Source organism: Paenibacillus woosongensis, assembly GCF_009725165.1.
In the GTDB taxonomy this organism is placed as follows: domain Bacteria; phylum Bacillota; class Bacilli; order Paenibacillales; family Paenibacillaceae; genus Fontibacillus; species Fontibacillus woosongensis.
Genome location: NZ_WNZW01000005.1, coordinates 1 through 57,671 on the forward strand (window position 1 = coordinate 1; position 57,671 = coordinate 57,671).

The 57,671-nt window shown below is 49.6% G+C and carries 46 protein-coding genes (1 of these 46 running past the window's edge); 34 read left to right on the forward strand and 12 right to left on the reverse strand.

Going from position 1 to position 57,671, the window contains the following annotated elements; translation table 11 throughout:
* The 6 genes from GNP95_RS26210 to GNP95_RS14345 all read left to right on the forward strand — a co-directional run.
* On the forward strand, nucleotides 1-1,574 hold a 1,574-nt coding region (locus GNP95_RS26210; RefSeq protein WP_230873820.1), incomplete at its 5' end, for an EndoU domain-containing protein.
* 18 nt (nucleotides 1,575-1,592) lie between these two features.
* Complete coding sequence (locus GNP95_RS14325; RefSeq protein WP_155611561.1) at nucleotides 1,593-2,063, forward strand: hypothetical protein; 471 nt, start codon at nucleotides 1,593-1,595, stop codon at nucleotides 2,061-2,063.
* A gap of 249 nt (nucleotides 2,064-2,312) precedes the next feature.
* Nucleotides 2,313-2,558, forward strand: coding sequence for a hypothetical protein (locus tag GNP95_RS14330; protein ID WP_155611562.1), 246 nt, complete (start codon nucleotides 2,313-2,315; stop codon nucleotides 2,556-2,558).
* Nucleotides 2,555-3,019 carry a hypothetical protein gene (locus tag GNP95_RS26215; protein ID WP_230873821.1) on the forward strand — a complete coding sequence of 155 codons (465 nt, stop codon included), beginning with the start codon at nucleotides 2,555-2,557 and terminating at the stop codon, nucleotides 3,017-3,019. Before GNP95_RS14330 ends, GNP95_RS26215 begins: the two co-directional genes overlap by 4 nt.
* Nucleotides 2,976-3,383 (forward strand): hypothetical protein, encoded by a 408-nt coding sequence (locus tag GNP95_RS14340; protein WP_230873822.1) that lies wholly within the window; start codon nucleotides 2,976-2,978, stop codon nucleotides 3,381-3,383. Before GNP95_RS26215 ends, GNP95_RS14340 begins: the two co-directional genes overlap by 44 nt.
* 128 nt (nucleotides 3,384-3,511) lie before the next feature.
* Nucleotides 3,512-3,886, forward strand: a complete 375-nt coding sequence (locus GNP95_RS14345) for a pentapeptide repeat-containing protein (RefSeq protein WP_155611563.1) — start codon at nucleotides 3,512-3,514, stop codon at nucleotides 3,884-3,886.
* Nucleotides 3,887-4,059: 173 nt separating this feature from the next.
* On the opposite strand, the gene GNP95_RS14350 is transcribed toward GNP95_RS14345, so the two are convergent.
* The 5 genes from GNP95_RS14350 to GNP95_RS14370 all read right to left on the reverse strand — a co-directional run bounded on the left by GNP95_RS14350 (nucleotide 4,060) and on the right by GNP95_RS14370 (nucleotide 10,142).
* Entirely contained in the window at nucleotides 4,060-5,490 is a 1,431-nt protein-coding gene (locus tag GNP95_RS14350) for a M81 family metallopeptidase (RefSeq protein ID WP_155611564.1), read from the reverse strand.
* A 13-nt stretch (nucleotides 5,491-5,503) separates the two neighbouring features.
* On the reverse strand, nucleotides 5,504-6,877 hold the full coding sequence (locus GNP95_RS14355; RefSeq protein ID WP_155611565.1) for an MFS transporter: 1,374 nt from the start codon (nucleotides 6,875-6,877) through the stop codon (nucleotides 5,504-5,506).
* Between the two features lie 87 nt (nucleotides 6,878-6,964).
* The gene (locus GNP95_RS14360) at nucleotides 6,965-7,924 is read right to left on the reverse strand and encodes an ROK family glucokinase (RefSeq protein ID WP_155611566.1); all 960 of its coding nucleotides are present in this window, start codon (nucleotides 7,922-7,924) and stop codon (nucleotides 6,965-6,967) included.
* Between the two features lie 102 nt (nucleotides 7,925-8,026).
* Nucleotides 8,027-8,761: a glucosamine-6-phosphate deaminase gene (locus tag GNP95_RS14365; protein ID WP_155611567.1), complete on the reverse strand. Its 735-nt coding sequence runs from the start codon at nucleotides 8,759-8,761 to the stop codon at nucleotides 8,027-8,029.
* A gap of 229 nt (nucleotides 8,762-8,990) precedes the next feature.
* A complete protein-coding gene (locus GNP95_RS14370) occupies nucleotides 8,991-10,142 on the reverse strand; it encodes an ROK family transcriptional regulator (protein WP_196427184.1) in 1,152 nt (383 codons plus the stop codon).
* Nucleotides 10,143-10,433: 291 nt separating this feature from the next.
* On the opposite strand from GNP95_RS14370, the gene GNP95_RS14375 reads away from it, so the two are divergent.
* The 7 genes from GNP95_RS14375 (at nucleotide 10,434) to GNP95_RS14405 (ending at nucleotide 20,176) form a co-directional block, all read left to right on the forward strand.
* Nucleotides 10,434-12,236 (forward strand): cache domain-containing sensor histidine kinase, encoded by a 1,803-nt coding sequence (locus GNP95_RS14375; protein ID WP_155611569.1) that lies wholly within the window; start codon nucleotides 10,434-10,436, stop codon nucleotides 12,234-12,236.
* A complete protein-coding gene (locus tag GNP95_RS14380; RefSeq protein WP_155611570.1) occupies nucleotides 12,233-13,870 on the forward strand; it encodes a response regulator in 1,638 nt (545 codons plus the stop codon). The genes GNP95_RS14375 and GNP95_RS14380 overlap by 4 nt, the downstream gene beginning before the upstream one ends.
* 225 nt (nucleotides 13,871-14,095) lie before the next feature.
* Entirely contained in the window at nucleotides 14,096-15,403 is a 1,308-nt protein-coding gene (locus GNP95_RS14385) for an ABC transporter substrate-binding protein (protein WP_155611571.1), read from the forward strand.
* Nucleotides 15,404-15,500: 97 nt separating this feature from the next.
* Nucleotides 15,501-16,430, forward strand: coding sequence for a carbohydrate ABC transporter permease (locus tag GNP95_RS14390; RefSeq protein ID WP_196427185.1), 930 nt, complete (start codon nucleotides 15,501-15,503; stop codon nucleotides 16,428-16,430).
* Nucleotides 16,431-16,439: 9 nt separating this feature from the next.
* Nucleotides 16,440-17,315, forward strand: coding sequence for a carbohydrate ABC transporter permease (locus tag GNP95_RS14395; protein WP_330163460.1), 876 nt, complete (start codon nucleotides 16,440-16,442; stop codon nucleotides 17,313-17,315).
* Nucleotides 17,316-17,331: 16 nt separating this feature from the next.
* On the forward strand, nucleotides 17,332-18,810 hold the full coding sequence (locus GNP95_RS14400) for a sulfatase (protein WP_155611573.1): 1,479 nt from the start codon (nucleotides 17,332-17,334) through the stop codon (nucleotides 18,808-18,810).
* 109 nt (nucleotides 18,811-18,919) lie between these two features.
* Nucleotides 18,920-20,176, forward strand: coding sequence for an anaerobic sulfatase maturase (locus GNP95_RS14405; RefSeq protein WP_155611574.1), 1,257 nt, complete (start codon nucleotides 18,920-18,922; stop codon nucleotides 20,174-20,176).
* 28 nt (nucleotides 20,177-20,204) lie between these two features.
* Here GNP95_RS14405 and GNP95_RS14410 read toward each other — a convergent pair whose 3' ends face one another.
* Both GNP95_RS14410 and GNP95_RS14415 read right to left on the reverse strand, forming a co-directional pair.
* Nucleotides 20,205-20,741: a chromate transporter gene (locus GNP95_RS14410; protein ID WP_330163450.1), complete on the reverse strand. Its 537-nt coding sequence runs from the start codon at nucleotides 20,739-20,741 to the stop codon at nucleotides 20,205-20,207.
* 62 nt (nucleotides 20,742-20,803) lie between these two features.
* Nucleotides 20,804-21,439 carry a chromate transporter gene (locus tag GNP95_RS14415; RefSeq protein ID WP_155611576.1) on the reverse strand — a complete coding sequence of 212 codons (636 nt, stop codon included), beginning with the start codon at nucleotides 21,437-21,439 and terminating at the stop codon, nucleotides 20,804-20,806.
* A 324-nt stretch (nucleotides 21,440-21,763) separates the two neighbouring features.
* On the opposite strand from GNP95_RS14415, the gene GNP95_RS14420 reads away from it, so the two are divergent.
* The 11 genes from GNP95_RS14420 (at nucleotide 21,764) to GNP95_RS14470 (ending at nucleotide 42,455) form a co-directional block, all read left to right on the forward strand.
* The gene (locus tag GNP95_RS14420; RefSeq protein WP_155611577.1) at nucleotides 21,764-22,963 is read left to right on the forward strand and encodes an ROK family transcriptional regulator; all 1,200 of its coding nucleotides are present in this window, start codon (nucleotides 21,764-21,766) and stop codon (nucleotides 22,961-22,963) included.
* A gap of 1,027 nt (nucleotides 22,964-23,990) precedes the next feature.
* Nucleotides 23,991-24,974: an aldo/keto reductase gene (locus GNP95_RS14425; protein WP_155611578.1), complete on the forward strand. Its 984-nt coding sequence runs from the start codon at nucleotides 23,991-23,993 to the stop codon at nucleotides 24,972-24,974.
* Nucleotides 24,975-25,164: 190 nt separating this feature from the next.
* Nucleotides 25,165-26,685 (forward strand): glycoside hydrolase family 30 protein, encoded by a 1,521-nt coding sequence (locus tag GNP95_RS14430; RefSeq protein WP_230873824.1) that lies wholly within the window; start codon nucleotides 25,165-25,167, stop codon nucleotides 26,683-26,685.
* 590 nt (nucleotides 26,686-27,275) lie between these two features.
* The gene (locus tag GNP95_RS14435) at nucleotides 27,276-28,196 is read left to right on the forward strand and encodes an ABC transporter permease (protein WP_155611579.1); all 921 of its coding nucleotides are present in this window, start codon (nucleotides 27,276-27,278) and stop codon (nucleotides 28,194-28,196) included.
* 15 nt (nucleotides 28,197-28,211) lie between these two features.
* Nucleotides 28,212-29,150: a carbohydrate ABC transporter permease gene (locus tag GNP95_RS14440; RefSeq protein ID WP_155611580.1), complete on the forward strand. Its 939-nt coding sequence runs from the start codon at nucleotides 28,212-28,214 to the stop codon at nucleotides 29,148-29,150.
* Between the two features lie 73 nt (nucleotides 29,151-29,223).
* Nucleotides 29,224-30,786, forward strand: coding sequence for an extracellular solute-binding protein (locus GNP95_RS14445; protein ID WP_155611581.1), 1,563 nt, complete (start codon nucleotides 29,224-29,226; stop codon nucleotides 30,784-30,786).
* Between the two features lie 122 nt (nucleotides 30,787-30,908).
* Nucleotides 30,909-32,312 carry a glycoside hydrolase family 30 protein gene (locus tag GNP95_RS14450; protein ID WP_155611582.1) on the forward strand — a complete coding sequence of 468 codons (1,404 nt, stop codon included), beginning with the start codon at nucleotides 30,909-30,911 and terminating at the stop codon, nucleotides 32,310-32,312.
* Nucleotides 32,313-32,481: 169 nt separating this feature from the next.
* Nucleotides 32,482-38,169 carry an S-layer homology domain-containing protein gene (locus GNP95_RS14455; RefSeq protein ID WP_155611583.1) on the forward strand — a complete coding sequence of 1,896 codons (5,688 nt, stop codon included), beginning with the start codon at nucleotides 32,482-32,484 and terminating at the stop codon, nucleotides 38,167-38,169.
* Nucleotides 38,170-38,336: 167 nt separating this feature from the next.
* The gene (locus tag GNP95_RS14460) at nucleotides 38,337-39,050 is read left to right on the forward strand and encodes a DinB family protein (RefSeq protein ID WP_155611584.1); all 714 of its coding nucleotides are present in this window, start codon (nucleotides 38,337-38,339) and stop codon (nucleotides 39,048-39,050) included.
* A gap of 99 nt (nucleotides 39,051-39,149) precedes the next feature.
* Nucleotides 39,150-40,160, forward strand: coding sequence for a LacI family DNA-binding transcriptional regulator (locus GNP95_RS14465; protein WP_155611739.1), 1,011 nt, complete (start codon nucleotides 39,150-39,152; stop codon nucleotides 40,158-40,160).
* Nucleotides 40,161-40,172: 12 nt separating this feature from the next.
* Entirely contained in the window at nucleotides 40,173-42,455 is a 2,283-nt protein-coding gene (locus GNP95_RS14470) for a helix-turn-helix transcriptional regulator (protein WP_155611585.1), read from the forward strand.
* Nucleotides 42,456-42,569: 114 nt separating this feature from the next.
* On the opposite strand, the gene GNP95_RS14475 is transcribed toward GNP95_RS14470, so the two are convergent.
* Both GNP95_RS14475 and GNP95_RS14480 read right to left on the reverse strand, forming a co-directional pair.
* A complete protein-coding gene (locus GNP95_RS14475; RefSeq protein WP_155611586.1) occupies nucleotides 42,570-43,025 on the reverse strand; it encodes a MarR family winged helix-turn-helix transcriptional regulator in 456 nt (151 codons plus the stop codon).
* A gap of 37 nt (nucleotides 43,026-43,062) precedes the next feature.
* Entirely contained in the window at nucleotides 43,063-43,539 is a 477-nt protein-coding gene (locus GNP95_RS14480) for a glutathione peroxidase (RefSeq protein WP_330163451.1), read from the reverse strand.
* Between the two features lie 180 nt (nucleotides 43,540-43,719).
* Here GNP95_RS14480 and GNP95_RS14485 point away from each other — a divergent pair, with 180 nt between their 5' ends.
* The 10 genes from GNP95_RS14485 to GNP95_RS14530 all read left to right on the forward strand — a co-directional run bounded on the left by GNP95_RS14485 (nucleotide 43,720) and on the right by GNP95_RS14530 (nucleotide 54,721).
* On the forward strand, nucleotides 43,720-44,316 hold the full coding sequence (locus GNP95_RS14485) for a LysE family translocator (RefSeq protein ID WP_155611587.1): 597 nt from the start codon (nucleotides 43,720-43,722) through the stop codon (nucleotides 44,314-44,316).
* A 5-nt stretch (nucleotides 44,317-44,321) separates the two neighbouring features.
* Nucleotides 44,322-45,113, forward strand: coding sequence for an AraC family transcriptional regulator (locus GNP95_RS14490; protein ID WP_330163452.1), 792 nt, complete (start codon nucleotides 44,322-44,324; stop codon nucleotides 45,111-45,113).
* Nucleotides 45,114-45,198: 85 nt separating this feature from the next.
* Nucleotides 45,199-46,092: a CPBP family intramembrane glutamic endopeptidase gene (locus GNP95_RS14495; RefSeq protein WP_155611588.1), complete on the forward strand. Its 894-nt coding sequence runs from the start codon at nucleotides 45,199-45,201 to the stop codon at nucleotides 46,090-46,092.
* Nucleotides 46,093-46,253: 161 nt separating this feature from the next.
* Nucleotides 46,254-47,231 (forward strand): LacI family DNA-binding transcriptional regulator, encoded by a 978-nt coding sequence (locus GNP95_RS14500; RefSeq protein ID WP_155611589.1) that lies wholly within the window; start codon nucleotides 46,254-46,256, stop codon nucleotides 47,229-47,231.
* A 266-nt stretch (nucleotides 47,232-47,497) separates the two neighbouring features.
* Nucleotides 47,498-48,832 carry an ABC transporter substrate-binding protein gene (locus tag GNP95_RS14505; protein WP_155611590.1) on the forward strand — a complete coding sequence of 445 codons (1,335 nt, stop codon included), beginning with the start codon at nucleotides 47,498-47,500 and terminating at the stop codon, nucleotides 48,830-48,832.
* A 106-nt stretch (nucleotides 48,833-48,938) separates the two neighbouring features.
* The gene (locus GNP95_RS14510) at nucleotides 48,939-49,823 is read left to right on the forward strand and encodes a carbohydrate ABC transporter permease (protein WP_155611591.1); all 885 of its coding nucleotides are present in this window, start codon (nucleotides 48,939-48,941) and stop codon (nucleotides 49,821-49,823) included.
* Nucleotides 49,823-50,656 carry a carbohydrate ABC transporter permease gene (locus GNP95_RS14515; protein ID WP_155611592.1) on the forward strand — a complete coding sequence of 278 codons (834 nt, stop codon included), beginning with the start codon at nucleotides 49,823-49,825 and terminating at the stop codon, nucleotides 50,654-50,656. Before GNP95_RS14510 ends, GNP95_RS14515 begins: the two co-directional genes overlap by 1 nt.
* A gap of 36 nt (nucleotides 50,657-50,692) precedes the next feature.
* Nucleotides 50,693-52,159, forward strand: coding sequence for a glycoside hydrolase family 32 protein (locus GNP95_RS14520; RefSeq protein ID WP_155611741.1), 1,467 nt, complete (start codon nucleotides 50,693-50,695; stop codon nucleotides 52,157-52,159).
* Between the two features lie 27 nt (nucleotides 52,160-52,186).
* On the forward strand, nucleotides 52,187-53,167 hold the full coding sequence (locus tag GNP95_RS14525) for a carbohydrate kinase family protein (RefSeq protein ID WP_155611593.1): 981 nt from the start codon (nucleotides 52,187-52,189) through the stop codon (nucleotides 53,165-53,167).
* A 324-nt stretch (nucleotides 53,168-53,491) separates the two neighbouring features.
* Entirely contained in the window at nucleotides 53,492-54,721 is a 1,230-nt protein-coding gene (locus tag GNP95_RS14530) for a CynX/NimT family MFS transporter (RefSeq protein ID WP_155611594.1), read from the forward strand.
* Nucleotides 54,722-54,829: 108 nt separating this feature from the next.
* Here GNP95_RS14530 and GNP95_RS14535 read toward each other — a convergent pair whose 3' ends face one another.
* The 3 genes in view from GNP95_RS14535 to GNP95_RS14545 are tightly spaced (at most 21 nt apart) and all read right to left on the reverse strand, a layout consistent with a single transcriptional unit that may run on beyond the window.
* Entirely contained in the window at nucleotides 54,830-55,471 is a 642-nt protein-coding gene (locus tag GNP95_RS14535; RefSeq protein ID WP_155611595.1) for a DUF1266 domain-containing protein, read from the reverse strand.
* Between the two features lie 21 nt (nucleotides 55,472-55,492).
* Nucleotides 55,493-57,658, reverse strand: a complete 2,166-nt coding sequence (locus GNP95_RS14540) for a J domain-containing protein (protein WP_155611596.1) — start codon at nucleotides 57,656-57,658, stop codon at nucleotides 55,493-55,495.
* A protein-coding gene (locus tag GNP95_RS14545; RefSeq protein WP_155611597.1) for a molecular chaperone HscC crosses the window boundary here: on the reverse strand, nucleotides 57,655-57,671 show its final stretch. It continues 1,690 nt past the right edge of the window; 17 of the gene's 1,707 nt are visible here — the last part of the coding sequence; its start codon lies off the right edge, out of view; it ends in the stop codon at nucleotides 57,655-57,657. The genes GNP95_RS14540 and GNP95_RS14545 overlap by 4 nt, the downstream gene beginning before the upstream one ends.

Consider the following 57,671-nt stretch of genomic DNA (forward strand, 5'->3'; position numbering starts at 1 on the left):
AAAGGGAGCAGCTGGCGAAGCTCGGCGTCGCTGAGGAATGGTATAAGTCCGGGGTCAGCTTGGCCGTGTTCTATAAAGGCTCTCCGCTGGATGCCTGCGAATATAACCCGCTGAAGCAGGATCTGTCCGCGATGCCGAAAGAGAGCGAGCTGCGCTTGATAATTGCAGCTGGTATGATTAATCCCCTCTACCGGGAATGGGCGAAACTCCACTACGACGCGATTGCAGCAGCGGTGCGTCAAGCGGCAGAGCGGCGCAGGGAAATGCAGGCGCTGTTTGATGAATACAATCAGGCGGTTCCTGCGGAGGATATCCGCAACATGCAGCAATATTTGAAGGACATGAACATCTACCAAGGCGAAATTACGGGCGAATATAACCAGGAATTCCTGATCGCCGTCGCCGGCTACCAGCATATCGCGAACACGGTGAGCACCATGGCGGCGGTTCGGCGTGAGTGGTTCGGATGGGAGCTGTTCGAGGTAGACGGGAAGATCACGAAGGAGCTGCTGGACTTAGCTTGGGCGGAAAGCAGCTCGGGCATGCGCAACAATCCGAACCTGAAAACCGGCGGATTGACCGCTGCCGTAACGATCGTAGGCGTAGGGGACGGCATCGTCAGTCAATTGTTTGAAGACGTGAAGGACCTGGCTGAGTTCGCCGTCAATTCCAATCCGGCAACCCTGGGATTCTGGACAGATACCGTGCCGGGATATTACGCTATAGGGGAGGCAATTGCGAACGGCGAGCTGACGATTGATGATATGAAGAAGCTGCTCGGCGACGCCGCGGCAGAGGAGTTCGTGGTTCCATTCCAGGATATCATTGAGCTGCAGCCGAAGGTTCTTTCCGGCAAAGCAACCTATGAGGAGAGCGTAAAATACGGACGAGCTGTGACGAAGGCCTTCTTCGCGATCACGGTAGTAGAAGGCGCCGCCAGGGCCGGAGCCAAATTCTCCGGCAAGACCGTGAAGGAGCTTGTGAAGAATGTGAAGGAAGCGGCGCAAACGCGGCCGCAAGCCTCTTTGACTACACCTGATGGCCTTACAGTCCCTGTCCGGGATATGGACATGCCGAAGACGGAGCCGCAGTTCTCTAAGTCCAAGCCTGATTCGGGAGCAGGCGGCGGGAAGGGTGAAACTGGCAAACCTGTTGTAGATAAAGAGAGATGGCTCGGGAATCTACAAAACTTAGAAAACTTTAAACAAGGGACTAAAGAAAATGGATTAAACCATATTTTTGATGGTGAAATACTCAAAAATGGGAAAGCCAATGGTTATCATTATGAAGGGATGCCAAATAGTAACGGTAAAATTGTCGGAAATGTTGATCCGCCTAATGAATTCGGTGTATATCGAGCCAATATTGAAGTTAATGGAGTACCAAAGAAACCTAAATCTACATTTTTTCCAAAGGAATGGACACCGCAACAGGTGATAGATGCAATAAATGATGCTTTTCATAATAAGGAAGTTATAAAAAACAATGTATATAGAGGGGTGACAAGTAGGGGAATGGAAATAGAATTCATTATAAGAAATGATAAGATAATTTCAGCTTATCCTATATATTAAATTGGAGGAAATATATTAATGATTAAGTATAAATATAGATTGAAATATATGGAAAGGTTTAATATAGTTGTATTGGATTTTAGTGAAGAAAAAACACTGGAATTTGCAAATATGATAAGTGACCCATTGGGATCGGATATATATTTGAAATATGAGGATTTGAAAATTGATATAGATAATTATATTGAACTATTAAGGGGAAATATACCTCAGTATGATCATGGCGGGAATGCATCTAGTGTTACATCTCATAGAGACTACACAATAATTGAAGATCCATTTTATGATGAGGAAGAGGATGAAGTAGAACCGATTTGTAAATTAGAGACAGTTGAATTTGTAAAAATTATATTAGTGTGGGCGTATGAAAATTATAAATATAAAAGCGAACGAGGGGTGATTGATAAAGAAATGGCAAGAATGGTAATGAATTGGATTAAACAAAAAATGTTAGAAGTTAAGAGTATAGAAAGTGAATCTATAAAATAGCTTGTGTAGAGCCATTTACAACCTAAACAATAAGATCGTACAATACAATCAACAAACCAAACCTAAACCATTCAAACACTTGATTAAACTTTTCAAAAGCTCTTTCCCACTTGAACCATGAGTAGGAATGAGCTTGTTTTGCATTTCAAAATCAAAGGAGGACGAAATCACACTAATACTTGAACTTCATATCCTAAATAACGAACTTTATTCCGTTAATTGAACAGGGCAATATGGTCAGATACCACCATGATTGACCTGTTTTTTTGTTGGGAAGGTCACAAAAGGACTTGGCCAAGTTCGCCGTCAATTCCAACCGGCAACCCTGGGATTCTGGACAGATACCGTGCCGGGATATTACGCTATGCAACCTATGAGGAGAGCGTAAAATACGGACGAGCCGTGACGAAGGCCTTCTTCGCGATCACGGTAGTAGAAGGCGCCGCCAGAGCGGGAGCCAAATTCTCCGGCAAGACCGTGAAGGAGCTTTTGTGAAGAATGTGAAGGAGGCGGCGCAAACGCGGCCGCAAGTATCGCTTGCTACCCCAGATGGCCCTGCAATCCCTGTCCGGGATATGGACATGCCGAAGACGGAGCCGCAGTTCTCTAAGTCCAAGCCTGATTCGGGATCAGGCGGCGGGAAGATGGATCCTGTTGAGGGGAAGGGTAATACTGTAAGGAACTTTGCAGGTAAAATTAATGCTGAAAACATCCCTAACATGTCAAAGCAAGAAATCCTAAATAGCTTGCCGAAGGATTGGAAGTATACTGAGAACAATGGTTTCGTTCACATTAGAGATGCTAATGGAAACGTCCGAATGAAAATCGACTCACCTGATAAGGTTACAAAGTATGACCATGTTCATCTGTTTGATGAAAGTGGTAATCCGTTTGATGTAAATCTGAATGTTGTTGACAGAAAAAGCCCTGATGCTCATATCCCATATAAAAAGTGAGGTGATTAGCGTGAATGCTGAAAAAATTCTATCCGAAATTGAGGCAATGCACTACTGGGATGCTAGAGTATTAAAGTTTGATTCAAGTTTTTTTGGTGATGAAATAACCCTAGTGTTTGAGGACACAGAGTTTAACGTCAAGTTGTCCTTTATTGGATGTTCTAGTTTTTCCTTTGTTACAAGTGCCGATGATAGGATAAAACCTTTAAGAGAGTTGACTAGACCACAAATTCCTTATTTCCTTCAAGATATCGAAGTAACAGATGTTCAGAGTGAGGGTCACGGTTTACTAAATTGCAAAATTTTAATGCCCCCTCTTAACGCAGAAATACTTTGCACTTCAATTTCAATTGAAAAGATATAGTGGGTAAACCTTGATAGGCTTCGTGCCTTTCAAGGTTTATTTTTGGGGTGGGGGAAGTATATTAATCATTAAGTATAAATATAAATTGAAATATATGGAAAGGTTTGATATAGTTGTATTGCATTTTAGTGAAGAAAAAACATCAAGCATATATTACAGCCTGTATCTTTGATGGAATGAACTTAAATCACCAAGATTTCTCTTCATCTTTACTAAGTTCATCCACTTTTATATCTATAAATTTAGAAGGGGCAGACTATTGTAAATCTAATGTCTCGTATGTGGACTTCACAAATGCCAATGTTAAAGCAGCTAGGCTTGCTGATAGTGAATGTATTGAGACGGTGTTTGTTAAAGCCGATTTATCGGATGCTAATTTAGTGGCTGGTCTTTTTGATGAGACGGATTTTCGCAATGCAATATTATGTAATGCTGATGTACGTTTGGCTACGTTTGAAAGAGTATTGCTAGAAGGAGCTAAATTAACGGGATTCGAGGGCTAGAAGAGGCTTTTATAAAAAGTATCAATATTGGTACGCCAGAACAACCAAATATTCTAGTAGGTGAAGAAGCTAGAATATGGTTGCAAGAGAACAGTTTGAGTAATGAGTAGAATTTAAGAAGACAGTTCCCCTAACATTTGGGAACTGCCTCGTTTTTTTAGATCATATAATGATCATTCTGTATCCAGAGGAAATAACGGTCTTGGAACATGACGGTAATCGATATTCTCTATACGCTGATAGGTGGCACCAGGTGTCATGGAGAGAATGTCCAGCTTAGAAACAGCGCTTAACTCATTAAATAAGTATCCCTGTTTGACTACGATAATGTCATAATCTTCCCAATTTAGTCCAGCACGGGTAAAGTGGTTTAACGTAATAAACGATTCCCCGCGATTGGCGACTACAACGTCCAAGCTGCCAACAGAAACTGTGCACACATCTCCTACTTTGTCACTTGTTGCATTTAAGTACCCTAGAAGGTCGCCTTTCGATGTTAGCGTTCCTTCCAACAAGACGGGCTGGCTATTTTCATCTATTTTTGTTCCCACTTCAACTGTAACAGCTTCTCCTATGTTGCAGGATTTCAGTTTTTCGTAGGCCATGGGATCATGAATAGCGGAAATTAACACCTTCTTGCGGCCTAAATCCTTATTTTTAAATAAATCCAGCAGCAGGGTGTTCATCCCAATTGCGCCGGCTGTTGTATTATCCCCAGAGTCAGAGATAAAGACGGGTTTCAGCTGTTCATTCAACGCTCTATCTACAGATTCTTCCGGGTCAAGTACAACCGCATCAAAATCAAATTCATGGCGTTTGCTGAACACATAATGGGCTAATTCATCCTTCACCTTCTCAGCTAGTTCTTCATATTCCTCCGATTCAGGAATGACGAAGATGGACGAGGCTGTGTTCTCCGAATCACTCCATGCATGACAAATAAAGAATGATGCCGTTGAAATTCCTTTTATTTTCTCAACCTCATATAATTTTTCAAAAATCGAACGAAGCGGCTCACTTTTCCCAAGTGCTTTTTCACCAGGAATAATCATCGGCAATCGAGTAAACGCGGGTTTGATCTTCGTATTATTTTTTAGACAATCTACTAATAGCTGAGCGGTCTCTTTCTCGACTTCGAGCTGGTCAACATGCGGTACGGTTCGATACGCCTTTACAATGTTGATGTATTTATAATAGTCTAGTGCGATATTACCGTGAATATCCATGGTGAGAGAGATCGGAACGTCCGGCCCGACACATTCACGAATTTCTTTGACGAGTGCTAGTTCACCTGAACCCACTTCCTCTACCACCATCGCTCCGTGCAGATGTAGCCAAATTCCATCGATATCTGGATGCTGCTTCAAGGTGGAAATCAATTTATCTGCAAAGTACCGGTAGGCCTCTTTTTTTACAATGCCCGATGATAATGCGGTTGCGTAAATACTTGGGATGACTTCAATTCCATTTTCCCTAAATACTTCTGTACCAGCAAGGCGGCTAGCGGCATCTTCGCCTTCTGCCAGTACAAAATCATGAATGTCTGTCAGGATCGGATTAAATGTGTTTGTTTCGTGATAGAGGCAGCCTACAACAACCTTCATTTTGATGTCCCCCTTATTTTTGTTTTAAAGCGTTAACAATATTAGCATGTTCGTTATCAAGTTTATAGAAAAATAATACGACGACTTGGAGAATGGTGATGATAATCGGCAATCCTAACATTAATAGGAGGATCATATTTTTCACCTGATCTGTAATTGCCTCCGGATTATATCCAGCCCATCCAAGAGCGTACGCAAGCAAAGAAGAACCAAGGGCTACACCGAATTTTGTAGAAAAGCTATAACTGGATACGAGTAGTCCTTCTGGACGTTCACCAAACTTATATTCCTGATAATCAATGGTGTCCCCAAGCATGGTTAGATTCGCAGGATCTCCGTATCCTATGAGGACATTGGCAATAAAGAAAATAATAGAAAACAACACGACAGATTGACCATCTACAAAGTAAAGTGAAGCAAGCAGCACTACGGCAATCGCATAGAATAGCATGCTTGAATTACGGCTGCTGAATTTTCTTAAAATCGAAAGAGCGAAGAAACCGCCAGCTAAATTCGCCACGTTTAATAAAGTGAGGTAGTAGGGCACCATATTAGGCTGTTCCAATACATAATTCACATAATAGATGAGAACACCATTCATGATCCCTAGCCTTACAAACCATAGAAATGAGTTTAGTGAGGTAAGCACCCAATATTTATTTTTGAACATTTGACCAATAGAGCGTTTTACATTCGTATCCGTCTTCGTTTCTTTCAGCGGTTGTACGCGCTCTTTACAATACTTAAAGGTAAGCCAGAATAAAATGACTCCGATAACGGAATAAATCGCCATAACAATGGGAAAGCCCAACTGCTGGTTTCCGCCGCCAAGATAATTGACCAGAGGAAGCGTTAGGGAGGCCACCAAAATGGCTCCAATCGAACGGCCAATGGCCCGGTAACTGTTTAATTCACCCTTTTCCTTCGAATCCCTCGACATCAGCGGCATCAGGGCTCCATAAGGAATATTAATCGCTGTATAAACAATGCCCAAAATTCCATACGTTATATAAGCGTAAACTAACTTACCTGTATCGGAAAAATCGGGAGTGATAAAGGTAATCACACTTAAGATCCCAAACGGAATAGCAACGTATAACAAGTACGGGCGCGTTTTCCCGTGCTTGCTATTCGTTTTATCCACAAGAACTCCCATGATCGGGTCATTCAGCGCATCAAAAATACGTGTAATAAGAAATAAAGTTCCGACAGCCGCCGCCGTAATTCCGAACACATCCGTATAAAAGAACAAGAGATAACTATTAACCATTCCCCACACAAAATTTGAAGCAATATCGCCATAACCGTAGCTGATTTTTTCTTTCAAGCTTAGCTTTTGAGCAGATTGCTGATATCCCGCAGTTTGTAACACCGGCTCCATAGCCATGGGTCTTCACACTCCCGCTGTTGTATAAAATCTCCGATAAGTTAAATGTTTTAAGCGCTTTCTTTAAATCGAGAAAACAATAATCGTCTACCCATGTAAAGCTTCTTGTGTAACTAAGTAGGCTGCCCCAATTATGCCGGCATCATTACCTAGTTTGGCAATTTCGATATGACAATTTTGGCTGATTCTAGGCAGAGAATATTTTTGAAAAGCCCGCCTTACGGGTTGAAGCAGCTGTTCTCCAGCCTTTGATACGCCTCCACCGATAATAATTTTAGAAGGATTAATCATCGTAGCCGCATTAGCAATTAATAATCCCAGAAGATCAGCCGTCCGTTGAATCACATTCTCGCTGATCCTGTCACCCTTGCCGGCTAAATCAAAAACATCCTTAGCATCAATTTTTCCAGTCGTACGATACAGAGCCGCTAATCCGCTTTCAGGATGTTCAGCAATTTTATCCATCGCTTGCTTTACAATCCCGGTGGCCGATGCAATCGTATCTAAGCAGCCTGCACGGCCACAATTGCAAGGATATCCTTCAGGATCTGCAATAATATGACCAATTTCTCCGGCTGTACCATTCATTCCATTTAAAATCTCGCCATTTGCGATAACTCCACTGCCTACGCCTGTTCCAAGTGAAATGGCAATAAGATCCTTCGCGTTGTTTCCAGCCCCTATCCAATTCTCGGCTAAGGCCACTAAATTGACATCGTTTTCGACATATACAGGCAATCCAGATCGTTGTTCTAATTCTTTTCCGAGTTCAAAGTCTTTCCAACCAATGTTTACAGCCTCATAAACAAGACCCGTTGTTTTATCCACAAACCCTGGTGCGCCGACACCTATACCTAAAATATTCGTCATTTGAAATTCAGATATTTTGCGAGTAACTGAATTCCAGATTTCATCAACAATATATAATCCTTGTTTCTCTCTATTTGTATCTATTTCCCATTTGTGAATGATATCTCCTTGCATGTTCAGGAAGCCAATTTTGACCGTTGTCCCTCCGATATCTATTCCTATAATGGTTTCTCCCATTGAGGTCACCCTTATTCTATCTATATTTCATGAGCCAGTGCCTAAAGCTGGCCTGCTTTTAGGCACTGATGCTTTCATGTCTTGCTAGATTGCTATAAATGATTAATACTTTTTATCCAATAAAGAAGCTGCTGCGTCATCCATAATAAATGTTACATTTGGATGCGCTCTCAGAATAGATGCAGGACAGTCCTCGTGAATTGGCCCTTCCAGCGCAGCTTTCACTGCTGCAGCCTTTCTCTCTCCAGATGAAGCCACGAGAATATGTTTTGCCTCCATAATATCGGCTAATCCCATCGTCAGCATCTGCGTCGGCGCCTCTTCAGCAGTCAAGTTATGGTAGCCCATGGTGCTGTCAATTGTAGATTGATCACTGTCTGCTAAAAATAAACGAGAGCTAAATGGTGTGCCTGGTTCATTTGCAGCCAAATGTGCATTCGTTCCAAGTCCGACAATTTGCAAATCGCGTGGATATTTGTCGAGAACCTTTCTATAACGGTTGAGTTCCGCTTCTACATCCTCGACACTTCCATCCATAAGACCAATGTATTTCGGATGTACTTTAATCAAGTCATAAAACTTTTTATGCATATACGTATATACTGTAAAAGGCTTGTCTTTTTCGGCAACGTATTCATCTAGATTCGTAAAAATGGAATTCGCAATATTAAGCTCACCAGCATTTATGGCTTCAACCAACAATTCAAATGTACCGTCATAGCTTGCGCCCGTTGTCGTGTTAATGCTAGCGTTTTCGTTTTGCTTTAGTGTTTCAGCAATGACATCAAAGGCGGCTTTGGATAATTCTTTATAATTTTTGACTTGAATAATTTTCATGATATTTCTCCTTTATAGAGTATTTTGTTCCATACATATTAAACTTAGTTTAATTATTGGAGATAATAAAACCGAATACACATGAATTCGGAGATATTTAATACTAAATTCAATTATGTTATTAAACTAAGTTTATTAATTGCATTATAACACCCAGTTATTTAATATACAACCACAACTTGAACATTAAATAACTGGATGTTTTATCCAAGGAAACGGATCGTATAATCTATATATCATCATTTGTAAATCGTAGAAATTCATTTAACACTAGAGCGCTTGCTCCAATGACCCCGCTATCTTTGCCAATGCTGGGATGGATGAGGTGAAAGGATTGATTCAGCGGGGACCAGACATATTTACTTGTGATTGCTTCAATATCCTTAACTAGTATGGGGTATTCTTGAACCATTGGGCCGGCCAGCAAAACCCCTTTAGGATTATACATACAAATCACATTGGCAATCGCTAGGCACAGGTAATGACGAGCTCGGTCAATCAGAGTGACAGCCCAGCTTTCCTTCCTTTCATAAGCGGCAAAGATCTCTTGAATCGGTCTTTGCGATTGCTTTTCGATTTCAGAGGAACACACATAGGTCTGCAAACAACCCAATCTTCCGCAATCACACATCGCTCCATTTGGCTCCATCGTTATATGTCCAATTTCTCCAAGCGTATTGAGATGGCCGCGTAAAATTTCACCGTTCATCATCACAGCGCCGCCTACTCCGCTTCCTATATAAATACAGACAGAGTCATGAAATTCAGTCATATTTCCAAATAAACTTTCGGCTAAAAGTACGGTGCGAACATGGTTATCCACATACACAATATAATCGATCTTTTTTTCCAAATAGGCTTTGATTTGAACCTTTTCCCAGTGAAACTGAGGGACAATCAGAGCTTCACCGTCTGGCCAGGTAATCAGGCCGGGGATACTGATCCCAACCGCAATAATTTTCTCTGCAATCTCATGATTAATCTGTTCTATTAATGCAGAAATGCCATCCGCAATTCGATCAAGTACAGTTTCTGCTTCTTGTTTAGCATCAAATTCCAAGTATTTTTTATCTAATACTTTGCCGTTTAAAGCGACAATCCCAATTTTGATCGCATTCCAATCCACTTCTACCCCAACGATGTAGGAGCCATTGGAGTTGATTTCTAACAGTGTCGCTCGTCTTCCAACCTCCCCTTCGATTTGCCCTACCTCGATGACTAGCCCATCATTGATTAATTCTTTAATGATTTTGCCAATACTTGTATGGCTCATCTTGGTTAAGTTGGCTAATTGCGTTCTTGAGATTTGTTTATGTTTCTGTATTAAACTCAATAACATAAAGTAATGGTATTTCCTCACTCGCCCTTGATCATATTTCAAATTAAACGTGGACATCTAGTTGCCCCTTTCACAACATTTATTAAACTAAGTTTAGATATTATATAACTTTACCAACGATTGTCAATTTAGTCTGGTTTCTTGAAGTATTAGCATTCCGCTCTCCGTTTCTCTCACGACTAATGTACACGGTTTTCTGCAAATTGAAAATATGCCGTACAGCAACAACCATGGACAGAAGAATTCCATCCTAGCTATAATAGATAAAATAATTTGGCCGGATGATCTCCCCCGCGAAGCGGGAGGCTTCTAAGCATGAGGATGTGAGCGGGCATGTTCCGGAAATGGTTTATTCGCAACAGCAGCGTACAGAATAAGTTTCTGCTTTCGACCCTGTGTCTGATTATTATTCCGCTGGGGTTATTCGGGATCATCTCGTTTCAGGTCTCCAAGCAATCGATCGAATCGCAGGTCAGCCAATTGAACTTAAGAATATTAGGGCAAATTTCCGAAAAAGCGGACATGCTGTTAGACGACGTTATCTCGCTATCCAATACGTTTTATTTAAATAGAGAGGTCAACTATGGGTTTACGGCGCCAATTTCCCCGAACAGCTATGAAGAGGTTCAAATCCGCTCCGAGTTTGACCGGCTGCTGACGAGCTCGATTTATTCCTTCGCCAATTTGAAACCCGACATTACTCTGTTGGGGCTGAACGGCCTTACGTTATCGACGAATCCGCTGGATACCAAGCCGAGCATCCAAATCATGGAGCAGCAGGACTGGTACCACGCGGCGACGGAGGCCAAGGGGCAAATTCTGTGGATCACGGAGCCGATCCCAGGCCTGGCGACAAAGGGCCATGACGATCGTTCGGTCTATGCGGTGCGGTCGAGCAATCGGTTCGAGAGCTGGGCGCCGATCGGATTGGTCATTATCCGTATCGATGAATCCACCTTGAAAAATTTGTACGCGGGTTCCTTGGACGAGAATCAGGAGATCATCATCGTAAATGACGGCAAAATCATTTCATCGAATAACCCGGATCTCGCAAGCGAGGATCTCAAGACTCGCGCCTATTACGAGAAAATCGATCAATATGAATCCGGTTTTTTTGTGGATCACGAAATGGGGACGGATCAGCTGATCGCGTTCCAGACCATTGGCAAGACGGGCTGGAAGCTGGTCTCCTATACGCCGACCCGGACGGTGCTGTCTAACATTAACAAAATTCAGACGGTGGTTATCGTCGTTTTTGCCATCGTTGTTCTGCTCTCATTCGCGGCTTCCTATTACATGGCCCGCCGCCTGGCAATCCCGATCAAGCGCTTGTCTAAGGATTTCGGCCGCGTCGAGGCCGGGGATCTCACGGTCAGGTCACCCGTGTATAGTGAAGATGAAATTGGTCTGTTGACCCAGAAGTTCAACCAGATGGTGGAGAAGCTGAAGACCTCGATGGAGGATGTGAAGCGGGAGCAGCAAAACAAACGGCGGGCCGAAATTCAGACACTGCAATCCCAGATTAATCCGCATTTCCTGTACAACACGCTGGCTTCAATTCGGTTTATGCTGTACAAGCACAAGCAGGAGACGGTCGATTCCGTCATCGTGGCTCTCGTTCGGCTGCTGAAGCAGTCCATCTCCAAGGAAGATGAATGGATCCCTGTCGAAGAGGAGCTGGATATTCTGAAGAACTATGTCTATATCCAGCAAATCCGCCAGGGTGATATGCTAGAGGTGCGGTACGAGATTGAGGAAGACATTTTGGCCTACCGGACGATTAAATTGATTTTGCAGCCTTTGGTGGAAAATGCGATTTTTCATGGCCTTGAGCCAAAAAGAGGCCAAGGGACGATCGTGATCAAAGGGTATCTCCAGGACAGGGACATCCTCTTTGAAGTGATCGACGACGGCGTAGGGATGGAGCAAAATGCTGTGCCGCCTCTGCCCGAGGAGGAGGCCATCGGTCAGACAGCCCTGTCGCATGGCGGAGGATTATTGAACGTACATGAGCGTATTCAGCTCCATTTCGGACGGCAATACGGGGTGGCCCTGGAATCGGCGGTAAATGCCGGAACAAAGGTCACGCTGCGCATTCCGGCATTTTACAAACGGGAGGACATACAGCAGCTATGAATATTCTCATTGTCGATGACGAACGGATTATCCGCGAGTGGTTTCGGATGACGGTGGACAAGCTTGGCGGGGATTGCCGGATCATAGGGGAGGCAGCCAGCGGGGAGGAAGCTCTGGCATTTTGCCGCCAGCGCCAGGTGGATCTCGTCGTTACGGATGTAAAGATGCCGGGAATGGACGGGCTGGAGCTGATCAAGCGGCTGAAGGAGGAGCAGCCTGATGTACGTACGGTGATTTTCAGCTCCTACAGCGAATTTCATTTTGCTGCCGAAGCCCTGAAGCTAGGGGCCAATGAATACATTCTTAAAGCTGAGGTCACCTTGCCCGGTCTTGAGGAGATTTTGCATAAAATCAAAAGGGATATTGAATTGGAACGAAGCAAGGCACTTGAGCTGAATTCTCTACGCCATGTGTTGAATCAGAACGAGCAGGTGCTGCGGACGGCCTATTTTGGAGAGCTGCTCCAGGGCAGCGCACAAGCCGCCCAGCAATTTGCATCCAAGATGTCTTACTTTGGCATTGAACTGCAGGAGAAGAATCTGGCGCTAATGGCATTCGGCATTATTCCCGGAGCGGTGAAGAATGAAAGAATCAGCGATCCCGAGCTGCTTCAGCATGCCATGATTAATATTATCAACGAAACCCTGCTCACCGAGACGGGCGGGGGATGCTCTTTTCTGTACATGAATGAGGTCTACATGCTGCTCGTGAACGCTTCGGCATCAGGCATGAAGTCGCAGCGGGAGCTGCTTCTGCTGACGGCGAGCCGGGTGGCGGAGAATGCCAGGCGATTCCTTGGCGTCGAGTCGGCGATGGGCATCAGCATGACCTACAGCAGCCTTTCCTATCTTCCTGAACAGGCGCGTGAAGCCCTAGAGGCGCTCGAACGAAAACGCTTCTATGGCGATAAGAGCGTTGCGTACTTTCAGGACTCGGACATGATGAGCCTGCATTCCGATGTGCGGACTCCCTCGCTTAAACCGCATATGGATTCCTTTCACCGCTTATTGGGGGAAGGAAAGCCGCAAGAAGCGCTGCAGCAATTCGGCCATATGCTGACGAGGGCGGGGGAGGACAAGTCGCTCTCCCCTAAGCAAATGAAAGCGGTCGTATTGGAACTGATCTACTCGGCGATCAATTGGGCCCGCAGCCTGCAGCTGCCGGGGGAGAGGCTTGAAGCGTTATCGGCGGAGATCACGGGACAGATCGTGCAGCAGGAGAGCTATCATCAGCTTACCGCCTGGGCAGCCGGAGCGGTTCGCGAGCTGATGGATTGGCTGGAGGCGTCTCGCCCGAGGTACGCAGAGCCGGTAGAAAGGGCGTGCGAGTACATTCGCCTGAATTATACCGGGGAAATCACGCTGAAGGAAGTTTCCGCGCATGTCCATCTCAGCCGCACGTACTTCAGTGAATTATTCAAGAAGGAGACCAATCTGAACTTCAATGAATACGTGATGCAGGTTCGTATGGAACAGGCGAAGAACATTCTTAAGCATCAGCAAATGCGGATTTCGGATGTCGCAGAGCAGGTAGGCTACGCCAATCCAAGCTATTTTATCAAATTGTTCAAAAAATATGCCGGAGTCTCTCCATACGAATATATGGAATCGCATAGCAGCTTCCGGGCTCGCTAAACACTCGAACACCTCGCCTTGCGGGGTGTTTTTTTTGCCTATATCCGAATAATTTGCTATGCGGCAGTAATATTATGCTACTCCTTTTAGAGCGGATTATTTAAATTAATAGAGAAGGCGTTTTTTGTGGAGAAAAAGCGGAATTCTCTATCACTAGGCCATAAGGCCTTTTTTCTATAATGAATTCAGCAACAACAAGAAGACATGAAACAGGGAGGTCTGAACATGAAGAAGAAATGGCTGGTGACCGTGCTGGTGACCGTTCTGGCCGCTTCCGTGCTAAGCGCGTGCGGCGGAAGCAGCGGAACGGAGCAACTGAATAAGAAGAAAGCGGACGGCAGTGGAGAAACAACGACGCTGACCTTCTGGAGAGCAGGCACCGATGCGCAGGAGAATGCGTATTGGAAACGGGTGATCAGCGAATTTGAAGCCAGTCATCCGGGCGTCAAGATCGAGCTGAGCGAAGCGCCGTTTGGCAATGACATGGAGACGAAGCTGAACGCGGCTTATGCCAGCGGAACGTCCCCTGACGTTCTGTCCTATACGCTGGCTTCGGTTGCGCAGCGGGCGAGCTTAGGCCAGTATGAGCCGCTGGATGGATATCTGTCCACTTGGGACGGCAGAAGCGACATGATGGAGAATATTTTGGATACCGGAACGTATAACGGCAAGCTGTACGGCGTGGGCTTCATCCCGGATCCGCGCGTCCTGCTGTGGCGGAAGGACTTGTTCAAAGAGGCGGGCCTGGATCCCGAGAAGCCGCCAGGAAGCTGGGAGGAGCTGGCGGACTATGCCCGCAAGCTGACGAAGAAGGACGGCAATACCACGACACTGGCCGGATTCGCGATTCCGACGGCATCGGCGTGGACGCTGTGGCAATCCTTTGTTCTGCAAAACGGCGGACAGATCATCGACGAGCAGACGAACACACCGTTGTTTGATTCACCGGAAGCGATTGAAGCTACGGAATTTTTGGCGGAGCTTGTATTAGATGGCATCACCATTCCTAACAATTCCGACAAATCGAATGAGAACCTGTTCCGGAACGGCAAGGCGGCAATTGCTTATGATAGTCCGGCTGCTTACACGAATCTGCAGAAGGAAAATCCCGAACTGGTTGGACAAATCGGCGTTTCCGGACCGATCGCCAGGAAGGAAAAGGCAACCTTCGCGGGTATGCGCTTGCTGTTCATGAGCTCGCAGAGCAAAAATAAGGAGCTCGCAGCGGAGTTTATCCAGCACATCATGTCCAAGGAAGAGACGTGGAAGCGTTATACGGAGCTGGGAACCCCGGTTGTCCTGAAATCGCTGGAGCAGGATTATATCCAGGACAAGCCGGAAATTAACCAAGCGATCTTTGATGCGGTCTCGTACGGTAAAGGCGCGGCCAAGGTAACTTATGCCGGGAAGCTGAGCGAGATTATCAGCCAGAACCTGGAGGGCGCTTTCTACGGGAAGATTTCGGCCGAGGAAGCGATGAAGCAGGGCGTGGAGCAGTTGAACCGTGAGCTTCCTAACCTGATTGGAAAATAGAGAGATGTTTATGGAACGAAACGCCTGCCTGCTTCGATGACGCACAGGCGTTTCGTATAGGATGAAGAAAACCAGACTTCAGCGAGGTGGTTAACTTATGAAACCAACGCTATCCCGTTCCATGGAAACGGATGGGAAGATCAGACCGAAGCAGCGGCTGAGCATCGACTATGTAGGCTACGCGATGATCGCGCCCGGCTATTTAATTTACTTTCTATTTATTTTCATACCGCTGATCGTCGGCGTATATTACAGCTTTACGAATTATAACTTCTACAGCACGCCAGAGTTTGTCGGCTTGCAGAACTATACCCGGCTCCTGCAGGATGCGCTGTTCGGCAAGGCGATGTACAACACGTTCATCTATGCGTTATTTACGATAGTACCCCAATTGTTCTTAGGCTTGATTCTAGCCGTTCTGTTGAATGGAAAGCTCTTTGGCCGCGTCTTTTCCCGGGCCAGTATTTATATTCCTAACGTCACCTCGATGGTGGCCGTTTCGATGATCTGGCTGTGGATTTATGACCCGGCCCTCGGCATTTTGAATCGGATGATCAAGGTGTTTGGCGTGGATCCGATTCAGTGGCTATACAATCCGAACACGGCGATGATGGCCGTCGTCATTATGAGCATCTGGAAATCGCTTGGTTATACGATGATCGTTTACCTGGCGGGCCTGCAGTCGATTCCGTCCAGCCTGTACGAGGCGGCGCATATGGACGGGGCCTCAAAGATCCGGCAGTTTTTCTCGATCACGATTCCGATGCTGAAGCCAACCACCTTTTTTATTCTGGTCATGTCCTGCATTAACTCGTTTATGGTATTTGAACAGGTCAATATTATGACAGCCGGCGGACCGCTGAATTCGACGACAACCGTTGTGCATCAAATTTACCTCCGCGGCTTTCAGGATTTTCAAATGGGATATGCTTCGGCAATGGCCATTGTCCTCTTTCTCATCACGCTGGTCATTACCTTGATTAACTTCAAGTACGGCAATCAGGGGGATGATTTGGATGTGGATTAATCGATGGGGGTGGGCAAATTGAGAAGCAGAAATATGGGCCTGGTAGTGATGTCGGTCATTTTGCTGGCGGTATCGCTGGTCATGCTGACGCCTTTCTTGATCATGGTGCTGACCTCGTTCAAAACGATGGGAGAGATCCAGTCACCGACCTTTTCTTTGTTTCCGAAGGTATGGCATTTTGACAATTATACCGAAGCGCTGTCGCGGGGCGATTGGCTGAAGTACTTCTACAATTCCTTTGTCGTCACGATCATTACGGTTGTGGTCAGTCTAGTGCTGAATTCGATGGCGGGATACTCCTTTGCACGGCTGAGATTCCCCGGAAGAGACCTTCTGTTCTTCTCGGTGCTGATCGGAATCATGGTACCGGCCCAGACGACGATGATTCCTACCTTCCTGATGATGAAGCAGTTCCCGCTGGCTGGCGGCAATAATCTGCTGGGTCAGGACGGGATCGGATTCATTAACAGTTACACAGGCCTAATCCTGCCGTTTATCGCAGGCTCATTCGGTATTTTTCTCTGTCGGCAGTTTTTTCTCAATTTCCCTCGAGCTTTGGACGAAGCTTCGCAGATTGACGGGGCCTCCAAGTTCCGGGTGTTCTATCAAATTTATTTGCCGCTGAGCAAGCCAATTCTGGCGACGCTGGCTATTTTTAAGACGACTTCGGCCTGGAATGATTATATGTGGCCTCTGATTATGACGAATACCGAAGGAATGAGAACGGTTCAGCTCGGGTTAACGATCTTCCGCGGGGAGACGAACGTGGAATGGAATCTGCTGATGGCGGCGACGACTCTAGTTGTCCTGCCGCTCGTAGTGCTATTTTTGGCGGCGCAGAAATATTTTGTACAAGGTATCGTGACGACAGGGTTAAAAGCTTAATTTAGGAGGGGTTGGCATGAAGACCATTCTGGTATTGTTGGATACGCTGAATCGGCGCAGCCTTCCAGCCTATGGCGGTGGGGCGAGTACGCCGAATATTGACCGTGCCGCAGAGAAATCCGTCGTATTCGGACAGCATTGGTCTGGATCGCTGCCTTGCATGCCGGCAAGGAGGGATCTGCTGACGGGGCGGGCATCGTTTCTGGAGAAAGGCTGGGGCGGCATCGAACCGTTTGACCGGACTTTGCCAGAGGTGCTGCGCGAGGCCGGAATATTCAGTCATATCATTACCGATCACTATCATTATTTCTCACGGGGCGGGGAGAATTACTGCCAGGCGTTTTCCACCTGGGACTTCCATCGTGGACAGGAGGGCGATCCTTGGCATTCCGTCATTGCCGAGCCGCCTAAGCCGGAGCAGTATTACGGCCGAATCGAGGATCAGTATGAGCATAACCGCAGCCGCTTTGAACAAGAGGAAGATTATCCGGGACCGCGGACATTGTCCGCGGCATGCGATTGGCTGGAGCGCAACAAGGATGAGGACAACTACTTCCTGTGGGTTGAGGCCTTTGACCCCCATGAGCCGTTTGATTGCCCGCCGCATTATTTAGAGCAGTATAAGGACACGTATAACGGACCGAGGTTTGACTGGCCGATTTATGGGGATGCCGATGTCCCGGAAGATGCTCTCCGTCACTTAAATGCAAGATATGCCGCCAACCTGACGATGATCGATCATTGGTTCGGCAAGCTGCTGGACACGATGGATCGGCTCCATCTATGGGAGGATACGTTGTTTATCTTTACGACCGATCACGGCTTTTTGCTCGGCGAGCATGAGCTGCTCGGGAAGAACCAGATGCATGTCTATAATGAATTGGCTCATATTCCGCTGATAATCCGTCCGCCAGGGGGTCAAGGAGAAGGCATGCGAATCAATGCTTTATCGCAAAATATCGATTTAATGCCGACAATTCTTGATTATATGGGCGTCCAGGTTCCTGAAGATGTGAAGGGCTACTCCCTTCGAGGGCTGCTGGAGGGACGGGAGGATCAGGTGCGCGAAGCGGCGATCTATGGATATCATGGCATGGCGGTGAATGTGACAGACGGACGCCATACTTACATGCGCGCTCCTAAGTCGGCAGATAATCATCCCTGCAATATCTATACGGCGATGCCGACGACGTTCCGCTCGTTTCTTGGCGGCGGTATGGAGAAAGAGATCGAATGCGGACGTTATTTAGAGCGTACGGATTATCCGTTATTCAAAATTCCGCTGACGGCGGAAGGCAGGCCTTATACGGGCAATCAACGGGTGCTTCAATCGCATCTGTTCAGTCTCGAAGAGGATTACGCCCAGCAGCGTCCTCTGCAGAATGAGGCGGTGGAAGAGCGTATGATCGATTTGCTCCGGGCGGAGATGGAGCGGGTCGAGGCGCCGGAAGAGCAATACCTTCGGCTAGGGCTGGAGAAGAGGGAAGACGATTAATATGATTTCGCTTGGAGATCGGCAATTCCGCCGGTTTCCAGGCCTATTTTTTATTTAATGGCCTTAGCATAACTGCTACGGAAACGGGATACCCGAGAAGGAGGACACGATGAACCAATCTTGTGCAGCGGCAGCCTATGGCGATGTCGGCGTGATGTGGAAGACGGTGTCGGAGGATTGCAATCTCGCTTGCGACTATTGCTACTATAGTACTTGTGCCGGTAAACCGGGCCCTAAAATTAATAGAATAGATTCCTCCGTTCTAGAGAAATTCATCCAGGAGTATATGAGCATTAGCAAGGGAAGGGCTTCATTTACTTGGCAGGGCGGCGAGCCATTGCTGGCAGGGCTGTCTTTTTTTGAAGAGGTGGTAGAGCTGCAGGTGAAGCATGCGCCCCCGCGCACTTCGATTAGCAATTCTTTGCAAACGAACGGGACGATGATCAATGAGAAGTGGGCCGCCTTCTTTAAGACGTACCAGTTCCTGATCGGCGTCAGCCTGGACGGTCCGCAGTCGATTCATGACGCCAGAAGAGTAGATTCCCGGGGAGCAGGCAGCTTCGATCGCGTGATGAAGGGGATTGAAGTTCTGCGCGACCATGATGTCGATTTCAATATTCTTACGGTTGTGCATCAAGGGAATGTTGGCAAGGCGCAGGAGCTGATGCGTTTTTACGAGGAGCAGGGCTTTGCGTATATCCAGTTCATTCCCTGCATGTCTTTCCGCTCCCAGCAGATCGGTATGCCGGGTGTCTATGAAATTACGCCTGAAGAGTACGGCAGCTTTCTGTGCGAGGCATTTGACTATTGGTATAACGAAGGGAAGCCGCGCACATCGATCCGTTTCTTTGATAATATGCTGAGCTCCTATCTGTACCGGGACCCGGAGCTTTGCATTCTCAGTGCCGGATGCAGCACGATGCTTGTACTCGAGCAGAACGGGGATGCATATCCTTGCGATTTCTATATTCATGAGGATTGGAAGCTGGGGAATGCGGCGACGCACAGCATTGAAGAGCTGCTGTCCCATCCCTTGCGCGATAAGTTTCTCGATATGAAGCCTACGCTTCCCGAAATGTGCCGCACCTGCGAATATCAGCGGCTGTGTCATGGGGGCTGCCCTCGCAACCGCAAATGGACAGAGGATTTAAGTGCTTCTGAAGTCGATTATTTCTGTGCGAGCTACAAGCAGATTTACGGGTATGCGGAAGAGCGGATGAAGAAGCTTGGGGCCGAATTAAGACAGCAGCTGTTCGAACGGAATCTGAAGCTCTACTTCAAAGGAAAACTGCCGGGACGAAACGATCTCTGCGCCTGTGGCAGCGCCAGAAAATACAAGCATTGCTGTGCAGAGAACGCGATATAGCCGGACCTGAGACTGATCGTGCAAATGATCAAAACAACACAATGCCTGCACAGGCGGACAAGCTGATCACCATAAGCGGGTGGACTTTGTATCTTACGATCGACACGAAGGCGGCGCCGCCGATCAGCAGAGTTGCAAGCGTCGTCCAATTGAATATGCTGCTCGTTAGGTCAGGAAAGCCGAGGTGAATCGCGGCATAGATGATGAGTCCGATAATGACCGGACGCAAGCCGTAGAGCGAATATTGCACCCAGGGCTTGGTATGAATCTTGTAAAAAAATCTGGCCGCCAGTACGATAATGATCAGCGATGGCAAAGTAATTCCAACAATAGCGGCAATCGCTCCCGGCATTCCAGCCGTGTCCAGTCCGATCAGCATCGCGGCATTGACGGCAATGGAGCCGGGGGACATGCCGGCCAGAGCAACAATATGCTGAAAGCGTTCCGGAGTAATCCAGCCGTACTGGCTTACTTCATAATGGATCATGGAGATGACGGCATAGCCGCCTCCAAAAGACGCAAAGCCTATTTTCATGAAAATAAGAAACAATTTCCACAGCAGCACGTTATTCACCTCTTGTAATAAGTCATCTTCAATCATCGGGTCTGTCCGAAGCGAACGAACGTTTAAATATAATACTCAATGAATTCCGTCCCAGAGCTTGCGGCCTGGGATTCTTTGTTTGTATGAAGCGGCAAACCCAGCGTTTTTTTTACGCCCATAATGACGTTGCCTGCAGCGAGACCGATCAAGATGAGGAAAATCGGGTTTAGGCCGGTAAACAACAATAGCAGAAGCGAGGCGATGGTCACTAGTTTGGTAGAAAGGTCGAACAAGGAGGTTTTGCCCATTCTGTAGGCAGCGACAGCAATCAAGCCAATGACAGCGCCGTTGATGCCTTTGAAGGCGGCAATCATTTTCGGCTCATTTTGCAGCAGGGCATATCCCGCGCTTAAACCGATCAGGATCAAAAAGGTAGGCAGCGTGATGCCCAGAACTGCCGCTACCGCTCCGGGAATTTTACCCAGCCGGTAGCCGATAAAGGCCGAGGAATTGACGCCGACCCCACCGGGAGCCGATCCCGCAATGGAGAAAATATCGCTGATTTCCCGTCCATCCATCCACTGCCGCTGCTCCACCACTTCATGTTCAATTGTAGAAATCATCGCATAGCCCCCGCCAAAAGTAGAAGGCCCGATTTTGAAAAATGTCCAAAACAAATCCCGCAGTATGATCAGCTTGCTTATAAATCCGGTTCGCATGCTTCCTTCTCTCCCTAATTGCATGATGTCACAGCATACTTACGATCATTCATTAGAAACCTATTTCAATTATAACAACTTTTTATCAAAATGGAATTAAGTTTTTCAGATTATTTAGGATTTGCCCTAAAAAATATCTCTGCGGATGTAATATAATAGTAATAAGTGAAAAATCGACATTATTCTCGTAGTAATCCTATAGGGTATAGAATGCTTTTTGTCTATTTGAATAAAAGTCTGCAACTAGAAAATTCATAGGCAAGTAGATATAATGATCTGTAGATATCCGATAAGAATAATATGAATAAAACGAGGCGAACCTTGATGAATAAAGTAAGCCAAGCAGCCTTAAGCGCAAAAAAATCGGTATTTGAGCGCATCGCCGGGCAAGAGCACGTATCCAAAGCCGAGCTGTTGGACGAATTTGGTTTGACCAGCAGCAGCCTGACGAGATTGTTAGATGAGCTAACGAGTGAGGGATGGCTGGCAGAAGCAGGCTTCGGGGAGTCCACCGGCGGTAGGAAGCCGATTCTGTATCAGGTTAATCCCAGACATAAAGTGATTTTCGGATTGGAAATATCCCGGCTTTACTCTGCGCTGGGCCTGTTTGATTTAAATATGAAGGCTCTTTCCTATTGCCGCTGGACGATGGATGAGACGATGACGCCGGAGAAGCTGGTGCGCCATGTCAGCGCGAAGATCGATGTTATGCTGCAGGAGAACGGCTTGGACAAAGATAAGGTGGCGGGAATTGGAGTGGGGGCTGTAGGGCCGCTGGACAGGCATCGCGGGGTTATTTTGGAGCCGCGGTACTTTGCCGCTGCGGGCTGGGCCCATGTTCCGATTTGCGAGCAGTTGGAGAAGGAGACGGGGATCCCTGCGACCTTGGAGAATGGAGCGAATACTGCGCTGATCGGCGAGCATTGGGCTTTGCGCGGCGAGAAGGTTCAGCACATGCTGTACATCCACGCCGGATCGGGGCTGCGTTCCGCCATGATGTCAGGCGGTTCCCTCGTTCATGGAGCGATGGATATGGAGGGCTCCATTGGCCAAATGATCATCCAGACGGATGGGCCGAGACTGCACAATGAGGGGAATTACGGAGCGCTGGAGGCTTTTGCTTCGGTGCAGGCTTTGGAGAAGCAGGTCAGAGAGCAGCGAAAAATGGGCAGGAGCCAGCTGGCCGGAGCAGAGAATTTTCAGCCGGACGGCATTCACTTCGATATGCTGGTAGAGGCGCTGAACGAGGGAGATCCTTTTATCCGCGAGCTATTTACCCAATCCGCCGTTTACATGGGGATAGGTCTGGCTAACCTGATCAACATCCTCCATCCGGAGACGGTAATCCTGGGGGGAGCGCTCATCAACGCTCACGGGCTGTATTACGATACCGCGATCTCCGTTGCACAGAAGAATATCTATTATTATCCGGAGTATCAGCCGGTCTTCTCGAAGGGCGTCCTTCAGGAACATGCTGTATCTACGGGAGCGGCGGTCATGATGTTCAAGCAGTTGCCGTTGTGAGCGGGATTGCCGGGTTAATAGTTCCTAGCTTGTGAGCGGCGGCCATGGATTGACCGCCCGTGCGCTTGACTGCCGTCGTGTGCAGACTGCGGTCGTGCGCTTGACCGCCATCGTGTGCTAGACCACCATCGCGTGCTTGACCGCCGTCGTGTGCTTGACCGCTACCTGTAATTGGTCACCGTCATGCTACACCAAACCGGGCCGGGTACTGGGAACGCCGTTGTAAGAATGATGCAATAGTACAGGAATTGCCATATGGTACTCTACTTTTTAGCTGGTTTAATGCAAATGTGCAGGATTTTCTCTCATATGAGGACAAAGCTAGGTTTTACATAACTAAGTGCTGTATTTTCGCAGTAAAATCAATTTTTAGGATGCATGCTGGATTAAATGATGACCATTTGCAGCAATCTCCTAACTGAACTGGAGTGTCTATCCCGCAGTAAATTAAACTACGGTTTTATGACTATATCCAGATGGTCATAGCAGATAGTCATATTCAGGTAACTAGATGTAATTCATGCAGTTAGTTTATCGGTTTTGGCCGTGATAGAGGGGACTAACTGCAAAACCTACATTTAGTTTTGAGCAACTTTGACGAATGAGCTCCATTCTGGCAAACTAACTGCATGTTTTACATTTAACGCATGTTTTTTTGATAAAAGAGCTTAACTAGATGTATAAAATACATTTAAATTATTGAAGAATGGTTACTTGAGCTTCTGGAAGGCGAACCCATCAAATTGTGAGTGATTTATTCTGTAACTGTGTGAGAACTGAGACAAATTGCCCGAGAGCATCCCGACCAAAGCATAAAAATAAGAATGCATATATTGAATCATTGAATTTATCCATATTTAAAGGGACGAGGAGCCGCTATTGCAGCAATTCCTCAGGTTTTTCGTAACTAGAGGATAAAAGAACAAAAATGTTTAATATTCAGCGCTTTTCTGCCGTACAGGTTGCGGGGAAGCGCTTTTTTGACTATTCTCTTATTGAGAGTGGTATGTATTAAGGAGGATGGGATATGAACTATCGGCAATTAGGAGATACAGAATTACGCGTCAGCGAGCTGAGTTTCGGAACATGGGCGATCGGCGGCAGCTGGGGGCATTCGGATGACCAGGAGGCGCTGCGCGGTCTGGCGACGGCGATGGAGCAAGGCGTTAATTTTTTTGATACAGCGGATGTGTACGGCTCAGGGCATGCGGAAGAGCTGCTGGCCAAAGCGACCAAAGGCAAAGAGGATGAGATCCACATTGCCACCAAGTTTTGCCGGGCGGGGGATATCCACGACCTGAATACGTATTCCGAGGAATCGGTTCGCGCTTACTGCGAAGGCAGCCTGAAGCGGCTGCAGCGCGAGCGCATCGACCTGTACCAGATTCACTGTCCGCCGCTTGCGGTGCTGAAGGATGGCAAGGTGTTCGAGGTGCTGGACAAGCTGAAGGCGGAAGGAAAAATCCGCCACTACGGCGTCAGCGTAGAGACGGTGGAGGAAGGATTGTTCTGTCTGAGCGTGCCTGGCGTTAAAGCGCTGCAGGTCATCTTTAACATATTCCGCCAGAAGCCGGCGGAGGAATTATTTGTGGAGGCCAGGGCGGCGGGAGTCGGCATTCTGGCGAGATTGCCGCTGGCGAGCGGTCTCCTGACAGGTAAATTTACAAAGGATACGAAGTTTAGCGAAGACGACCATCGGAATTTCAATGCGAACGGGGAGCAATTCAACGTAGGCGAGACATTTGCGGGTCTGCCTTTCGCTAAAGGCGTGGAGCTGGCTTCCCAGCTGTCCTGGATTGCAGAAGGACGGGGGGATATGGCCCGGGCTTCCATGCGCTGGATTCTCGATCACCCGGAAGTCACCTGCGTCATTCCAGGCTTCAAGAATGTCCGCCAAGTGGAGGACAACCTGGGAACACTGCAGGTTCCGGCGTTTGGTCCCGAGGAGCTGGAGCGCCTTCAAGCGTTTTACCGCAGCGAGGTAGCGCAGCATATCCGCGGAGCGTATTAATCGTTTCAATAGTGAACAGCAAGAGCGATACTTCTGGTTCATTCCGGACCAGGGGTATCGTTTTTTTGCACAAAATCAAAGCTAGTCGTTTAGACTCAATTTAACCGACCCGAAATTTTGTTCCTTTTCATGCTGAATTAAACATGCTATCATCCAAATGAAATCGATTTCAAAGGGAGGAATTGGTAAAATGTTAATCGCGGTTTTGTCGAAGAAAGTAGTCAAAAGAAGCTTATGCATGGCTTTGGCAGGTGGACTCGCATTATCTTCCCTGTTTGCATCAACGCAGGCGCATGCGGCCGGGGAAACGGTAGAGGTATGGATCTCCACGTCCGATCCTTCGCAAGCGGATTCGGGTCTCAGCACCTCCGCCAGACTTTCCCGCAAAGGGGATGTAACCTTTGGAGCCGATACGGGCAGCGTGACGTACAGCATCCGTATCGACGAGAATGCAACCAGACAGCAAATGGATGGCTTCGGCGTATCGATTACCGACGCTTCCGCCTGGCTGCTGAATTACAAGCTGGATTCCTCCAAGCGCGCGGAGGTCATGGAGCGATTGTTCGGCCAGACTGGCATAGGCTTAAGTCTGCTGCGCCAGCCGATCGGGGCCTCCGATTTTAACTGGGAAGCCTACACTTATGCAGATACCCCGAACGACAACAATTTGAACAATTTCTCCATCGGCAGGGACAAGCCGTACATCGTCCCGATGGTGAAGCAGGCATTGGCCAAGAACCCGAACATCAAAGTATTCGCCTCTACATGGAGCGCGCCGGCCTGGATGAAATATTCCAATACCTTAAACGGCGGCAAGCTGAAGGCCGAGCATTACCAGACCTTCGCCGACTATTTGAAAAAATTCGTGCAGGCCTATCAGAATGAAGGCATTCCGATTTATGCGATTACGGTTCAAAACGAGCCGATGCATGAAACAAACACCTATCCGACGATGAAAATGAGCGAGCAGGATCAAGTCGGTGCGATCGGCGATTTTATCGGGCCAACCTTCCGCAATGCCGGACTGAACACGAAGATCATTACGTTTGACCATAACTACCTGGACTGGAACTACCCGAACAAAGTGATTACCGATTTGAAAAACGCCGGAAAAGGCCATTTCGTTTCTGGAAGCGCTTTCCACCACTACGACAGCGGGGATGGCTCGCAAATGACGAGTCTCCATAATGCTCATCCGGATAAGGACATCTGGTTCACCGAAGGCGGCTTTGGCACGTGGAATGATCCGGAGAACGGCACCCATTCCGGCTTCGATAACATGGCGAACGAATTTATCAACATTACCCGCAACTGGTCCAAATCGATCATTACGTGGAATCTAGCGCTGGATCAGCGGAGCGGCCCTACGCTGCTCGCGCCGAACAACAGCAACCGCGGGATGATCACGATTCAGAATTCGGATAACCGCAACGATCGGCCGGAGAATAGCGTCACTTACAAGAAGCAGTACTATCTGCTGGGGCATTTCAGCAAATTCGTGGTTCCAGGCTCGTACCGGGTCGAATCCAATACCTATGGGGACATGAAGAACGTGGCGTTCAAAAATCCGGACGGCTCCAAAGTCGTTGTCGTCTATAACCCGCAGTCCTCGAATCAGAACATTAAAATCCAATGGGGCAAACAAGCCTTCACCTATAACATCCCGGGCAAATCCGTCATGACCTTCAAATGGCACGGTACGGTATCCTAAGATAGGACATCGATCAGAGCATTGTTAATAACTAAACCAGTCAAACCTCCGCGGCTAGTTGCGGAGGTATTTCTATTTATGAAGTTTTAACTGCATTTGTAGTCATTAATTATTGCAAATTCATAAGAGGAATCGGCCTAAATGCATTTATGGTAATTAAAATAATCCGTTACAGAGCTCGGTAAGAAAAAGTATGTTTTAAATACATGAATTACACTTTTCCCCTCTAAATCAGAGCATTGCCATGAAATAGATACATGAAATGCATTAATTTTGCTAAGTAAGTCATCCAAACAAAATGAATGAGAGCCGGATAACGATATAGTTTTGTTTACCCAAAACCCTTGATATGACTGGGCTGTGACGGAAAAAGAGAGTTAGTGCGGAATTGCATATTCCCCGTTTGAAGGCAAAAGTGAGTCGATATCGGGGATAGTTAGTTGTCAGATATAAGGGGGATGGCCTAACATGGGCAATGCAACCAAGGCACGCCGGATCCGCTGCGGCGTTATATGCCACATACACGGCGAGATATGCAAGTAGAGCTGATTGCCAGCTCGATAAACAAAAAGAGGGAGGGGGCCGCTGCCATGTCAGAAAAACGCAGCTTTCTTAAAGAGTTAAACAAAAATAGGACGTTGTTTCTGATGATTGCTCCTACGCTGCTGTTTTTTATTATCTTCAGTTACATTCCGATGATCGGCGTGTATTATGCGTTCACGAACTTCGACTTTCAGGGCGGATTGTTCGGAAGCGAATTCGTCGGCTTCAAAAATTTTGAGTTTCTGTATAAGTCAGGCATCCTGTGGAATCTGACGAAGAATACGGTGCTTTACAATCTGGCGTTCCTGATCATCGGCAATATCATGCAAATCATCAGCGCGATTTTCCTGGCTCAGCTAGCCAGCAAATGGTTCAAGAAGACGGCGCAGTCATTGATGTTCCTGCCGTACTTCCTGTCCTGGGTACTCGTTGGGGCGTTCGTGTTCAACATGTTCTCCGACCTGGGGGTCGTAAATACGCTGCTCAAGCAGATCGGCCTGCAGCCGTATGATTTCTATCTGAATGCGGCGCCGTGGAAGTACATCATTGTCTTCTTTAACGTATGGAAAGGCATCGGGTACGGAACGATCATATATTTGGCGGCGATCATGGGCATCAGCGACGAGCTGTACGAAGCAGCTAAGATCGACGGGGCGAATATTTTTCAGCAAATCCGCAGCATCACGCTGCCGCTGCTTAAGCCGACGTTCATCCTGCTGATTCTGTTCAGCCTGGGCGGCATTTTGAAGGGCCAATTCGACCTGTTCTATCAAATTATCGGCAACAACGGCCTGCTGTACGATGCTACTGATATCATCGATACGTACGTGTTCCGGTCACTCACCGTCAATTTTGATATCGGAATGGGAACGGCAGCGGGATTGTACCAATCCTTCTTTGGCTTCGTCCTGATCATGACGGTCAACTACATCATCAAGAAAACCCGCGAGGAGTACGCATTGTTCTAAAGGAGGGGGAGTAGCATGCACGTTCAAGCAAAAGAGCTGCCGATGGTTCGAAAGACGAGCAAGGGTACCAAAATCAAGCCAGATAAAGCGACCATTGCATTCAATGTGATCGGTTATACGCTGCTTACAGCGATTTCTATAGTCTGTCTTATTCCGTTCTGGCTCATTGTCGCCGGCTCGTTTACGGATGAGATGGAGATTATTGCCGAAGGCTTCAAGCTGTTTCCGAACACGATCTCGTTCGAGGCTTATAAGTCGGTGTTCGCCACACCGGAACAAATTTACCGGGCCTATGGCGTTACCATCGGGGTTACGGTAGCGGGGTCGGTCCTCGGCCTGCTGCTGACATCGATGGCTGGATATGTTCTGTCCCGCAAGGACTTCATTTACCGCAACAGCTTGTCCTTCTTCATTTATTTCACGACGCTGTTCAGCGGGGGGCTGATTCCGTGGTACATCATGATGACGAAGTATTTGGGGCTGAAGGACAGTTACTGGGCTTTGATACTGCCTCCCCTGATCAGCGCCTGGAATATCATCCTGATGCGCAACTTCATGAAATCGATTCCAGATTCGGTCATCGAATCGGCGAAGATTGACGGGGCCGGAGATTTCCTCATCTACCGGAAGATTATCCTTCCGCTTTCCACACCGGGCCTGGCGACCATCGGGCTGTTCCTGGCTCTCGGTTACTGGAACGACTGGTTCAACGCCAACGTGTTTATTACGTCCGATCACAAGTATCCGCTGCAATTTTTGCTCTATAAAATATTGTCCAGCGCTGCGGTGCTGCGCACCCAAACGGGAGCTTACCTGGCAGCCAATGTCGTTCCGCCGACCGAGACGCTCAAAATGGCGGTGGCGGTCGTCGCCACGGGACCGATCATTCTGCTCTATCCATTCGTCCAGAAATACTTCGTAAAGGGCCTGACGATTGGAGCCGTCAAAGGTTAGAACCGGGATACCGGCTAACATAGATATCAGCTTGGAGGAAATACAGATGAGGTAACCAAAAGGAGGAGTCAACATGTTAAAAACCAAGAAACGCTTGTCGCTGCTGCTGGTGTTATCGTTAATGATCACTTTGCTGGCGGCCTGCGGCGGCGGCACAGCGTCCAATTCGCCAGGAAACGAAGGTACAGAGAAAGCGGCGAATGGGGAAGGAGCGGCCGGAGAGAAGCTGGAGAAGGTCAAGCTGACCTGGTATCTCGTCGGCGATGCGCATAAAGATCAGAGCAAAATCGTCGCCGAATGGAACAAGATGCTGGAAAGAGATTTGAATACGACAGTTGACCTTAAGTTTACGACCTGGAACGACTGGATGACCAAGTATAATCTGCTGCTGACGTCCGGCGAGAAAATTGACATGATTTTCGCCTCCAGCTGGGCGGATTTCTACAAGCTCTCGAAGCAAGGGGCATTCCTGGATCTGAAAGACCTCTTGCCGCAGTATGCGCCGGTCACTTGGGGGAACGTCCCGAAAGAGGATTGGGACTCGGTAACGGTCAGCGGAGGAATCTATGCTGTGCCAAATACCAACCCGGAATATACGCCGCTAGGCTACGTTTACCGTGAAGATTGGCGTAAAGAATTCGGTCTCCCTGAATTTACGGACCTGGATTCCATCGAAGCCTATCTGGATGCGGTGAAGACGCAAAAGAAGGTAATTCCAATAAACGGAGCAGCCTATGAGAATGTAAACAGCTTGTATAAATTTTGGAATGACTTCCAATTAATTGGCGGCGACGTCATTGGCGCAACGTCCTATGACAATCCGCGCGATATTCAGATTCTCCCGTACACCGAGGAGTTTGAAGCCTGGGTGAAGAGAATGAAGACATGGGAGCAAAAAGGCTACTGGAACAAAAATGCGCTTTCTTCCAACCAGGAGGCGGGCGACTTCATTAAAACCGGCCAAGGCGCGATTTACTGGCGAAACCCGTCCAGTGCAGGCGGATTTATCAATGAAGTGAAAGCGAAGAATTTGGACATGGAAATCGGCTATTTCCCATTCAGCCGCTTCCACAACTATGTCATTCCAACGCTGCCGAGCTCGAATGCCATGGCGATTCCAAAGAGCTCCGTTAACCCTGAGCGTTCTCTGATGGTGCTGGATAAGCTGCGCAATGATCCGGAATATTTCAATCTGATGACTTATGGCATCGAAGGCACGCATTGGGCGAAGGGCGAGGACGACAAGACGATTGTCATTCCTGCGCCGGGCGTGAATTTGGATGAAACGCCGCGTTACGACATTGCCAGCTGGGGCTGGCGCTATGAGCCGAACATGAAAGGCGAGAAAGGCGGCTGGGACGGACTGGATGCGCTGAAGGAAGAATTCAAGCCGATCAGCAAGCCGGATATTTTCGGACCGATTTATCTCGATTATGCGCCTGTTAAGGCCGAACTTGCAGCTGTGAACCAAGTGTTCGAGCAATACGGCAAACCGCTTATGCTTGGCCTGACCTCGGATGTGGATGCTTCTCTGAAGACATACCGCGAGAAGCTGAAGACCGCTGGCGTCGACAAGCTGCTGGAGTATATCCAGGAGGAAGCGAACAAGTATTTTGATGAAAGAGGCATCGAGTAATTGAAGGATGGAGGAAGCGGCGAATATTCGTCGCTTCTTTATTAAAGGGAACGGCAGTGTGAGAGTTCAGGGTGGAAGGCAGCGTTATAAGACAGATGTGTTAGAGAGAGGAGAACGCCCCAATGCATAGCACAAAACAACTCTCCGATGCCGTTGAAGTATGGTGGAGCTCTGAGATGGATCCGGGGAAATTGAAATGGTTTGAAGGGCCGCGCGACATTCCCTACAAGTTAAACCGGCAGCCGGATATCGCTCTGACGGTGCCGCAGGCCACGGAGAATGCTCGTATCACGATCACGCCAAGCCATGCCGGTCAGCAGATATTAGGCATGGGCACCTCGATGGAGGATACCACGATCAGCAATCTGGCGAGGATGAGCCCCGCCCGCCGGGAGGCGGTTCTGCGGCTTCTGGTCGATGAGGAAACGGGCATCGGGCTGAACTTAATCCGGATTACACTGGGAACCTCGGATTTTACCGGACAGGCCTTTTATACGTACAATGATATGCCTGAAGGGGTAACCGATTTTGAGCAGCGGTATTTTTCTATAGAAAAAGATGTTGAGCTCGGGATCGTAGAGACTGTTCAGCAGTTGGTCGCGCTGGCGCCGAAGGTTAAGATATTTGCCTCCTCCTGGAGCCCGCCAGCCTGGATGAAGACGAGCGGCAGCCTGAAGCGGGGCAGCTTGAAGGAGGGGCCGGAATACACTGCGGCCTTGGCGAAATATTACCGGCTGGCCATTCAAGCCTACCAGGAGCACGGGATTCCGATCTATGCGATGACTCTGCAGAATGAGCCGTTGTTCGAGACGGATTATCCGAGCTGCTATATGCCGCCTGAGAGGCAAAGAGAGCTGGCCGTCGCTTTGCGGCAGGAGCTGGATCAGCATGGGCTGGAGACGAAATTATGGATTTTCGATCATAATTTCAGCGATGCTTGGGCATACGTCACGCCTATTCTGAACGATGGAGCTGGATGCGGCGCCGTTGACGGGATTGCGCTGCATGATTACGAAGGCTCGCCAGAGGTTATGAGCGAAATTCATGCCGCTTACCCGGACAAGCCGATTTATTTGACGGAGCGTTCTTTGTGGGGAACGGCCGGTGCAGACCGGATGGCGCAGTATTTCCGCAATTACGCCTGCAGCTACAACGCCTGGGTGACGATGCTGGACAGCAATATCAGCCCGCATCAATGGCTAGGAACGCCGGGACCTACGATGATGATCCAAGATGCTGCGGATGCAGACAACTATTGGATCATCCCGGAATATTACCTGCTGGGGCAGTACACCCGGTTCGTGGAGCCGGGGGCTTACAGGGTTGCCAGCGATTACGGCTCCAAGGAGACTGTGACGAATGTCGTCTTTCGCAATCCGGGCGGCGAGCTCGTCGCGGTGATGATCAACCAGAGCGATGCGGAGCAGGAATTTTGCGTACTCTGCGAAGGGCGGCAGTGGACGGCCAAGCTTCCTGCAAAGACGGTGGGAACCTATCGTTGGCGGGCTGGCCACGGGCACAGTTAACGGCTGAGCAGAACTTGAGTGGAGAGGTAGGGGCGGCTTCTGCTGCCCCGGAACTGACGCCTGTGCTAGCAATGCTGCTAAGCGCTAGTTAGGGGCTATATGAGCTAAGGCAGTCAGGGGCTTGTTAGAAATGTAAGCGTTATTATTTTGAGGGGAGCTGAGAATACGCATGAAAGGCATGAGGATTACGAAGCAGAGCAAATCCGTCTTGTCCATCATTTTAAGCACGTCACTCGTCTTATCGATGTTATCCGGACTGTTTGCCAGTTCTGTCGGCGCGGCATCCGAGCCGGTTGAGGTATGGGTTACGACGGGGGATAAGTCCAAGCTGTTAAACCAAGAGCCAGATATCGCGTTTGGTTCGGCGGGCGGGGCAAGCCCGTACACGATTCATGTGGACGAGAATACGACTTATCAGGAAATCGAAGGCTTTGGAGCGGCGTTAACCGATTCATCAGCCTGGCTGCTGGGGGAAGTGCTGACCGATGCAGCGCGTGATGAAGTAATGGAGCAGTTGTTCGATGTCAACCAGGGCATCGGCTTCAGCTACATTCGGCTGCCGATGGGCTCCAGCGACTTTGCGCGCTCGCACTATACGTACAACGATACGGCGGGAAATGCGGAGGATCTTTCGTTAAGCCAGTTTTCGATCGATCATGACCGGCAGTATATCATTCCCGTGTTGAAGCAGGCTCTGGCGATGAATCCCGAAATCAAGATCATGGGCTCTCCATGGAGCGCCCCGGCCTGGATGAAGGATAACAAGTCGCTGGCCAAAGGCAAGCTGAAGCCGGAGTATTACGATGCCTACGCCCGGTACTTCGTGAAGTTCATCGAGGCCTACGCCGCGGAAGGCATTGAGATCGACGCAGTTACAATTCAGAACGAGCCGCATCACGAAGCCGACAACTATGCCAGCATGCGCATGGAGGCGGCGGAGCAGGCCGAGTTCATTAAGAACCATTTGGGCCCGGCCTTCGCGGCGGCGAATATCGATACGAAAATTTTGATTTGGGATCATAACTGGAGCGACCCGGACTATCCGATCGAGGTGCTGAACGACCCGGAAGCGAAGCGGTACATTGCGGGTTCGGCCTTTCACGGTTATGCGGGAAAAGTAGAAAATCAGGCTCAGGTGCATGATTTGCATCCCGATAAAGGCATTTATTTTACGGAGAGCTCCGGCGGAGATTTCGCACCCGTTTTTGGCGACAACCTGGCTTGGGATGTGCAGAACCTGATCATCGGTTCGACCCGCAATTGGGCCAAGACGGTGCTGAAATGGAACCTGGCTCTCGATGAGGATTACGGCCCGCGGGTGGGCGGCTGTACGGACTGCCGCGGCGTGGTGACGGCGGATAAGCCGTCCAAATCGATTACTTCCTTAAATGAAGAATATTATGCGTTCGGGCATGCCAGCAAATTTGTGCGGCCCGGCGCGGTTCGCATCAAATCGAACACGCTCGGCAGCGGCAGCATCGAGAATGTGGCGTTCAAGAACAAAGACGGCTCCAAGGCGCTGATCGTGCTCAATTCCGCCAAATCGCAGCGGGAGTTCAAGGTGCAGTGGGGCGCGCAGAGCTTCACGTATACTCTTCCCGCTGGGGCAGTAGCTACCTTTACGTGGGACGGAGCGCCAACGGGAGATGCCGGCGTGAATCCTTATGGCCGGGTGGAGGCCGAGGACTACACGAATGCCAGCGGCATTCAGACCGGAGTGGCGGCCGATGCAGGAGGGGGCTCTTACGTAGCGCCTGCGGGCAATGAAGGATATATCGCCTTCGATAACGTGCAGTTCGTGGACGGCACGGCGACCGTGAAGGTCCGGGCGGCCGCGGAGCAGGATGCGTCGATCGAATTCCGGGCAGGCTCGCCGCAAGGGCAGCTGCTGGGCGAAGTGCGCCTGGCGAATACCGGAGGAATGCAGCAGTGGGTGACGAAGAGCGCTGTGATTCAGCATGCGGCGGGTACTGTTCCGCTGTATGTGGTGCTCAAAGGGCAGATGCATTTGAACTGGTTCCAGTTCTCGTTCGAGCACTACCGCGATACGCTAAACTACTTGTCCTACAACGGCGGCTTTGAGGAAGGCACGCTTGAGGAATGGGAGGAATGGATGCCGGCCGGTCAGGAATCCGCGCACAAGGCTGAGATGGGCGATGCCCGCAGCGGCGAATACAAGCTGACGCACTGGGCAGGCCAAGCCTACGAGCAGAGAACCTACCGCACGATACAGGTCCCGAATGGAACTTATAAAGCTTCGGTATGGCTCCGCAAGGGAGACAACATTGAAATTCAGCTTCAGGCAAAAAATTACGGCGGAACCGACCGTTCCGTGACGGCGAATGCGGGATTCATTGGCGACTACAGGCAATATGTACTGGACGACATCCGGGTAACGAACGGCCAGCTGGAAATTGGCGTCCATTCCAAATCGACGGTGGGCGAGTGGGCCACCTTCGATGACTTCGAATTGACGCCTGTGGCGACGAATGCGCCTGCTGTGGGCGGGGGCTCCGGAGCTCCGGCGATACCGGGTCAGGTCAGTGCCTCGGTGATGGGCGGATTCCATGCCCAGCTGCAGTGGAACTCCGCAGGCAGCGATGTCATCGGCTATAAAATATACCGTTCCGTTAAGGATATCGCCGGTGCGGCGGTCATCGACGGCGCATATGTCGATTTCGTGGAAGCCGGCATGACAGGGGCAGCCAGCCTAACCTTTACGGACCAAGGTCTGAGAGGGGACACGACGTATTATTATGTGGTGACGGCTTTCAATGACCATGGCGAATCCGGCGTGTCGCAGCAGGTCAGCATCACTACAGCATCGGGCACCGATACCGTTCCGCCTGCTGTGCCTGCGGGCCTCAAGGCAGAAGCTGGAGTAGAGCAGGCTGCTTTAAGGTGGAATTACAGCCTGGATAGTGATTTTGCGAGATATCAAGTATATCAAAATGACGCCAGAATTGCTTCCGTCGAGCCAGCCACCGAGTCGAGATTTGTGGCAAAGGGCTTACAGCCTGGCGCGGAATACCGGTTTGCGGTAACAGCGGTTGACCAGGCGGGCAACGAGTCGGCGAAATCTGCTGAGGTTACGGTAATCCCGTTGTCTGCCGGCACTTTGATTCCGTTTGAGAACATGGATTTCGAGCTCGGCACCTTTGCGGGATGGTCGGAGTGGCACCCGGAACAGCAGCCAATCGCCCAGTTCGTTGATAACGACAGCCCGAGAGGACAATATAAATTAACGCATTGGGGCTCAGGGGATTACATCCAATCGACCTACCGCACGCTTGAGGTGCCTAACGGCAAATACAAGGTTCAAGTGTGGGCCCGCACAGGCGGAGGACAGAATAAGTTCCAGCTGGAGGTTAAAAATTACGGCGGAGAGAGCCTGGCTAGAGATATGCGCAAAGCCGACGGCGGAAGCTGGACGCCGTTCTTCCTCGACAACATCCAAGTCACGAACGGCCAGCTGGAAATTGGCGTGTATTCGGACGCCAAAGCCGGGAATTGGGCGGCGATCGACGATTTTCAAGTATTCAGCTATGCCCCTTCCGCGCCAACGGGAATCAAAGCGATCGGCGGCGATCAAAGCGCTTCGCTGCAGTGGCAGCGGAACACGGAGTTCGACATGGCTTCCTATAATGTGTACCAGGACGCAAGCCTGGTGCGCAATGTGACCGCACCTACCGTGGTGATCGATGGGCTGACGAATGAGCAGTCCTACACCTTCACCGTTCGGGCGGTAGATACGGATGGAAACGAGTCGCTGTCATCCCAATCCGTCACCGTAACGCCGCGAGTCCCGGTGCCGGTGGAGAATGCGGGCTTCGAGCACGGCGACACGACGGGCTGGAGCAGCTGGAATCCTGGCGGCGATGCCCAATTTGTCGATAACGACAATCCGCGTACGGGGAACTATAAGCTCACGCATTGGGCGGGAGCCGACTACATGCAGAATACGTATCGAACGATCGGCTTGGCCAGCGCGACGGACGATACCTACCAAGCATCAATCTGGGTGAGAACCGGAGCTGATCTGAATGCTCTCCGTATGGAAATCAAAAAATACGGCGGTCCGGATTTGGAGATTGATTTAAGCTCAGCCAGTTCTTCCGATTGGACGCTGTTCATCAGTGAGCCATTTAAAATCACGAGCGGGGAAGTGGAAATCGGCTTATTCACGGACGCCAAAGGCGGCAATTGGACGGCGTTCGACGATTTCCAACTGATCCAGGTGAACCACGAGGATAGCGTGCCGGTGACCGGGATTTCGCTCATTCCCGCAGAACTGACACTGAATCTTGCGAATCATCGGACGCAGGCTTTAACAGCCGTCATCACGCCGGACAACGCTACCCACCGGGAGGTAGAGTGGAGCAGCGATAACGAGTCGGTCGCGGTCGTGAACGGCGGGGTAGTCACGGCGGTAGGCGCCGGGGCGGCGACAGTGACGGTGACCACGGTGGATGGCGGTTATTCGGCCAGCGCGAGAGTGACGGTGATCGCAGGATCAGCCTCACCTCAGCCTGAGCCGAAGCCAAGCCCGGGTCCAGGGTCGTCCTGGAGCGGCTCGGGAAACACCGGCCAGTCCGCTCAACAGCCTGTGGACAAGGAGAACAAGCCGACCGTTGCACGCAATGGCAGCACTGCAGTAATTGGCAATTTCCCTAGTCAGGCAGGATTGATCCAGGTTAGCGGAGAGCTGCTGAAGGAAGCGGCTTCTGGCGATGGGGTAACGAAACTGTTGTTGGATCTTAGCAAGGCTTCCGAATCCGAGCCGCTCGTCATTGAACTGCCGGTGCAGGCACTATATGAAATTGCCGCTGCAACCAGCAATTTGTCTCTGGCGTTCCAGACGAGACATGCGGAATACGAGTCGAGTTTGTCCGCCATGCTGCCTGCAGTTCAACCGGCAGATGATCAAGCCGTGCTGCGGATTGAAATCGGAGAAGCCGCGGACACTGCCAATCTGTTGGGCGAATCCGTCAGAAGCTCATTGATCGCAGCTGTCCCGGCGTTTCGTATCCAGCTGCAATCTGGCGGGGTGAGCACCGAAGTCAGCCGCTTCGGCAAGGCTTATCTCTCCCGGACATTAAAGCTGGATTCTAAGGTCGATCCGTCTGGAATGACCGGGATCGCCCTTGATCCTGCAACGGGGCAAATGAGCTTTGTTCCGCTGACCGTGCTGCATACGGAAGATGGTCAGGTGCATGCTGTGCTTAAGACGAATTATGCGGACGACCGGATCATCGCCATCATTGCCGTCCAGGCTAAGACCTTTGCCGACATTCAGGCGCATTGGGCGAAGACGGATATTGAGGCGCTTTCGGCAAGATTCATAATTCACGGTACGGCAAACGGCACGTTTGATCCCCAGCAGCAGGTGACTCGCGCAGAATGGGTTTCCATGCTTGTTCGGGCTTTAGGTCTGGCTCAAAGGGGAACACAAAGCACGGATTCGTTCACCGATGTACCGGAGGCGGCATGGTACAAGGATTCCGTTCAGACCGCTGTTGAGGCGGGCTTGATTCAAGGCTTCGATGACGGCACCTTTAAGGCGGATGAGGCTGTCACCCGAGAGCAAATGGCCGTTACCCTGTTTAAAGCGGTGGAGCTTGCAGACGGACTCCAGAATGAGGCTGCAATCGGCCAATCTCAGTTGGATCTGACGGCCTTCAAGGACGCGGAGGATGTCTCCGCATGGGCTGTGGAAGCTCTGTCCCAGCTGACGGGTGCCGGTATTCTTACAGGAGACGGCCAGGGGCTGCTGCAGCCGAACCGGGAGGCTTCCCGGGCTGAAGCGGCTGTGGTGCTTCACAAGGTATTGCAGGAATTAAATTTCATAACCGAATAGGGCAGGAGCTAGGTTCGGTCTGGAAATGAATGATTTGCATTAAACGGGCGGGTGGATGAAAATCCATCCGCTTCTTTTTTATTAGGCTTTGTCACAACAAGGAATATAAAAATACAGCGTCGAATAAGAAAAATAGGTTTGGTACTATTGCTTTGGAGCTGATTTCAATGGATTTAGAGCAAAGAAGGCGTTGGAATGAAAATCATAAGAAGTTAACTGAAGTCATATTAAATCCAAATGAGCATGCTCGAACGATTGAGCTATTTCTCAGCCACCATGCTCTGTTGTACTCAGCGAAAATGAGCAACGGCTGCATCCATACTTTGGAGGATTTTGTTCTGGAAGGTTTGGAGGAAGGTGCATTAAGGAAGTACCCAGTAAATGCTCCAGATACAAAGAATTCAATCGTATGGCATCTGTGGCATATTGCAAGAGTCGAGGACATGACGATGAATATTTTGGTTGCAGACAGTCAGCAGGTACTTCATTCTGATCATTGGCTGCAAAAAATGAACATCAGATTTCCCTATAGTGGAAACAGCATGAGTGATGACGATATCGCAGAACTAAGTTCAGTTATTAATATAGAATCACTATTAGAATATAGAATAGCTGTGGGAAAACAAACCCGGCAAATCGTTTCATCACTGCAACCAGGCGAGTTCAGAAATAAAGTTCAAGATTGTAGAGTCAAAAGGTTGTTTGATGAAAATGCCATTCTTCGAGAAGCAAGCGATATTGCCGATTATTGGGGCAAGAAGACAATTGCCGGACTTGTGCTAATGCCAGCAACTAGACATAATTTTTTACATTTGAATAAATGTGCCCGTATAAAGGATAAATTGCAAAAGAAAATGAAAAATCCAAACCGACAGGCTTAGCATGGCTTTGCTAAAAAAGCCAAATAAAACAATTGAAATCGATTTCATTCAATTTTATAATAAGAGCAACAATGATTGAAAGTGTGGTATTCCGTGATTATGAAGGAAAGTAAAATCATCGATGTTGCCAAGAGAGCCAATGTGTCGCCCGCTACGGTATCCCGCGTGCTGAACGGCAGCAACCTCGTAAATGCCAAGACGGAGGAAAGGGTGCTTCAGGCCATCCGGGAGCTGGATTACATCCCTAATAATATGGGCAAGCAGCTTCGTTCCCGCAAAACGATGAATCTGGCGGTCGTCGTCTCCGATGTGCGTGTATCTTATTATGCGGAAATCATCAAAGGCATCGAGAACATGGCTAATTCGCTCCATTACAATGTCCTCATTTGTGATGCGCAGAACGAGAAGGCGAAGGAACGGGAGTTCCTCTCCCTGCTCATGAACCGGACAGTGGATGCTCTAATCCTTGTAACGCCGAATTTATCGGATGAGGAGATTGCAGTCTATGCCGATAACGGGTATATGGTGGGCCTGATTGGACGGAAAATTGAGCACGCGCGTATCCCTTGTTCTTTTACGGATAACATCAAGCTGGCCCAGGAGGTGGTCTTCCATCTTGCGGAGCAGGGACACCGGAAAATCGCTTTTCTTAGCGGATATGCGGATGCGACGGACAGTATCGAGCGATTGGAGGGTTATGTGAAAGCGCTTAAGGCTTGCGGGATCCCGTTTGAACCCGCTCTGGTCGAAAACGGCGATTTCTCGGAGGAGGGAGGCTGCGAGGCCTTTCACCGACTGTGCAGCAGCGGGGCTGACTTTACGGCCGTATTTGCCGCAAACGACGAGATGGCACTTGGGGTGTACAAGGCTTGCAATGAACTGGGAATATCCATTCCCGATCAATTGGCGGTCGCCGGGGTGGATAACATCAGGCTGACTAACTATGTGACGCCAAGAATCAGTTCGGTAGAGCAGCCGCTTTATGCGATGGGGGCCGTGCTGGCCGAGAAGCTGATCGATCAGATGAACGGCAATGTGTGGGCGGAGAAGCGGTGTTTTAAAGTCGATGCGAAGCTAGTCGTGAAGGAATCTTCCAAAGGAGCGAAATGAGGGGGGATAGGATTGCTTAGTCGAAAAGATACGCGCTATTACGGGAAAATTTTTCTGGCGATGACCCTGTCGATTGTACTGACCATCACGGTTCTTTCTGGTATCCTCTACATTAATTTTGAACGAATTGCGCTTCAGCAGTCCTACGATCAGACGATGAACAGCCTCTCCCAGACGACTCAGGAGGCATCGGTGATGGCGGTCACGGCCTCCACATTCGCCAAGCAAATATATAGCGACCAGCATATCGCCAACCTGCTGAATTTTACCGATGTCCATCCGATGGAGATTTCTACAGCCGTCCGGCAGCTGACCAATTATCGGGAGACTTCGCCTTTCATCGATTCGATTTATGTCTATAACGCCAAAGCGCATACGTTCTATGTGAGTACGGATATGAGCGTGGCTGCGGTATTCGATGAGTCGGAGTTCTACGATCATGAAATGCGGGAGATGCTTGGCAATTTGGAGGTCTATGACTCCCTGATGCCAATTCCCCGCAAGCTCAGCATTGAAGGGCTCGCTGGAAATATTGCCGAGAAGCAGCGGGATGTATACAGCTTCCTGTTGTACGATACGCTGATGCCGAAGGCGAACAGAAACGCCATTGTGGTCAACATTAAAGAAACGCAATTACATAAGCATATCGACGGTTCCCTGACGAGCGACCCGGCGAACACTTTTTTGCTGGATAAGGGCGGCTATCTCGTCTCCAGCAGCTGGAAATACCCTATGCTCACCGATATGAAGGGGACCTCGTATATTAATCGGATTTTGGCTGACCCCGACTCCTCGGGCTATTTCGTGGAGGAAGTGGACGGCGTGAAATCTTTGGTTACTTACACGGAGCCGGATTATTTGGGCTGGCGGTATGTCCGGATTCTTCCGTACACGGTCATTTCTGAAAGGATCGACATCCTGCGCGGGAAGACGATTATCATCACGGTCTCCATTCTGCTGGCCGGGCTGGGCATATCCTACTTCGTATCACGGCGATTGTTCTCCGGGCTCAGCAAGAAGCTGTCCCATCTGGGTAATTTGGAGGCGGAGCAGAGGAACAGCCTGCAGTCGATGAAATACGAATATTTGCGCAGGCTGCTGCATGGGGATGCCGACCGGAACCCGGATCGTGTCCAGACCGGCTTTGCCCGTTATGGGGTCGGGCTTGATCCCTACTCCCCGGTACGCGTGCTGTTGATGACGGTGGATGATTACCGCTCCTTTATCGAAGCTTACACGGTGGAGGATCGGCAGCTGCTGCGGTTCGGGGTGCTTAACATCGCCCAGGAGATGCTGAACGAGGCCGGGTTTGCGGCTGCCGGCGTCGTGCTTGGCGATGACCGTATTGCCGTAATCGTGCAGGCCAGGGACGAGGGGGCGGAGAATGAGCGCGAAGCTATTCTTGAGCATGCCGGGCGGATCCAAGCGGCGGTGACCCAATATTTAAAGCTGTCGATTACGGTCTCAACCAGCATGATCGGCGAGGATATTCAGGCCGTCCACGGGCTGTGCCTGCAGGCGATCGAGGCTTCCTTCTCCCGCGTATTCCATGGCCTGGGAAGCATCATTGACTCGGAGACCGTGGAACTGAAGAAAGCAAAACCATATGAATATCCCCTGGATAAGGAGAAGCAGCTGATTGACGAGCTGTATCTCGAACGGATTCCTGCCGTAAAGGAGCTGTTCAGCGAAATTATCCGGGATACGGAGAATTACTCCTATATGTCGTTTCAGCTTGCGGTATCGCATCTGTCTTTTGCGCTGCAGAACGCCATTCGTTCGATGGGACGCCGCCTCTCCGTGGCGGGTGAGCTGGCGATTCCTTCGATGCCGCTGTATCAGCATGAATGGAACGAGACGCTGGAGGAGTTCATGGGGCGATATATGCATTTATTCGACCGTCTGGAGAAGCATATGGAGGAGAACAAGGGGAGGACGAGACAGGAGGACGTGTCGGAGCGGATCATGAAGCTGATCGACGAGAAGTATATGGATTCGAGCCTGTCGCTGGACTTGCTTGCAGATGAGCTAGGGCTATCGGCCGACTATATCGGCCGGATCTTCAAGCAGACGACATCGAGGACGATCCTTGGCTATATTCAGGAGGTTCGGATGAACAAGGTACGTGAGCTGCTGGTCGAAACCGAGGATCCGATCGGGGAAATTGCCGAACAGGCCGGATTTTCCAACAATCCGTATTTTTATAAAGCCTTTAAGAAGCATAACGGCGTAACGCCGGCTGAGTACCGCAGAATTAACGGCTGGCAGGCGGAGCAGGAGCAGGAACTGGTTTGATCGCGTGATTGCGAATGCTAATGATAGCAGCGGGGTAAATCCTGTGGACTTTCATGGTATGCAAGAAGACGCTAACCGCAGGGTTGGCGTCTTCCTCAATTTCCACTCGCAATTTTATGAATTGCGTTCCTTCAGCTTCTGATGCAGATCGTTCAACTGCTGCAGCAGCTGCTCATATTCCTCCCGTCCGATTTGGCAAGCACGAATTTCCTCGCTGATCCTCAGTGTAATATGCGTCTTCTCCTCGAAGGCTTTGGGCTGAAGATGGATAAATACCTTCCTCTCATCCACCTGAGAGCGCCGCTTCTGCAGCCAGCCGTTGGCTTCCATTCGAGCAAGCATAGGAGTTAATGTGCCTGTTCCCAGATCAAGCTTCTCCCCTAGCTGCTTGACGGTGATCCCGTCCCTCTCCCATAGCGCGAGCAGCACTAAATACTGAGGGTAGGTTAACCCGAAGGGTTGAAGGACGCCGGCATAAAGCTTGTTGAACTCACTGGCGGTCTCATATACCGCGAAGCAGAGCTGTTTCTTGAGCGTCAAAAAATCTTCCACAATGCTCACCTTGTTCATCCGTAGGTTGGTATGTTCATGAAATGTCTCAAATGAATTACAGCAAAGGGATTAAATCCTCTTCGATTTTGCTTGGCGGGGTCGTTGGGCCGTATCTTTTAACGACATTCCCCTCGCGATCAACGAGGAATTTGGTGAAATTCCATTTGATCTTGCTGGACAGCAGGCCCTTCTGCTGTTCCTTCAGGAACGTGAATAACGCATCCTCGTGCTTTCCGTTGACGTCGATTTTGGCGAAAATCGGAAAGGTAACGCCGTAATTGATCTGGCAGAACTGCGTGGTTTCTTCAATGTTATCGTACTCCTGGTTGTTGAACTGATCGCTGGGGAAGCCCAGAATAACCAATCCCTGGTCCTTGTATTTATGATATAACTCTTGGAGTCCGCCGAATTGAGGGGTAAACCCGCATTTGCTGGCCGTATTCACGATGATTAAAGGCTGTCCCTTATAATCTTGGAGCGATTTCTGCTCCCCATTCGTCATTGTAACCTGGAAATCATACACGGTATTCACGGCGAAACCTCCTTAATTTAATCGTACACGATTCGATCGTACACGATTAAATGCGGTTTGGCAACTGGAATCCCGGCGAATCATGAAGCGGGGGTGCAATAATATACTATGCCTGACGTCACATGCGGCTCTATAATGCAAGGTAATTTCCCTTGTGAAGGAGCTAAGGAGCAGTGCTTAATGAACATGACCTCATTTCTGATTTACTGTGTTATCGTGACGTTTACGCCCGGGCCAACCAATATTCTTATCCTGGCTGCGGTTAATCACTATGGGACGAGAAAAACGATAAAATATATCGCCGGGGCCTCCCTCGCTTTTTTCCTGCTAGTTGCGGCGTCTGTTATACTGAACCATGTGCTGGCAGCGAGCTTGCCGCCATTTTTGTCCGTGGTGCGGGTGGTCGGAAGCATATTTATGCTCTATCTCGCTTACCAGATATATAGAATGGATGTATCCAAGGAATCAGCTGGGCAGGCCATAACATTTGCCTCCGGCTTCGCGATGCAGTTCGCCAACCCGAAGGTCGTCCTGTTTACGCTGACCGTGATTCCGGCTTACGTAATGCCTTATTACACGTCGAGGCTGATGTTGTCTATTTTTGTCGTGATCGTATCGCTCATCGGTTTAGCAGCTTATGTCACCTGGGCGGTATTCGGTACTCTTTTCAGAAAATTTATGCAAAAATATCAGAAGGCAGCGAACATTATTACGGCTTTATTTCTAGTTTACTCCGCTTTCCTGGTGTCTGGGATCGCTGAGTTTGCAAAGGGGTGAAGGAAGTGGAACGGTTCATATACAGGCAATCGGCAGGGATCACCGTATTATCGGCCAGCATTGCCGATTTTCAATATAAGAAGCATAGCCATGAGGAGTATGCCCTTGGCGTCACCTTGCGCGGCATTCAGGAATACCATCTGGACGGCAGCCTGCAATCCTCTCACCGGAACGGCGTGATGCTGTTCAACCCGGAGCAGAATCATGATGGGCGGTCACAGGAAAGATCGGGGATTGATTATGTGATGGTCTATATTCATCCCAAGCTTTTTCTGGACATGCTGGGACAAAGGGAGGTTGTCCTGTTCGATAAACCGATCGTGTATCATGCCGGATTGCGCCAAAGCATTCTGAATTTGACGAACGCGATTTTTAGCGGCAGGCCGGAGGCGCTTTGCCATGAATTGCTGCTGGGGCTGGCAGGTCATTTTTCCGAGGTGGAGATGCGGACGGCGGACCGTCAGGATCAGGCGTTTGCCCGTAAGGCTAAGGAAGTGATTCAGGGTAATGTGACTCAGGTATTGAAGCTGGATGACGTCAGCATGTTGTTTGGAATGTCGAAATATCAGTTCATCCGCGCGTTCAAGGCGAATACGGGAACATCACCGTATCAATATTATTTGAACTGCAAGGTAGAACGCGCCAAGCAGTTAATTGAGAAGAGCAAGGATATTTACTTGGCGGTAAGCGAGTGCGGATTCGTGGATTTAGCCCATTTGAACAGGCACTTCAAGAATATTTACGGGACGACAGCCTTCGAATATATGTCGCATTTGGCCGCCCATAATTTGGATTGACAGCATAAAGCACCCAAGGATATAGTGATAACGAAAAAAAGTTTGCAGGCAATCCGGATGATTGCCGGCCCTAAGGAAGGTGCTTATGAAAACTCATGCCTCTGTAGCAGGCAAGATTGCATTAAGCTTCGTCATGGTCATGGTTGTTATGATTATCGTCTCTTTTATTTTTGCAGCCATAGGCGTGGCTAGAGGGATGAACCTGGCTGAGCTGGAGGCTTCGATCGGGGAGAGCCTGCTGGTCCAGTATTTGCAAATGATTTTGTTTATAGCGAGCTCTTATGCGATGTATGCGTTCTTTGAACGGAAGAAGGGATGGGCGATCGGGCTCAGGCAGCGGCGGGGAGCAGCGTATGCTCTGCATGGCGCCGTGGCTGGCATCATTCTTATTTCAGCCTCTGCTGTTTTGGTTTGGGCTTTCGGCGGGGTTTCCTGGCAATTGGCCGAATGGGATCAAGAAATGCTGGTTCCTATGCTTAAGGGAGTTCTCCTGTTCGTTGGCGTCGCGGTATCCGAGGAAATATACTCTCGCGGATATGTTCAGGGACTGCTGCGCCATCATTACGGAAGCACGACTGCCATCGTAGTGAGCTCTATTCTGTTTGCACTTCTACATAGCCTTAATCCGGGCATGTTCAGCTCGCCGCTGCCGGTCATCAACTTGATCATGGCTGGCGTCATTATGGCGGTGGCTCGCGAGGTTACCGGAGGATTGTGGTGGCCGATTGGCCTGCACTTGACCTGGAACTATTTTCAGGGCTACATATATGGCTTCAATGTCTCGGGGACGACGCGGGATTACTCTTTGCTTCGTACGGTTGACCAAGGTCCGGCCTGGCTGTCGGGAGGGGGCTTTGGCCTAGAGGGAAGCGCGCTGTCTATTGTTCTACTGGTCCTCGGCACCATTGCTGTGTACATGATGTATAGAAACAAAAATAAGAAAATTGACGCGGATTCCGTATCTTCGTTGTTGAAATAAGTTCTGCTTATATTGGCGGAGGGAAGCGTAGAAGGCATACCTTAAACCAGCCCTGTTTCATAATGAAACAGGGCTGGTTGACGCCTGGATTTCTTGTCCGCGCTTAACCCTTCGGTTATAGTGGAGTATAGACAAATACGGTTAGATGAAAGAGGAAGATCATGGCAACGATTCATGATGTAGCACTAAGGGCGGGGGTATCGGTAACGACGGTATCCCGCGTGATGAATAACAGGGGATATATTAGCGAAACTACCCGCAGCAAGGTATTTGCCGCCATGGACGAGCTGGGATACCAGCCGAATGAGATCGCACGCTCCTTGCTTCGCAAGCAGTCGAATATTCTAGGCCTGATTGTGCCCAGCGTATCTCATCCGTTCTTTAGCGAATTAGCGGATCGCATAGAATATTACGCCTATCTGAAGGGCTATAAAGTGCTGCTGTGCAATTCTCAGCTTGACCCCGTCAAGGAACGGGACTATATTGAAATGCTGCGCCGCAATCGGGTGGACGGAATCATTATGGGAAGCCATACGCTGGAGGTTGATGAATACCGCAATCTCCGCTCGCCGATCGTTACGTTTGACCGCCAGATCGGGGAGGATATTCCTTACATCAGCTCGGATAACTATGAAGGAGGCAGGCTGGCGACAGAAAGGCTCATCAGTCAGGGCTGCCGCAAGATTGCCCACATATGCGGTAATTTGCAGCTCGATCTGCTGGCAAATCGCAGGACGGATGCATTTAGGGATGCTGTTAAGCGGCACGGTGTGGAGCATCTTATTATCCAGACGGATATGAACGTATTTGACCAAGCAAGATATGAGCAGCTGCTGCGGGAGCTGTTAACCGCCAATCCCGAGATTGATGGAATTTTCGCGACAAGCGACATTATTGGGGCATTCGCGATAAAAGAATGCGAATTTGCAGGCAAACGAGTACCAGAGGATGTCAAAATTATCGGCTACGACGATGTGAACGCAGCCCGCTGGTTCACGCCGGAGCTGACTACGATCCGTCAGCCGATTGACGAGTTCGGAAGGATGGCGGTAGAAGTTCTTAGCAAGCAGGTAGAAGGAGAGCCAGTGGAGATCGCCACTTCACTGCCCGTGGAATTAATTGTGCGGGGAACAGCATAATATTGGATTAAATTAACGCGTTCATTTGGCATCATCAAATGGATGCGTTTTTTTGTGGCATCATCATCACGAACGGACCATTCGACAAAATAGGATCAATTTCTATAAAAATTATGTCAAACGATTGACATATGTTAAAGGTTTGACATACAATCTTAATTGCAAGCATGCTGCAAGCGATTACATTACGGCAAGTGATTCAAACGCTTGCCACACCAAATTATGAACCATTGGTTGCCAGTAACTTAATTAACGGGGGGAAAGCAATGAAACGATTGAATGGGTTGAGCGTGGCAGTAATTTTTGTACTTTTGGCGATGATTGTGTCGGCCTGTGGGGGAAGCGGCGGCAATTCCGTCAGTAGTGAGGCAGGCAGTAACGGAGCTAACGCGTCGGGCAAAGCCGTTAAAATCTCTCTGCTGAACTCAAAAGGTGAAATTCAAACTCAGCTTGAAGAAGCAGCGAAGGCGTTCCACGAGGATAATCCGGATATCACCCTGGAAATCATGGCTGCTCCGGCAGGCACCTCTCCATTCGAGCGGGCTTCCACTTTGTATGCCTCGGGAAATCCGCCAACGATGATGATGCTCGATACAGGGGATGTAGAGAAGTTCAAGGATCGGATTCTTGATTTGAGCGAGGAGAAGTGGAATGCGGATGCCGTCGAGAATGCGACGAACCTGACGACATTCGACGGCAATAATTATGGTTTCCCGCTAGCGATTGAAGGGTATGGCTTCATTTACAACAAAGCTGTTCTTGATGAAGCGGCAGGCGGCAGCTTCGATCCGTCTACGATTAAGACCAGAGATGATCTGGAAAATTTGTTTAAGCAGATTGAAGCGTCCGGCAAAAAGGCGCTGATCATCTCTCCAATGGATTGGTCGCTCGGCGCCCACTTCCTGCCCTTGGCTTATGCCGGACAGAACAAGGACATGGCCGAAGTAAACAAATTCATGGATTCACTAAAGGCCGGCACAGAAGACTTATCGGGTAATGCCGTGCTGAATGGCCTGCTGGATACATTCGATATGATGAAACAATACAATATCGACAAGAAGTCTCCATTAGCAGGTGTATATGAGCGCGGCCCTGAAGTGCTCGGCAAAGGCGAGGTAGGCATTTGGTTCCAAGGCAACTGGGCATGGCCGCAAATTCAAGATTTCGACACCGCAAGCGGAGCTTACGGCTTCCTGCCGGTACCGATCAGCAACAACCAGGAAGATTACGGCAACCAGGAAATTTCATCAGCGGTTTCCAAGCGGATCATTGTAGATAAAGAGAAGAGTACGCCTGAACAGCAGGAAGCGGCGAAGAAATTCCTGAATTGGATCGTATACGAGGAGAAAGGCCAGGACTTCCTGGTTAACCAAGCAAGCATTATTCCAGCGTTTAAGAATATCACGATTCCAGCCGCTGATCCGCTCGGCCAGTCTATTCAGGACTATATTGCCAGAGGCAAATCCCAAGAGTCCATGAGTACTCTTCCCGCGGATCACTGGGCCAAGGTCGGCGCTTCGATGCAGAAATATTTAAACAATTCCGGGGATCGGGCTACATTGATTAAGGAAATCGAAGAGTATTGGACAAGCGTGAAGTAATCTAATTACATCAGATGACAAGATGATAGTGATGGGTAAGAGCACATGCACCCGTGTATCTTATCCATCGCTTTCTTCACAATGACAGAGGAAAAGAGGAATCGTTATGATCAAAGAAAAGGAATGGTGGCCACGGCTTCGGACGAGATTGCTGTTTACCGGTCCGACCTTATTCGCTTTTCTTACCGTAATGATCGTTCCATTTATTTATGGTATTTATCTGACTTTCACGAATTGGGACGGCATCGCGACGACACATACGCTAGTAGGGTTCGAGAATTATGGAAAAGTGTTTCAAGACGAGGTCTTCTGGAAGTCCTTCGGATTGACGCTGAAATATGTATTGTTTACCGTCATCCTGGTCAACGCCGTTGCCTTTCTATTAGCCTTCGGACTAACGAGAGGATTGAAAGGCCAGAATATATTCCGGGCCGGGTTCTTCATACCTAATCTGGTCGGCGGCATCGTACTCGGTCTGATCTGGCAGTTTATTTTCTCAAATGTTCTGGTATTCATAGGAGAGAAGGCGGGAATTCCGCTATTCAGCACATCCTGGCTGGCTGACCCGCAGAAAGCCTTCTGGGCCCTCATCATTGTGACCATTTGGCAGTACGCCGGGTATATGATGGTCATTTATATCGCTGGGCTCATGAGCGTCCCTAACGATATATTGGAGGCAGCGAGCATCGATGGCGCCAATGGCTGGACGAAGCTGCGGACGATGACTTTGCCGCTGATGGTTCCTTCGTTTATCGTTTGTATATTTTTGACGCTGCAGCGCGGCTTTATGGTCTATGACGTCAACCTGTCGCTGACGAAGGGCGGCCCCTTCAAGAGCACGGAAATGGTGTCAATGCATGTCTATGAGAAAGCGTTCCTCTCCCGTGATTACGGCCTAGGACAAGCGGAGGCGCTAGTGCTCTTCCTTCTGGTCGCAGTAATTACGCTGCTTCAGGTGTATTTTGGGAAGAAGATGGAGGTAGAGGCTTAATGGACACGGCTCGTAAAGGATTCGCTGGAGTATGGCTGAAAACGGTTGGACTAACTCTAGTGCTTGCACTATTTATTTTTCCATTTATCTTTCTACTAATTAACTCGTTCAAGGCCAATACGGCGATTACCTCAAATCCGCTATCCCTGCCGCAGAGCCTGGATTGGACGAACTATCGCAATGCATTCGAGAAAATGAGTTATACCGCTTCGTTTATAAACTCGCTGACCGTAACGGTTCTAGGCGTAGCGTTAATTTCGCTGTTTGCCGCGATGACGGCGCATTACTTCGTGCGCAATCAGACTAAATTTAATCAGTATACCTTTATGATGATGGTTGCTGCGATGATTATTCCCTTCCAGGCGATTATGATTCCACTGGTCAAAATATATGGAACGCTAAACATGCTGGACAACAAGTGGGCTCTCATTTACATGTATTTAGGATTTGGAAGCCCGCTGGCGGTGTTCATCTATCATGGATTCGTAAAGGGCGTACCTGCCGAATTGGAGGAGGCGGCTTTAATCGATGGCTGCACGCGCACGCAAACATTTTTTCGGATCGTATTCCCTGTGCTGGCGCCGACAACCGCAACCATTTCAATCTTGAACGTATTGTGGATCTGGAATGACTTTCTTCTGCCGTCCCTTATTCTTGTATCTCCGCATAATCGGACGCTCCCGCTGTCTACGTTCAGCTTCTATGGGACGTATTCCGTGGACTACGGGCCATTGATGGCCGGATTGGTGCTTACCATATTACCGGTCATGCTCGTCTATCTATTCGCTCAGAGATATATCATTCAAGGGGTTATGCAGGGCTCTATTAAATAAAGGATTTGTATGGGAGGAACTATGACTACTCAGAGGATGTATACGCTGAATGATGCTAACGAGTTCATTAGGGAATCAAAGCATCTGCTTAAGAACGATTACCGGTTGAACTACCACCTGATGGCCGAGTTCGGCTGGATGAATGATCCGAATGGATTTATTCATTATAATGGGGAATACCACCTGTTCTATCAACATTATCCCTATAAACCGGTATGGGGACCGATGCATTGGGGCCATGCCGTCAGCCGGGATCTTGTAAACTGGAGGTATCTCCCTGTGGCGTTAGCACCGGATGAAGAATATGACCGTGACGGTTGTTTCTCCGGCAGCGCGATTGCCAAAGAGGGCAAGCTTGCTCTTCTGTATACGGGACATGTGGTGACCGGTCCGAACCAGGATCAGGACTATGAGCAGGTTCAGGCACTGGCGATCTCGGAGGATGGGGTGAATTTCCGCAAATACGAAGGCAACCCGATCATCGGCCTTGATCAAATTCCGGAAGGAGTGAGCCGCAAGGACTTCCGCGATCCTAAGGTAATGGAGTACAATAAACAGTACTATATGGTTTTAGGCTCGAATGACGAACAGGGCAACGGGCTAGTACTGCTGTACCGTTCCAAGGACTTGCAGAACTGGACGTTTGTTAACATATTGGCCAAAAGCGACGGTACCTTCGGCGACAACTGGGAATGTCCGGACTTGTTCCTGCTGGGGGATAAGGCTATTCTGATGATGTCGCCGCAGCGCATGCCGGCGCAGGGCGAGCAATACAACAATCTTCATTCGAACATGTATATGGTGGGCGAATTTGACTCCGAAGCCGGGACCTTTGCGTTCGAGCGTTACGCTCAGGTCGATCATGGCTTCGACTTCTATGCGCCTCAGTCCACGGTGGATGACCGGGGAAGACGCATCGTGATCGGCTGGATGGATATGTGGGAGCAGGAAATGCCAACCCAGCAAGGCCATCATTGGGCAGGCGCAATGAGCTTGCCGCGTGTTGCGGAGCTGGACGGCGACCGCATTTTGTTCAGCCCCGTGGAAGAGATTGAGTCGAGGCGCAGCAACGCTTATGAGCAGGCGAATATTGAGCTGAGCGGGGAGAGGGAATTAGCGATCTCCGGCGACAGCTACGAGCTGCAAGTTGAGTTCGAAGCCGGGAACGCTAGGGAATTTGGCCTGAAGCTTCGAACAGATGAAGAAGGTCAAGAAGAGACGGTTATAGCTTATCAACAGGAAGAAGGCATGCTGCTGCTCGATCGGGAGCGGGCAGGCATCGGACCGGGCGGCCAGCGTAAAGCGGCTGTGCCTCTTCAGGAGGGTAAGCTGTCGCTGCGGATTTTCATGGATAAATCTTCTGTAGAGGTGTTCGCTGGCGACGGGGAAGTAGTTATGACGGCACGGATTTACCCCGGTGCGGATTCCCGGGGCATTAAGCTGTTCTCAGCAGGCGTGAGCAAAGTAACGATGCTGCAAAAGTGGGATATTCATCCGGTTTAGAGTATGACATACAAGGAGGCGCTTGAATTGGCGACAGTGTATACGATTGGAGAAGCCTTAATCGACTTCATTCCTGACAGAAAGGGAGTGGAGCTGAAGCAAGTGGAGAGCTTCGCGAAGGCGGCGGGCGGAGCCCCGGCTAATGTGGCCTGCGCGGTAGCCAAGCTTGGCGGCAATGCTGCGTTTATCGGCAAGCTGGGAGCTGACGCCTTCGGCGACTTTCTCGTCGAGAAGCTGGCCGCTAGCGGCGTGGATGTATCGCGCGTGCTGCGCACGAGCGAAGCAAATACTGCGCTGGCCTTCGTCAGCCTTAAGGAGGACGGAGATCGGGACTTCTCCTTCTATCGCAATCCAAGCGCCGATATGCTGCTGCATGAGAACGAGATTGGCAGCGGCTGGTTCACGGCTGGAGACCTCCTTCACTTTTGTTCCGTCGATTTAATCGAGGCTCCGGTGAAATATGCCCATCGAAAAGCGATTGAGCTGGCAAGGCAAGCGGGTGCGGTCATCAGCTTCGACCCTAATGTCAGGCTGCCCCTGTGGCCTGATCCGGAATTATGCCGCCGGGCCATTCATGAGTTTCTTCCGTTAAGCCATATTGTGAAGATCAGCGACGAGGAGCTGTCCTTCATCACCGGGCATGAGGAGGAGAAAGAGGCGATCGCCTCGCTGTTCGCCGGGGATGTCCAGCATGTCATCTATACGCGCGGTGCAGCTGGCGCAACGTGGTTCTCGCGCAATGGCCTAGAGGTGTCCGAGCCCGGCAATCTTGTGGAAGTCGCGGATACGACCGGAGCCGGCGATTCCTTCATCGGGGGTGTGCTGTATCAATTGCAGTCGGCACCGCACCCATTGAAGGAGTTGGGGCAGCTAAGCCGCGAACACATCGGGGAAGTGCTGAGGTTCGCCAACGCTGCCGCTGCCCTTACGGCAAGCCGTCCCGGAGCGATCGACGCGCTGCCAACGCTGCGGGAAGTCGATACGTTTCGATCCAGCGCGAGGAGATAACTAGACGATGAAGACCCTGCCAATCCGGCAGGGTCTTCATTCTTTTTTTATGGAAATGCACGTGGCTGCAAATTGTCAAGCTGCTGGAATGGGTCATGCGGAATTCAAGGCAAATGCGCCGATATCTCCTGCAAAGTAAGTTTAGTCCACACAGACAAGGCTTCTGAAGTGTAGTATAATGTTTCGTTGAACGTAAATGTTGAACGGGTATTCATGTATGCGATTACTATGAGCCCATTTTTGCGCACAATACAGAAATGGCATCCAGGCATACCGCATTTCATCCACGAACAACAGATGCGCCAAGATGGAGGACATACCATAATGAAAAAATCCTTAGAAGCTCATTCCCGCACCCATCCGGACTCGAATTCCAGGCTATGGCTGCTGGTGCTGGGTATTATTTTTCTCGCCACAAATTTGCGAGCACCTATTACTTCCATAGGTCCCCTAGTTGAGACCATCCGTACCGACCTGGGCATATCCAATACGCTGGCAGGATTGATCACTACGTTGCCGCTGATCGCCTTTGCGCTGTTATCCCCTGTAGCCCCCAAGCTGGCCCGCCGTTACGGCATGCCGCACGTTCTCCTCGCTTCCGTTATACTGCTTGGCGTAGGCATCCTCATCAGATCGTCGTGGGGAATCGGGACGCTGCTGATCGGAACGGTAATTCTCGGGCTGGCCATATCCGTATGCAACGTTCTAATGCCCAGTCTAATCAAGGAAAAATTTCCGCTGCGAACCGGGCTTATGATCGGTGTATATTCGGTAGCCATGAATTTGACGGGGGCGATCGCATCCGGGATCAGCGTACCCGTTGCCGAAGGAGCCGGCCTGGGGTGGAAGGGCGCGCTGGCGGTTTGGGCCGTGCTGGCCTTGATCGCTTCCGTGTTCTGGGCGCCCCAGCTGCGGCGCGAGCGCCAGCAGGCGCATATTTCCGGACAGCGGGACAAGCCAACCAACGTGTGGAAATCCGCGCTGGCCTGGTACGTCACCTTGTATATGGGATTGCAATCATTGTTATTCTACGTTGTAGTGACCTGGCTTCCGGACATCTTGAAAAGCCAAGGCATGTCAGCTGATTCAGCAGGCTGGACGCTCTCATTCATGCAGCTGTCCGTGCTGCCGATCACCTTCATTATGCCGATTATCGCCGGGCGCATGAAAAGTCAGGTCGGGCTGATGATCATAACGGTATCTTTTTTCTTTATAGGCATGGGCGGAATTTTGTACGGCAGCGACCAGTTGACGATGCTCTGGGCAATCATGATCGGCATTAGCTTAGGGAGTTCCTTTAGCCTGGCGATGATGCTGTTCGGCCTTAGAACGAGCAACGCTTACGATGCGGCCGAATTGTCGGGGATGGCTCAATCAGTCGGATACCTGCTGGCTGCAATAGGTCCGACATTTGTGGGCTACTTACACGATGCAACCCACGGATGGCGGCTGCCGATGTTTTTTCTGATCGGGGTAGCCGTACTTGTACTTATATTTGGCGTAGCTGCCGGACGGAATCGGCTCATTGGACGGCCGGCGGAGGGGGAATCTTGATTTTGCCATTACACAATAATCCGCTTAACGCTGGTTAGACATAAAGAGAGCGTCCCTATGTTGTAGGGACGCTCTTTAATATGGACCGAGGGTATACGATGACAGCAATTACGGCTTAAGGTGAAGCATTGGATTTTGGTTGCTGTTCATCAATTGCATGATAATTTTACGGTTCCTGCTGACGAAGCTGAAGGGATTGTCCTGCAGCAAATACTGCTGGCCAACGGCATAGCTGGTAACATAAGTTTCCCAGTCTGAGAAATCCGCTTTAATCAAAGAGATAACTTGGCCGATATAAGCCCACATTTCATTTTCCGATAAATAGCCTACCTCTTTCCCGGCAAAGCAATTCAACATCGTCCATGAGTAATCGTACGCTCCGGTCCCTCCAGTGGAGAGGCTCCATAAATAACGGTTGACGACTGTGAACTGGCGCTTCCTATGTTCGTTTGTCAGAGCCTCGATATATCGGCTGCGCTCGGCGGCGGACAGTGTGGAGAGCTGGCAATAATCACGATAATATTCGCTGCGGCGGCCCGTCTCAAGGAACCACTCGATTGTGGCCGCGAGCTTTTCTTTATCATGAATATCCTGCTGCTTCAGGAAGCCGCGCATGCGCCCCCACATGCGATATTGCATCTTCGGGTTCATAACGAAGTAGCCGACCTCCTGGCCGATGGCGCAAAGGGAGAGTACAGCGTTCACGTAAGGCATCCAGGCTTTGCGTTCCTCCGGCTTATCTATGTTCATTGGCTTTGAACCCCCCTGTAATCAGTTGTAGCGCATGTATCTCCATTGTCTGCGTGCCTCTTGGATGAACGGTATGTAGAACAGGATCAGGAGAACCGTCAGGTACATGACCGTTGACGGCAGTTTGTCTGGCGGCACGGTTGTCCTGATTGTATCGTCTGCGACGATATAATAATGGGACAGAGGGTGATGGCTTAAATAATTGTCCGACATTCGCCTTAACTGTATTAACTGATCCATCTCCTGCTGAAGCTCCTGCGGAGGAGATAACCTCATTTCCCCCGAGATTTCCACAGTCTTGTCATTGAACACTTCCATGGCCTGTTTGTAATTGCTGATGATCATCACGGAAGCATTACCCGAATATCCGATGCAGACATACCCGTTTAACCGGTCCATTAGCCCGAGCTCCCTCGCTTTATCTGCGTGCAGGTACCGATATGTGGAGGAGCCTTCGGCATCCTTGTCCTCGATTTCCAGAATCCCCGTATATAACGCATTCGTTAGCTTTATTCGCACGGCATGCGTCCCCGGTGGGAGACGATCCATGGCAGCGGCATCATGAACGGTGATGATCTGCGGAGGGGCAAGCATGGTTTGCACATAAGCCCAGGCCGATTGGCCGGTATGCTTGACGATGGACTGGTTAATGATGAGATGGAGAATAACGATAATCGTCAAAACAGGCCATCTTCGGGAAAAAAGCAGAACCACGGCTCTTTTTAACCGGCTAAGCAATGGAATCCGACCCAGCTCCATGTTGATTTCCCGCCGCGCCTGCTTGCGGGCAGGACCTTTCAAATAAGACAGAGCACTTTCGGTATGGCGGTGAACTGCGGCCAGTCCAAGAACAGCCTCAATATCTTCCCCGTCTATCGCCAGCGCCTGGTTGAAGTCTGCTTTGGCCTGATCCATGTTCCCCAGCTTCATCTGACATTGTCCTGCCAAGGCGAGAGCCTCGGCATGCTCCGGAATTTGGGCCAGAACCTGCTGCACATCTTCTAACGCATCGGAGAATCTGTTCATACCCAGCAGCATATGGGCTCTCATCAGGAATGCTTCGCTATCCCCAGGGGATCGACGGATATAATCGTTGCAGGAAGCGAGAGCTTCCTCGCCATTTCCGGTTCGGCGATAGAACTCGGTTTGCAGCCGGAGCAGATCCTTATCGTCCTTAAAAATATCCAGCGCCTTAATGAGATTCACATGGGCGGTGCGCCTATCATCCTCGATAAGCGCGATGGCGACAGCCTCGCGATAACGAAGAAACTCCTCGCGGCGCTCGTCTGTCATGTCCTGCGCTTGCAGAATGGCTGAGTAATCCATATGTAATCCGGGTAGATCCATAATGACATAAGTATCTAATTTGGGATATTCCTCGGCAAATTCCTCATCCTCCATGCTCCGTTCGCGCCAGCGGAAGTGCTCTTCAAGGATGCTCCAGACGTCTCTGGGCAAAAAGTAATTTTGCTCGCAGTAATCGAGCATTCTCTCAGCCACCGCCCGCTGGTAATCGATGTTCCACAGCGTGTCCGAGGCAAGGAGATTCAGCCAGCGATGAGTGTCCATACGGGCAGCGAAATCCGAATATAAAGCATGAACCTGCGCCATGAATTCATCTACCGGATAGACAGATTCTTCATACTCGTCATCAAAATCATAATCATGGTAGTCATCAAAATTCTCATCAGGAACCTCATCAGGATCCTCGTCATCCCAATCGTTATCTTCGTTATGCTCTTCATGCTGCTCGTCGCGGCTCAGGGTATCCCACTTCGGAAGGCGTGGAATACGGAGAGGCTCCGCATCGAGCTCTTCCATGTTTTCAGGAGGACCCTCCTCCTCAAAGTCATCGGGAGCGTCTTCGGACTCTAGGTCATCCAGAGTGTCTTCGTCCTCTGCGTTAGGGGGAATCTCGCTGAAAATCGGCCTTTCCAAAGAGGAGAAACCCGCATCCTGCTCCAATTCTTCTTCAGCTCTTTCATCATCCTCATCTTCCTCGTAGAGGACTTGTTCCTGCTGATGCTGTTTTGCCAGCTTCATGGCCCGATCATAGGCCTCCCTCAGCCTCTGGTATCCTTCAGGATCATCTTCGGGATGATGAATTTTCAGCAGCTTGGCATAGGCTCGCCGAATAACGGAAGTGTCATAGGTTTGCTCAACGCCGAGAATTTCCCAAATGCTCAAAAGTAGTCACTCC

Bases quoted from the DNA above. Each gene is read 5' to 3' on its own strand.
- GNP95_RS14325 (WP_155611561.1), top strand. From the start codon at position 1,593: ATGATTAAGTATAAATATAGATTGAAATATATGGAAAGGTTTAATATA.
- GNP95_RS14330 (WP_155611562.1), top strand. From the start codon at position 2,313: ATGATTGACCTGTTTTTTTGTTGGGAAGGTCACAAAAGGACTTGGCCA.
- GNP95_RS14350 (WP_155611564.1), bottom strand. From the start codon at position 5,490: ATGAAGGTTGTTGTAGGCTGCCTCTATCACGAAACAAACACATTTAAT.
- GNP95_RS14355 (WP_155611565.1), bottom strand. From the start codon at position 6,877: ATGGCTATGGAGCCGGTGTTACAAACTGCGGGATATCAGCAATCTGCT.
- GNP95_RS14360 (WP_155611566.1), bottom strand. From the start codon at position 7,924: ATGGGAGAAACCATTATAGGAATAGATATCGGAGGGACAACGGTCAAA.
- GNP95_RS14365 (WP_155611567.1), bottom strand. From the start codon at position 8,761: ATGAAAATTATTCAAGTCAAAAATTATAAAGAATTATCCAAAGCCGCC.
- GNP95_RS14375 (WP_155611569.1), top strand. From the start codon at position 10,434: ATGTTCCGGAAATGGTTTATTCGCAACAGCAGCGTACAGAATAAGTTT.
- GNP95_RS14380 (WP_155611570.1), top strand. From the start codon at position 12,233: ATGAATATTCTCATTGTCGATGACGAACGGATTATCCGCGAGTGGTTT.
- GNP95_RS14385 (WP_155611571.1), top strand. From the start codon at position 14,096: ATGAAGAAGAAATGGCTGGTGACCGTGCTGGTGACCGTTCTGGCCGCT.
- GNP95_RS14390 (WP_196427185.1), top strand. From the start codon at position 15,501: ATGAAACCAACGCTATCCCGTTCCATGGAAACGGATGGGAAGATCAGA.
- GNP95_RS14400 (WP_155611573.1), top strand. From the start codon at position 17,332: ATGAAGACCATTCTGGTATTGTTGGATACGCTGAATCGGCGCAGCCTT.
- GNP95_RS14405 (WP_155611574.1), top strand. From the start codon at position 18,920: ATGAACCAATCTTGTGCAGCGGCAGCCTATGGCGATGTCGGCGTGATG.
- GNP95_RS14415 (WP_155611576.1), bottom strand. From the start codon at position 21,439: ATGCGAACCGGATTTATAAGCAAGCTGATCATACTGCGGGATTTGTTT.
- GNP95_RS14420 (WP_155611577.1), top strand. From the start codon at position 21,764: ATGAATAAAGTAAGCCAAGCAGCCTTAAGCGCAAAAAAATCGGTATTT.
- GNP95_RS14425 (WP_155611578.1), top strand. From the start codon at position 23,991: ATGAACTATCGGCAATTAGGAGATACAGAATTACGCGTCAGCGAGCTG.
- GNP95_RS14430 (WP_230873824.1), top strand. From the start codon at position 25,165: ATGTTAATCGCGGTTTTGTCGAAGAAAGTAGTCAAAAGAAGCTTATGC.
- GNP95_RS14435 (WP_155611579.1), top strand. From the start codon at position 27,276: ATGTCAGAAAAACGCAGCTTTCTTAAAGAGTTAAACAAAAATAGGACG.
- GNP95_RS14440 (WP_155611580.1), top strand. From the start codon at position 28,212: ATGCACGTTCAAGCAAAAGAGCTGCCGATGGTTCGAAAGACGAGCAAG.
- GNP95_RS14445 (WP_155611581.1), top strand. From the start codon at position 29,224: ATGTTAAAAACCAAGAAACGCTTGTCGCTGCTGCTGGTGTTATCGTTA.
- GNP95_RS14450 (WP_155611582.1), top strand. From the start codon at position 30,909: ATGCATAGCACAAAACAACTCTCCGATGCCGTTGAAGTATGGTGGAGC.
- GNP95_RS14455 (WP_155611583.1), top strand. From the start codon at position 32,482: ATGAAAGGCATGAGGATTACGAAGCAGAGCAAATCCGTCTTGTCCATC.
- GNP95_RS14460 (WP_155611584.1), top strand. From the start codon at position 38,337: ATGGATTTAGAGCAAAGAAGGCGTTGGAATGAAAATCATAAGAAGTTA.
- GNP95_RS14465 (WP_155611739.1), top strand. From the start codon at position 39,150: ATGAAGGAAAGTAAAATCATCGATGTTGCCAAGAGAGCCAATGTGTCG.
- GNP95_RS14475 (WP_155611586.1), bottom strand. From the start codon at position 43,025: ATGAACAAGGTGAGCATTGTGGAAGATTTTTTGACGCTCAAGAAACAG.
- GNP95_RS14485 (WP_155611587.1), top strand. From the start codon at position 43,720: ATGAACATGACCTCATTTCTGATTTACTGTGTTATCGTGACGTTTACG.
- GNP95_RS14495 (WP_155611588.1), top strand. From the start codon at position 45,199: ATGAAAACTCATGCCTCTGTAGCAGGCAAGATTGCATTAAGCTTCGTC.
- GNP95_RS14500 (WP_155611589.1), top strand. From the start codon at position 46,254: ATGGCAACGATTCATGATGTAGCACTAAGGGCGGGGGTATCGGTAACG.
- GNP95_RS14505 (WP_155611590.1), top strand. From the start codon at position 47,498: ATGAAACGATTGAATGGGTTGAGCGTGGCAGTAATTTTTGTACTTTTG.
- GNP95_RS14510 (WP_155611591.1), top strand. From the start codon at position 48,939: ATGATCAAAGAAAAGGAATGGTGGCCACGGCTTCGGACGAGATTGCTG.
- GNP95_RS14515 (WP_155611592.1), top strand. From the start codon at position 49,823: ATGGACACGGCTCGTAAAGGATTCGCTGGAGTATGGCTGAAAACGGTT.
- GNP95_RS14520 (WP_155611741.1), top strand. From the start codon at position 50,693: ATGTATACGCTGAATGATGCTAACGAGTTCATTAGGGAATCAAAGCAT.
- GNP95_RS14530 (WP_155611594.1), top strand. From the start codon at position 53,492: ATGAAAAAATCCTTAGAAGCTCATTCCCGCACCCATCCGGACTCGAAT.
- GNP95_RS14535 (WP_155611595.1), bottom strand. From the start codon at position 55,471: ATGAACATAGATAAGCCGGAGGAACGCAAAGCCTGGATGCCTTACGTG.